The organism is Cupriavidus sp. F041 (assembly GCF_057814235.1).
Window position 1 is genome coordinate 3,674,022 of record NZ_JBVASY010000002.1, and the last position, 56,249, is coordinate 3,730,270.

Genomic DNA, 56,249 nt, shown 5'->3' on the forward strand with positions numbered 1-56,249 from the left:
CCGGGAGGGGAGGTGAAACTGACGTTGACGTCAGGCAGTCAAGCCCTATCCTCCCTACGCCATATCATTCAAATGGCAAGCCGAAAAGCGCATCGGCGCAATCTCCTTAAGCAACGGCTGCTCCTCCCGGCAACGCGGCATCGCATGCGGACAACGCGGATGGAAATGACACCCAGGCGGCGGATGCAACGGTGACGGAATCTCCCCCTTGATCGCCACAAACGTCTTCTTGCCAACCTCCAGCTTGGGAGCCTCCGCCAGCAGCGCCTGCGTATAAGGATGATTCGGACTGGCAAACACATCTTCCGCCGGCGCCGACTCCACCACCCGCCCCAGGTACATGATCACCACGCGATCGCTAATGTGCTTCACCACGCCAAGATCGTGGCTGATGAAGAGATAGGTCAGGTTCAGCTCCTGCCGCAAGCGCATGAACAGATTCAGCACCTGGGCCTGGATCGACACATCGAGTGCAGCCACCGACTCATCGCACACCAGGAATTCCGGCTTGACCGCCAGCGCCCGCGCAATGCCGATCCGCGCACGCTGCCCGCCCGAGAACTGGTGCGGAAAGCGGCGCAGCACGGTGGGGTCCATGCCCACCCGCACCAGCATGTCCTCCACATAACGTTTTTGCTCGCCGCGCGGCACCATGCCGTGCACCACCGGCGCCTCGCCGACGATGTCCATCACGCGCAGGCGCGGATTCAGCGAAGCATAGGGATCCTGGAAGATCATCTGGATCGCCAGTTGCTTCTCTCGTTTCTTCTCCGGCGGCAGGCGGTCCAGATCGACCCCCTTCCAGTACCGCGAACCTTCCGTCAGCGAATGCAGGCCCACGGCCATGCGGCCCAGCGTGGACTTGCCGCAACCCGACTCGCCGACTAGGCCGACCACCTCGCCGGCGCGAATGGCCAGGTCGACGCGGTCCACGGCATGCACCACTTCCTCCTGCGCGCCGGCGCCGAACACATTGGCGATCTTGGCTGCGGTGTCGAGCGATTTGACGAATCGCTTGGATACGCCTTTCAGCTCGAGAATCGGTGCGCTGGGCGTGGGTTCTGCAACGGGTTCGGACGTCATGGCAGCGAGTGCGGGATCAACAACGGTGGCGCTCATGCGGCCTCCTGCTCTGCAAGGACCGGATGAAAGCAGCGCAGGCGACGTCCGTCCGCGGCAGTATCCAGCGGTGGTGTCGTCTTGCACACATCGGTAGCATAGGCACAACGTTCGCGAAAAGCACAGCCGGCCGGCAGGTTCAGCAGCGACGGCGTCATGCCAGGAATCTGGCGCAGCGGCGCGCCGCGCGGATTGCGCGACGGCGCGGAGCTGATCAGGCCGTGGGTATAGGGATGCTGGGGCCGCTCGAGCACCTGGCGCACGTCGCCGGCTTCGACAATCTTGCCGGCGTACATCACGCAAACGGAGTCGGCCAGGCCGGCCACCACGGACAGGTCGTGGGTGATCCAGATCAGCGCGGTGCCGGATTCGCGGCACAGCTTCTGCATCTCGTAGAGGATCTGGCCCTGGATGGTTACGTCCAGCGCCGTGGTGGGCTCGTCGGCGATGATCAGGTCGGGCTTGTTCAACAGGGCGATGGCAATCGCCACGCGCTGGCGCATGCCGCCGGAGAACTGGTGGGGATAGGCGCGCAAGCGCTCGTCCGGCGAGGGAATGCCGACGCGGGCCAACGCGTTGCGGGCACGCTCTCGCGCCACCGCCTTGTCGACCTTCTCATGCGCCAGCACTGCTTCGATCATCTGCGTATCGATGCGCAGGACCGGGTTCAGCGTCATCATCGGATCCTGGAAGATCATCGCGATGCGGTTGCCGCGCACGTCGCGCATCTGCGCCGGCGTGAGGTTGCGCAGGTCGCGCGTGACGCCATCCCGGCTGGTCAGCTCGATACGGCCGTCGACGACTTTGCCGGGCGGATCGATCAGGCCCATGATCGAGTAACCGGTCATCGACTTGCCCGAGCCGGACTCGCCCACCAGGCCCATGATCTCGCCGCGGCCGACCGAGAACGAAACGTCGTCGACGGCGCGCGCGACGCCGCCACGCGTAAAGAACTGGGTCTTGAGACCTTCTACCACTAGGGTCGGTTTGCTCATGTTCGCTCCTGTCGTGCTGCGTTACTGCGTTTGCAGGCGCGGATTGAGTACGTCACGCAGCTGGTCGGCGACCAGGTTCATGGCCACGATGGTGACCACCAGCGCGATACCCGGGAAGAAGCTGATCCAGTACTTGCCGGACAACATGTATTGCTGGCCGTTGGCGATCAGCGAGCCCAGCGACGGCTCGGTAATGGGCACGCCCAAGCCGAGGAAGGACAACGTGGCTTCCAGCGTGATCGCCGATGCCACCTGCAGCGCAGCGATCACGATCAGCGGCGGCAGGCAATTGGGCAGCAGGTGGCGAAACATGATCCGCGCTGGCGACAGCCCGAGGCAGGTGGCGGCTTCGATATATTCCTTGCGCCGCTCGACCAGCGCCGCGCTGCGCGTGGTGCGCGCGTAATAGGCCCACTGCACCGCCACCAGCGCGATCACGATATTGCCGATGCCCGGACGCAGGAAAGCCAGCAGGATCAGCGCCAGCAGGATGGGCGGGAACGACAGCTGCAGGTCGGCCACGCGCATGATGATGGCCTCGACCCGGCCGCCGAGGAAGCCGGCGATCAGGCCCAGCGTGGCGCCCAGCAGCAGCGCGATCACCGTACTGACAACGCCTACGCCGATGCTGATGCGCAGGCCGTACATCACGGCGGAGAGAATATCCCGGCCCTGCTCGTCCGAGCCAAGCAGGAAGGTCATGCCGTCGTCGGACTTCTCGCCAGGGGCCATGCGCGAGTCGAGCACGTTCAGGGTGGCGAGGTCATAAGGGTTCTGCGGCGACAGCCATGGCGCGAGCAGCGCGATCAGCACGATGGCGATCAGCAGGGCCAGGCCGGTCACCGCGATCTTGCTGGAGAAGAACTGGCTGGCGAAGCGCCGCAGCGGGGTCTGTTCGGCTAGCGGCAGCGGTGCCGCCGCGGATTCGGTTTCGATTGCGGTTGTCATGAGCTCAGCCCTTGTTGTCGGCGATACGCACGCGCGGATCGAGCACGCTGTAGATGATGTCCACCAGCAGGTTGATCAGGATGAACAGCGTCACGATCACCATCAGGTAGGCCACGATGACCGGCCGGTCGAGCAACTGGATGGAATCGATGATCAGCTTGCCCATGCCGGGCCACGCGAAGATCGATTCGGTCACGATGGCAAAGGCGATGATCGAGCCGAACTGCAGGGCAATCACCGTGACGATGGGGATCATGATGTTCTTGAGCACATGCACGCCCACGATGCGCGAGTTGGACAGGCCCTTGGCCCGCGCGAACTTGACGTAGTCCTGCATCATCGCCTCCTGCGTGCCGGCGCGCGTGAGCCGGATCACCATGGCGATATTGAGCAGCGACAGCGTCACCGCCGGCAGCAGCAGGTGGCGCAAACCGTCCATCGTGAGGAAGCTGACGGGGATGCCAAGCAGCGATGCGGTCTCGCCGCGCCCATTGGACGGCAGCCAGCCCAGTTGCACCGCGAACACCATGATAAGCATCAGCCCGACCCAGAAGGTCGGCAGCGAAAAGCCGAGGATGGAGACACCCATGATGGTCTTGCCGGCTACGCCGCCAGGGCGCAGGCCCGCCCACAAGCCGAGCGGAATGCCGAGCAGCACGGCCAGCAGGATGGCGCACACGGCCAGCTCCATGGTGGCCGGCATGCGCTCGAAGATCAGCTTGAGCGCCGGTGTGCCGTGCGCGAATGAAGTGCCCAGATCGCCGTGCAACGCATTGCGCAGGAAGATCCAGTACTGTTCCCAGAGTGGCTTGTCCAGGCCAAGCGCGGCAATGGTGCGCTTGATGTCCTCCTGGTCGGCCTGAGGATTGATCAGGATATCGACCGGGTTGCCGATGGCAAAGACGCCCAGGAAGACCAGCAAGGACATGACGAAGAGCACAACTACGCTCTGCATCAAGCGTCGAATGATAAAAACCAGCATGTTCGGAAGCTTTCCTTCGCCGATGACAGGCCACGGCGCCTGTGGGCGCCGCCTGGCTGCACCGGCAGTCGGCTCGTGGCTAGGCCCGGCTACCGTCCGGGGATGAATCGTAGGGAAGCGGCCACCGAGACCGCGGACGCTTCCCGCTTATACCTGCGGATGCATTCTTGTCCGGGAGCACGATGTCGTGGCCGCGCCCCCGGCGTGTCACATTTCACTTGTCACTTCACTGCGGCTTGAAATTGTGCGCGTACGTCCGTTCGTCGGTACGCGGCACATAGGTGATGCCCTTCTGGGTGGCCCAGGTGGTCACCTGCTGATGGATCGGGATGATACCGCCATCGTTGATGGCAATCGCGGTAGCTTCCTGCAACAGCTTGGAACGCTCGCCGTCATCCACGGTGGCCAGCGCCTTTTCCAGTACCACGTCCATCTTCGGATTGCAGTACTCGCCCCAGTTGGTCGTGCCAAAGCCCTTCTTCGGATCCTCGCAAGCCAGCAGCGCGCGCAGCGGCGAACTGACTTCGCCGGTTTGCGCGCCCCAGCCCAGCAAGCCGAACGAGAACTCGTGCTTGATGCCCTTGGACGAGTAGGTTGCCATCGGCATGCCCTCCACCTTCGTCGTAATGCCGATGCGGGTCAGGTTCTGCGCAATGGTCTGGGCAATCTTCTCGTCGTTGACGTAGCGATTGTTAGGCGTGTGCAGGGTAATACCGAAGCCGTTCGGATAGCCCGCCTCGGCCAGCAGCTTCTTGGCGCCTTCCGGGTCGTACTTGACCGTCTTCAGGTTGGGGTTGTAGCCGAACAGCGTGGGCGGCACCAGGTTGTTGGTCGGTTCGGACAGGCCTTCCATCAAGCGGTCCTTGATGCCCTGCCGGTTGATGGCCATGCTGATGGCATTGCGCACGCGCGCATCCTTCAGCGGGTTCTTGTCCATCGGCGCGCCTTCCTTGGTGGTAACAAAGGGCGACTTGTCTTTCTTGTCATCGGTGTACAGGTAGATCACGCGGTGCGAGATCTTGGAGAAGAACGTCAGCTTGGGATCCTTGCGCACCTGCGGCAGGTCCGGCGTCGGCACGTTCTCGATAGCCTGCACGTCGCCGGACAGCAGCGCCGCCATGCGCGTGGCCGGATTCGGGATGAAGCGCAGCGTCACCTTGTCCCAGGCGGGCTTGGGGCCCCAGTAGTCGGGGTTCTTCACCAGGTCCACCCGGTCGTCGCGCGCATAGTTGACGAACTTGAAGGGGCCGGTGCCGATCATGCCCTTGCCCTGCGCGAAGTCGTCCGAGGTCAGGCCCTGCGTCGCCTTCTTCTGCACGATGAAGATCGACGTCAGGTCGTTCAGCATCAGCGGGTACGGCGTGTTGGTGGTGAGCTGGATGGTGTACTTGTCGATCACCTTCTTGTTGATGATCGCCTTGGTGTAGACGTCAAACTTGCCGGGGCTGTTCAGGATGGTGGCCGGGCGCTCGATCGACCAGATGATGTCCTCGGTGGTGAGCTCGGAGCCATCATGGAACTTCACGCCCTTGCGGATCTTGAATTCCCAGGTCAGGTTGTTGACCAGCTTCCAGGACTCGGCCAGGCCGGGAATGATCTTGCTGTCCGCGTCCATCTTCACGAGACACTCGAACATGTGCTCGGAGACGTTGATGTTCGAGAACAGGTTATAGAAATGCGGATCCATCGAGGTCGGGGGCGAACTCATGGCCAGCTTGAAATCGACCGCGTGGGCCTGGCTGGCAAAACCGAAGCTCATGGCCGCGGTTACCACCATGGCACCGAATGCCTTCTTGCATGTGCGAAGGGACATCGCGCAACTCTCCCAGGGGAAAAATGGTAGCAAACAACTACTAAGGGCAGCGTTGGCACATCGCGCCGGGCGCCGCATTTTGGTGCGGCTGGATGGGCGATCAGCGGCAACGTTGCCGGGCAGGCACATCAAGCATGAACTGTTCCAGCAGTGGACCCTGCGGGGCAATGCGGGGAAACCCCCGCGCTGTCTTGCCCGCAGTGCATCACGCGCACGCGCGTAATCGCGCACTTGTGGCCTGCCGAGCGCCTGTTTTGGCGCTTTCACGCAAGGCGTCGTATGATCCGGATATCCCTCGCCCAAACTGGCATCATGACACTCATCCCCGAAATTCTTCAGGCGCAAGCCGAGATCCGCACCATCCGACGCGACATCCACGCCCACCCGGAGCTTTGCTTCAAGGAGGAACGGACTTCCGACGTGGTGGCGCAGAGCCTCGCCGCATGGGGCATCGAAGTTCATCGCGGCCTTGGCACCACCGGCCTGGTTGGTGTGATCCGCAATGGCAATAGCGGCCGCAGCATCGGCCTGCGCGCTGATATGGATGCGCTGCCGCTACAGGAAGCCAACACCTTCGGCCACCGCTCGCAGCACGATGGTCGCATGCACGCCTGCGGCCATGACGGCCATACGGCGATGCTGCTGGGGGCGGCGCGCTATCTGGCCGAGCACCGGAACTTCGACGGCACCATCAACCTGATTTTCCAGCCGGCCGAGGAAGGCGGCGGCGGCGCCCGCGAAATGATCAAGGACGGCCTGTTCGAGCGCTTTCCCTGCGATGCCGTGTTCGGCATGCACAACTGGCCCGGCATGCCTGCCGGCAGCTTCGGCACCACGGCCGGGCCACTGATGGCGTCGAGCAACGAATTCCGCATCGTCGTGCGCGGCAAGGGCGCGCATGCTGCGCTGCCGCACAATGGCAACGATCCCGTTTTCACCGGAACGCAAATTGTCTCGGCGCTGCAAGGCATCATCACGCGCAACAAGCGTCCGATCGATGCCGCGGTGATTTCGGTCACGCAGTTCCATGCCGGCGACGCAACCAATATCGTGCCGGATGAAGCCTGGATCGGCGGCACGGTGCGCACCTTCACCCTGCCTGTGCTGGACCTGATCGAGCGCCGCATGGAAGAAGTCGCGCGGGCTGTGGCAAGCGCGTTCGATTGCACCGTGGATTTCGAGTTTCATCGCAACTACCCACCCACCGTCAACAGCGAGGCGGAAACGGTGTTTGCCGCGGAAGTGGCAAGGGAGCTGGTGGGCGCGGACAACGTCGACGACAAGATCGAGCCGACCATGGGCGCCGAGGATTTCTCCTTCATGCTTCTGGAAAAACCGGGGTGCTACCTGTTCATCGGCAATGGTGAAGGCGTGCACCGCGAAGCCGGCCATGGCCTTGGCCCATGCATGCTGCACAACCCGAGCTATGACTTCAACGACGAGATCCTGCCGGTTGGCTCGACCTTCTTCGTAAAGCTGGTGGAAAAGTGGCTGGCTCCTGCCTGAGTACGCAGATCAGCGCCGCGCCGGCCTGCAGCGCCGGCGCGTGGTCATGACGGAGAAGCGGTATCAGTCCAGCGCGATGTCGCCGTACCAGCTTTCAGCGCGGCTCTTGGTATTGTCGGTATCGGTCATGAGGCCGATCGCAACAACCTTCCCCGGATCGGTCCCGAAGGCCTTGCGGTAGTCGGCGCGCAAGTCGCGCCGATGGCAACGCCATTCGTTGGTATGGCGGGTACCGGAATCCACCACGATCATGCGCACGCGCTCGGTGTGCGGGTTCGACAGCACGGAGCCTTCCGGCTTGCGCCCTCCCCAAATGTACATGAGCGTGGCGTAGGGCATCTCACGCCCTGTCGTCAGCCGCGCCATCTCGTACATCAGTTGATCCTTGAGCGAGAGACTGCCCTTGTCTCCATCGAATGCGACGAAGATGCGCAGCGGCGAGTCCTCGCGCGGAGCCTGGCTATTGTCGGCACTGCGGATCACGTCACGCGTCTTCCACGTCCAGTTCAGCATGCCCGGCTCGCGCCCCACCAACGGCACATACAGACCCGAGGCCGAACTGTCGGCTTCTGCATGCAACACCATGCGTCGGTCGACTTCGGTCAAGGTATAGCGGGTGGGAAGCTTGTTTCGGTTGACGGTCCAGGGCTGCCAGCCTGCTGGCTTGCTAAGCCCATAGGGAGCCGCCGAAAACAACGGCAGCCCCTTTAGCGTAGGGTGTTCTTCCGCCTCGCTGCCATGGTCGGCTTCGGCATGTTCCTCGCTCGTCGAAGCGAGGTCCCGAGCCGGTGGCCCGGGTGGAACCAGCGTGTCCGTCGGCGCTGCATGCCTGAGCTGTTCGATATGCCCGGCAAAGCTGCCGCAATCAATCGCCGAGGCAGCAGCCATGGCCCCAGGGCCTGATTGCGCGACCGGCGCACGCTCGGTGGACGCCGTTTCCAGTGTGCCGCAACCCGCCAAAGTAAGCGCACCTACCACGCCGGTCAGTGCCAACAGGCAAAATCTGGCCGCCATTGATCCCCCGCCTGGATGCCACTGCCGGCCACGCCCTCTCGCGCTCGCCGGCATTGGATCTTTGAAATCTTTCGAACTGCGTCAATGCATCGAACTGCATCACGGGGGACTGTGCCCTCGCTTGGGGCTACGGTAACAGAACGAAATGGGGGAAGGAAGACTCCAGTACCCTGACTGGGGGACTTCTGCGACAGCGCAAACGAAGCCCTAAAAGCAAAACCCCCCAGTACTTTCGTACTGGGGGGTTTCAAGGGAGAGCCTGGCGATTACCTACTTTCACACGGGTATCCGCACTATCATCGGCGTGGAGTCGTTTCACGGTCCTGTTCGGGATGGGAAGGGGTGGTTCCAACTCGCTATGGTCACCAGGCATAAACGGTGGCCGCGTTGAGGTTGAGTCAACGCAGCGAATAGGGATGTAGTAGAGGTTGTGCGTATCGGCCAAGCTGCTTGTTACTGCTGCAGCGGCACGCGATACTCAACCAGCAGAAACACACTGGTTATAGGATCAAGCCTTACGGGCAATTAGTACTGGTTAGCTTAACGCATTACTGCGCTTCCACACCCAGCCTATCAACGTCCTGGTCTCGAACGACCCTTCAAGGAGCTCAAGGCTCCAGGGAATCCTCATCTTCAGGCGAGTTTCCCGCTTAGATGCTTTCAGCGGTTATCTCTTCCGTACATAGCTACCCTGCGATGCCTCTGGCGAGACAACAGGTACACCAGCGGTACGTCCACTCCGGTCCTCTCGTACTAGGAGCAGCCCCCGTCAAGATTCCAACGCCCACGGCAGATAGGGACCAAACTGTCTCACGACGTTTTAAACCCAGCTCACGTACCTCTTTAAATGGCGAACAGCCATACCCTTGGGACCGGCTACAGCCCCAGGATGAGATGAGCCGACATCGAGGTGCCAAACACCGCCGTCGATATGAACTCTTGGGCGGTATCAGCCTGTTATCCCCAGAGTACCTTTTATCCGTTGAGCGATGGCCCTTCCATTCAGAACCACCGGATCACTATGTCCTGCTTTCGCACCTGCTCGACTTGTCGGTCTCGCAGTTAAGCACGCTTTTGCCATTGCACTTTAGGTACGATGTCCGACCGTACCAAGCGTACCTTCGAACTCCTCCGTTACACTTTGGGAGGAGACCGCCCCAGTCAAACTGCCTACCATGCACTGTCCCCGACCCGGATTCACGGGCCAAGGTTAGAACCTCAAACAAACCAGGGTGGTATTTCAAGGTCGGCTCCACGCAGACTAGCGTCCACGCTTCAAAGCCTCCCACCTATCCTACACAGATCGGTTCAAAGTCCAATGCAAAGCTACAGTAAAGGTTCATGGGGTCTTTCCGTCTAGCCGCGGGGAGATTGCATCATCACAAACACTTCAACTTCGCTGAGTCTCGGGAGGAGACAGTGTGGCCATCGTTACGCCATTCGTGCAGGTCGGAACTTACCCGACAAGGAATTTCGCTACCTTAGGACCGTTATAGTTACGGCCGCCGTTTACCGGGACTTCAATCAAGAGCTTGCACCCCATCATTTAATCTTCCGGCACCGGGCAGGCGTCACACCCTATACGTCCACTTTCGTGTTTGCAGAGTGCTGTGTTTTTATTAAACAGTCGCAGCCACCATTTTATTGCAACCCCTTCACCCTCCTGGCGCAGGCCAGTCAAGCTACAAGGGCGTACCTTATCCCGAAGTTACGGTACCAATTTGCCGAGTTCCTTCTCCCGAGTTCTCTCAAGCGCCTTAGAATACTCATCTCGCCCACCTGTGTCGGTTTGCGGTACGGTCTCGTATGACTGAAGCTTAGAGGCTTTTCTTGGAACCACTTCCAATTGCTTCGCAGCACTAGGCCGCTCGCCCCATATCCTTGAATTCCGCGCCCGGATTTGCCTAAGCGCCTTCTCCAATACAGGGACCGGGACTTCCAACACCCGGACAACCTTCCGCGATCCGTCCCCCCATCGCATCATACGACGGTGCAGGAATATTAACCTGCTTCCCATCAGCTACGCATCTCTGCCTCGCCTTAGGGGCCGACTCACCCTACGCCGATGAACGTTGCGTAGGAAACCTTGGGCTTACGGCGAGGGGGCTTTTCACCCCCTTTATCGCTACTCATGTCAGCATTCGCACTTCTGATACCTCCAGCATCCTTTACAAGACACCTTCACAGGCTTACAGAACGCTCTCCTACCATGCACTTACGTGCATCCGCAGCTTCGGTGACTGGCTTAGCCCCGTTACATCTTCCGCGCAGGACGACTCGATCAGTGAGCTATTACGCTTTCTTTAAAGGGTGGCTGCTTCTAAGCCAACCTCCTGACTGTTTTAGCCTTCCCACTTCGTTTCCCACTTAGCCAATCTTAGGGACCTTAGCTGGCGGTCTGGGTTGTTTCCCTCTTGACACCGGACGTTAGCACCCGATGTCTGTCTCCCGTGATTGCACTCTTCGGTATTCGGAGTTTGCTATGGCGGGGTAATCAGCAATAGACCCCCCAACCATGACAGTGCTCTACCCCCGAAGGTGAGACACGAGGCACTACCTAAATAGTTTTCGGAGAGAACCAGCTATTTCCAGACTTGTTTAGCCTTTCACCCCTATCCACAGCTCATCCCCTAACTTTTCAACGTTAGTGGGTTCGGTCCTCCAGTACGTGTTACCGCACCTTCAACCTGGCCATGGATAGATCGTCTGGTTTCGGGTCTACACCCAGCGACTGAACGCCCTATTCGGACTCGCTTTCGCTACGCCTTCCCTAATCGGTTAAGCTTGCCACTGAATGTAAGTCGCTGACCCATTATACAAAAGGTACGCCGTCACCCGTTTCCAGGCTCCGACTGTTTGTATGCATGCGGTTTCAGGATCTATTTCACTCCCCTCCCGGGGTTCTTTTCGCCTTTCCCTCACGGTACTGGTTCACTATCGGTCGATCACGAGTATTTAGCCTTGGAGGATGGTCCCCCCATCTTCAGACAGGATTTCACGTGTCCCGCCCTACTTGTCGTACACCTAGTTCCACAACGCTGTTTTCGCATACAGGGCTATCACCTGCTATGGCCGGGCTTTCCATCCCGTTCTGCTAACAACACTGCTAAAGAGTACAAGGCTCTTCCCATTTCGTTCGCCACTACTTTGGGAATCTCGGTTGATTTCTGTTCCTGCAGCTACTTAGATGTTTCAGTTCGCCGCGTTCGCTTCCCTGACCTATGTATTCAGTCAGGGATGACCCATCAGGGCCGGGTTTCCCCATTCGGACATCTCCGGATCAAAGCTTGTTTGCCAGCTCCCCGAAGCTTTTCGCAGGCTACCGCGTCCTTCATCGCCTGTGATCGCCAAGGCATCCACCACATGCACTTGTTCGCTTGACCCTATAACGAGTGTGTCTCAAACTTGCGTTCAAGCCGTGCTCGCTACAGGATGAGTTCTCGCATTTGTGCCGTATTCCAAGTCATCTTTCGATCACTTAAATACATTTTGGTTGATACAATCACAACCCGGTATCGTGTGTTACTTCAGCGTCTCATCAACGCTCACGACACCTTTACTACATCCCATATTGTTAAAGAACAGCCGTGCGAAACTTGGTCTCGCAACGTCTTGGCCAAGGCCAAAGGCAAACGCTCAATCCTAAGCGCTTGCCTTTGACGACCAATCCAAGGTGCACACCGAAGTGCGCGGTAAATGGTGGAGGATGACGGGATCGAACCGACGACCCCCTGCTTGCAAAGCAGGTGCTCTCCCAGCTGAGCTAATCCCCCATGTACTTCTGTCCGGAGGTTCAGCGTCGAACCACCATCCGTAACTTGGTGGGTCTGGTAGGACTTGAACCTACGACCCCCGCCTTATCAAGACGGTGCTCTAACCACCTGAGCTACAGACCCTTGGCTGTAACAGCAAACAAACCGATAAGTGTGAACGCTCGACTTTAGATGCACGCTCTGAAAGGAGGTGATCCAGCCGCACCTTCCGATACGGCTACCTTGTTACGACTTCACCCCAGTCATGAACCCTGCCGTGGTAATCGCCCTCCTTGCGGTTAGGCTAACTACTTCTGGCAAAACCCACTCCCATGGTGTGACGGGCGGTGTGTACAAGACCCGGGAACGTATTCACCGCGGCATGCTGATCCGCGATTACTAGCGATTCCAGCTTCACGTAGTCGAGTTGCAGACTACGATCCGGACTACGATGCGTTTTCTGGGATTGGCTCCCCCTCGCGGGTTGGCAACCCTCTGTACGCACCATTGTATGACGTGTGAAGCCCTACCCATAAGGGCCATGAGGACTTGACGTCATCCCCACCTTCCTCCGGTTTGTCACCGGCAGTCTCTCTAGAGTGCTCTTGCGTAGCAACTAAAGACAAGGGTTGCGCTCGTTGCGGGACTTAACCCAACATCTCACGACACGAGCTGACGACAGCCATGCAGCACCTGTGTCCACTTTCCCTTTCGGGCACCTGATGCATCTCTGCTTCGTTAGTGGCATGTCAAGGGTAGGTAAGGTTTTTCGCGTTGCATCGAATTAATCCACATCATCCACCGCTTGTGCGGGTCCCCGTCAATTCCTTTGAGTTTTAATCTTGCGACCGTACTCCCCAGGCGGTCAACTTCACGCGTTAGCTACGTTACTGAAGAAATGAATCCCCAACAACTAGTTGACATCGTTTAGGGCGTGGACTACCAGGGTATCTAATCCTGTTTGCTCCCCACGCTTTCGTGCATGAGCGTCAGTGACGTCCCAGGGGGCTGCCTTCGCCATCGGTATTCCTCCACATCTCTACGCATTTCACTGCTACACGTGGAATTCTACCCCCCTCTGACATACTCTAGCCTTGCAGTCACAAGCGCCATTCCCAAGTTGAGCTCGGGGATTTCACGCCTGTCTTACAAAACCGCCTGCGCACGCTTTACGCCCAGTAATTCCGATTAACGCTCGCACCCTACGTATTACCGCGGCTGCTGGCACGTAGTTAGCCGGTGCTTATTCTTCCGGTACCGTCATCCCCCCGCTGTATTAGAGCAAGGGATTTCTTTCCGGACAAAAGTGCTTTACAACCCGAAGGCCTTCTTCACACACGCGGCATTGCTGGATCAGGGTTGCCCCCATTGTCCAAAATTCCCCACTGCTGCCTCCCGTAGGAGTCTGGGCCGTGTCTCAGTCCCAGTGTGGCTGATCGTCCTCTCAGACCAGCTACTGATCGTCGCCTTGGTGGGCCTTTACCCCACCAACTAGCTAATCAGACATCGGCCGCTCCTATCGCGCGAGGCCTTACGGTCCCCCGCTTTCACCCTCAGGTCGTATGCGGTATTAGCTAATCTTTCGACTAGTTATCCCCCACGACAGGGCACGTTCCGATGTATTACTCACCCGTTCGCCACTCGCCACCAGGATTGCTCCCGTGCTGCCGTTCGACTTGCATGTGTAAGGCATGCCGCCAGCGTTCAATCTGAGCCAGGATCAAACTCTTCAGTTTAATACCTGTGTGGTTCCGCGCAGTTGCCTGCTGAAACCTCGCTCTTTCGAGCGGTCGCTCACTCTCAGAAAACTGACTGGTTACATCCGCGATTTGCACCCCGGACATAACCAACATGTTTTACTGTGCGAGCACTTTATAACTTGTAAGCTAAAAGACCGAAGTCTTCCGCATCCGCTATCAAGCGCCCACACTTATCGGTTGTTTGTTTGTTAAAGAACTAACCGCGGTTCGCTTTGCTTACCGCGTCGCTGCGTTTGCTGCAGCAGAGAAACGAGATTATGAAGAGCAATCAGCGTTTCGTCAACAGGTTTTTTTACTTCCGTTCGCTGCGCCTTTCGCGCCGCCAACCACCCCTGCCAACCCCGCAACCCTTGTCCCGCCTGCTTTGCAGCGCGGTAGTTGTGTTGCGAGGGGGCGAATCTTAAGCGGACCAACCCACCTTGGCAATAGCTTTGTCACACAAGTATGAGAGACCCTTTTGGCGATCGAAATCAACTCATTGATCTATAAAGAAAATATGTCCTTTCCAGCCGCATCGGGGAGGTGAGTACCCGATGAAGTTACTCGGGTATTCACCTATCAAGTTTTCAGCGATGCTGGAAATTGGCCGCGCGCTTCTCCACAAATGCGGCCATCCCCTCCTTCTGGTCCTCAGTCGCGAAGGTCGAGTGGAACAGGCGGCGCTCAAGGTGAACGCCTTCGGAAAGGCTCGTCTCGTAAGCGGCGTTGATCGACTCCTTGATCATCATGACCACGGGCAGCGAGAAGCCGGCGATGGTCTCGGCGGCGGCCAGGGCGTCGTCGAGCAGTTTGTCGGCCGCGACCACGCGCGACACCAGGCCTGCACGCTCGGCTTCCGCCGCATCCATCATGCGCGCGGTCAGGCACAGGTCCATGGCCTTTGCCTTGGACACGGCGCGCGGCAGGCGCTGGGTGCCGCCGGCCCCGGGCATCGTGCCCAGCTTGACTTCCGGCTGGCCGAAGCGGGCGCTATCGGCCGCGATGATGATGTCGCACATCATGGCCAGTTCGCAGCCACCGCCCAGCGCGTATCCGGCTACCGCCGCGATCACCGGCTTGCGGACGCGGCGGATAGCCTCCCAGTTCCGCGTGATGTAATCACCCTTGTACACATCCATATAGGAGTACTTGGCCATCATGCCGATATCCGCGCCCGCGGCAAAGGCACGCTCGCTGCCGGTAATCACGATGCTGCCGATGGCCTCATCGGCATCAAAGGCAAGCAGGGCCGCGCCCAGTTCATCCATCAGCGCGTCGTTAAGCGCGTTCAGGGCCTTCGGGCGATTCAACGTCACCAGGCCTACGCGGCCGCGCGTCTCCACCAGAATGTTCTCGTACGACATGTGTTCTCCTCTTGAAAGTGGATCGATTCGTTACCCAGCGAGACAATACTCGCGCGTGGAAATTAGTGCTACCATTCGCCGACCGACTGGTCGGTTTATTTAAGCGGCGCTCCGCTTCCGTCTATATATAAGGGGAGCGCCGGCGTACCACCAGACATAGCGGCCACAAACATGGCAGGAGACAAAGATGCCAGAAATGCCCCCACAGGTCAGCCTGACTTCCGGCCCGATACTGCTCGCATGGCACGGCCAGGTAGCGGTCATCACGCTCAATCGCCCCGACAAGCTCAATAGCTTCACCCGCGAGATGCACGCCGTGCTGCAGCAGGCGCTCGACCAAGTCGAGGCCGGCGGCGCCCGGGCCTTGCTGCTGACCGGCGCGGGGCGTGGCTTCTGCGCGGGACAGGACCTGGCCGACCTGGATTTCACACCCGGTGCGATGACGGATCTGGGCGAACTGATCGATGCGTGGTTCAACCGCCTGATCCGGCGCCTGCAAAAATTGCCGCTGCCTGTGATCGCCGCTGTCAACGGCACGGCGGCCGGCGCGGGCGCCAACCTCGCCCTGGCCTGCGACATGGTTCTGGCGGCGCGCTCCGCCAGCTTCATCCAGGCTTTCGTCAAAATCGGGCTGGTCCCGGATTCCGGCGGCACCTGGCTGCTCCCCAAACGCATCGGCATGGCGCGCGCGATGGGCTTGGCCATGACGGGCGACAAGCTCGGCGCGGAAGAGGCCGAGAAATGGGGGCTGATCTGGGAGGCGATGGACGACCCCCTGCTACCCGAACAAGCGCTGGCCCTGGCCACCCATCTGGCAGCCCAGCCGACGCGCGCGCTGGCAGCCATCAAGCAGGCGATGTACGCCGGCGCAAGCCAGGGACTCGACGTCCAGCTCGACCTGGAACGCGACCTGCAGCGGGAACTGGGCGCCTCGCATGACTATGCCGAGGGAGTGAACGCCTTCCTGGAAAAGCGCGCGCCGCGCTTCACCGGCCGCTAAGGCCGGCCCCACCGGTAATGCCCACCCTCCCCGCCCCCGACAGGAGACCAGCTTGACCCACAATCCCCAGGCCCTCGCCGAAGCGGCCGCCGCCAGCATGTACGAAGCCGATGCCTGCAGCCGCTGGCTGGGCATTACCCTTGAGGCCGTACGGCCCGGCTACGCGCGCCTGTCCATGCCGGTACGGCAGGAGTTCCTCAACGGTCACGGCATCTGCCACGGCGGCCTGATGTTCACGCTAGCCGATTCGACCTTTGCCTTCGCCTGCAACAGTCACAATATCAACACGGTGGCCGCGGGCTGCAGCATCGAATTCCTCAAACCCGTACACGGTGGCGACGTGCTGACCGCCGAAGCCACGGAACAGGTCCTGTCGGGCAGGCATGGCATCTACGATATCCGCGTGATCAACCGTGCGGGCGAAGTGGTGGCGATGTTCCGCGGCAAGTCCGCCCAGATCAAGGGGCATGTGGTTGCCCCGCCGGAACCGGCGTGAATCCATCGACATAGACGCACCAATACATAAGCCCCCACGCGCAGGAGACACTATGACGCGCCTGACAGATCTGCCGCTCGATCCGATCGAGACCGCCAGCCGCGACGAATTGCAGGCCTTGCAGCTGGAACGCCTGAAATGGTCGCTCAACCACGCCTACCAGAACTCGCCGGTCTACCGTGCCAAGTTCGACGCCGCCGGCGTGCATCCGGACCAGGTACGGACCCTGGCCGACCTCGCCCGCTTTCCCTTCACCACCAAGCAGGATCTGCGCGACAACTATCCGTTCGGCATGTTTGCCGTGCCGCAGGACCGCGTGGCGCGCATCCATGCCTCGTCGGGCACGACTGGCAAGCCCACGGTGGTGGGCTATACGCTGAAGGACATCGACACCTGGGCCACGGTGATGGCGCGTTCGATCCGCGCGGCGGGGGCGCGGCGCGGCGACAAGGTGCATATCAGTTATGGCTACGGGCTGTTCACCGGCGGCCTGGGCGCGCACTACGGAGTGGAAAAGGCGGGGCTCACCGCGATCCCCTTCGGCGGAGGCCAGACCGAGCGGCAGGTTCAGCTGATACAGGATTTCAAGCCCGAAGTGATCATGGTCACGCCCAGCTATATGCTGGCCATCGCGGACGAATTCGAGCGCCAGGGCATCGATCCCGCGTCCACCTCGCTTCGGGTCGGCATCTTCGGCGCCGAGCCCTGGACGCCCGAGATGCGTCTGGCCATCGAGAAGCGCATGGGCATCTCGGCGGTGGATATCTATGGGTTGTCGGAAGTGATGGGGCCGGGTGTGGCCAACGAGTGCGCCGAGACCAAGGACGGCCCGACCATCTGGGAAGATCATTTCTATCCGGAAGTGATCGATCCGGTCACTGGCGAAGTCCTGCCCGATGGCGAGTTTGGCGAACTGGTCTTCACCTCGCTATCCAAGGAGGCGCTGCCGATCATCCGCTACCGGACCCGTGACCTCACCCGCCTGCTGCCCGGCAGCGCCCGCCCGGCCTTCCGCCGCATGGAAAAGATCACCGGCCGCTCCGACGACATGATGATCGTTCGCGGCGTCAATGTGTTCCCCTCGCAAATCGAGGAACTGATCCTCAAGCATGCGGAACTGGCGCCGCACTACCAGTGCGTGCTGAGCAAGGACGGCCATCTCGATGTGCTGACCGTGCGCGTGGAATGCGCGCATGGCGTCGATCCGGCGGCCACGCAGCAGGCCAACAAGCAGCTGACGTACGACATCAAGGCCTATATCGGCGTCACCGTCAGCATCGAGATCCTGCCCTCCGGTGGCGTGGAGCGCTCGGTGGGCAAGGCGCGACGCATCATTGACCAGCGCCCGCGCTGAAGGCCCGTGGCCGGCCAGGGCCGGCCGGCCCGCGGCCTAGCTGCGCGGCATCAGCACCCACATGCGCCCGCCCTGCTTCATGCGGCCGGCGGTTTCGCCTGCGGCATCCCCGGCGCCCCAGAAGAAGTCAGCGCGCACGCCACCCTTGATGGCGGTCCCCGTATCCTGCGCGAACATCAGGCGTTGGATCGGCTCGGTGGAGAGCGGCCGCGTGGTGGAGAGGAAGACCGGCACGCCCAGCGGAATGGTGGCGGGATCTACCGCGATGGAGCGCTCCGCAGTCAGCGGCACGCCCAGTGCGCCGACCGGACCGTCATTGTTGGCCGGCAGCTCACGGAAAAACACGAAGCGCGGATTGACGTTGAGCATTTCCTCGACGCGGCCCGGATTGGCGCGCGCCCAGGCCTTGATGCCCTGCATGGTGGCCTGCGCCGGCGTGATCTCGCCACGATCGAGCAGCCACTTGCCGAACGAGCGGAACGGCTGGTCATTGGTACCGCCGAAGCCCACCCGCATGACGCTGCCGTCCTGCAGGCGGATCCGGCCTGAGCCCTGGATCTGCAGGAAGGCGGCTTCCACGGGATCGTCCACCCAGACCAGCTCCTGGCCGCGCAGCGCCGGGTTCTGCAGCAGTTCGGCGCGCGCCGGCAGCGGCCGGTTGCCCCATTGGGGGGGCTTGCGGTACAGCGGGATCTGGTACTGGCCCTGGCGCGTGCGCGCGCCGTGCAGGATCGGCTCGTAGTAGCCGGTGATCAGCCCGCTGTCGGTGCCGTCGCCGTTGACCACGCGGAAGGGCTGGAAGTTGGATTCGAAGTAGGCGCGCATGGCGCCCAGGTCGCCGGCATCGACCAGCATGCCAAGCGCACAGACGCGGTTCCATTCGGTGCGCTTCTTCAAGGCCTGGCAGCTGGCCTGCAGCGCCGGCCAGGCGGCGCGCATGTCGTCCTGGCCCCAGCCCCCGATCTCGCTCCAGCTGGCGGCCTGCAGGACGCCCTTCTGCGCGGAACCGGTCGGCGGCGTCACGGGCCGCGTGCCGGGCCCCTCGACGCGGGGCGGCGGGCCGCTCATGCAGCCAGCCAGCAGCGTGGCTGCAGCGGCCAGCCCCAGCCAGCCGAGCCGGCGCCCGCCGGCCTCCTTGCGTGCCTGTGCGGCCGAGGCCCGGGGGGTAGAAAACGGAAAGCGGAAAAAGGAATGCAGGTATGCCATCTTGATTGGATGAAAACTCAGCTTGTCGCGGATGCGGCGGATGCGGCGGATGTCGCCGATGCCACGGCCAGCCGTGACGGGCTATGGCCTACAATGCCCACCGTCGCCTCCACGTAGCCCTGTCGCCCTGTCATGAGCAAGTTTTTCGAAGCCCATCCCATGCTGCTGTTCGCCCTTGAGGCCGGACTGGCGCTCTTCCTGCTGATCTTTATCGTGGTCTGGACCATGGGCACGGCCAAGAAAAACCCGCGCCCAAGCCGCGCTCCGGACAATCATCCTTCGCGTGCCGGCCAGGACGCGGCCCATACCCGACAGGATCAGGACCGCACGCCGGGCCAATAGGTTCCGCGCCACGCCGGCGGGCAACCTTGCCCGCATTGCAGCCCGGCCCCGCCCGGCGCGCGCGCCTCAATGCAGCATGCGCGGCAGGACCAGCGCAAACTCCGGAATCGGCACCTCGAAGCGATGGCCATCCTCGGCCACGCAGAAATACTCTCCCTTCATCGAGCCCACCGGCGTCGAGATGGTAGCCCAGCTGGTGTACTCGAAATGCTCACCCGGCTTGAGCAGCGGCTGGTGCCCCACCACGCCAAGGCCGGCCACTTCCTGGGTACCATTGTCGCTATCGGTAATGACCCAATGGCGCGAGATCAGCTGCGCCGCCACCTCGCCGGTATTGTGGATCGTGATGGTGTAGGCGAAGGCATGGCGCCCGCGCTCGGGGTCTGACTGGTCGGTCAGGTACTGGGTCCGTACAGCCACGGAAAACGCGTATTCGCTCATTGTCGGCACATCGCAGGCGGGATCAGGGTAGCCGCATTGTGCGGCAAGGCTCCGGGGGCGGCAAGCAAAGCCGCCGCGAGTTGCCCCAACCTGCGGGCAGCGCCGCGCTGCGCGGGGAGGGTAAAATACCGGCTTCCCCTTGAAGCACCCTCCTCCGAGCCCCGCCATGAGCACGCCCACCTACCGCATCGCCCCGTCCATCCTGTCCGCCGACTTTGCCCGCCTGGGCGAGGAAGTGCGGCGCGTGACCGCGGACGGCGCCGACTGGATCCATTTCGACGTGATGGACAACCATTACGTGCCGAACCTGACCGTGGGCCCGCTGGTGTGCGAGGCGATCCGTCCGCATGTGACCGCCCCGATCGACGTGCACCTGATGGTGCGCCCGGTGGACCGCATCGTCCCGGACTTCGCCAAGGCCGGCGCCAATATCATCTCCTTCCACCCGGAAGCCAGCGACCATATCGACCGCACGCTGTCGCTGATCCGCGATCATGGCTGCCAGGCGGGCCTGGTGTTCAACCCGGCCACGCCGCTGCACCATCTGGACCACGTGATGGACCGCATCGACCTGATCCTGCTGATGTCGGTCAACCCCGGCTTCGGCGGCCAGTCCTTCATTCCCGAAACGCTCAACAAGCTGCGCGAGGCCCGCAAGCGTATCGACGCCTACGCCGAGCGCACCGGCCGGCGCATCCTGCTGCAAGTGGACGGCGGCGTGAAAGTGGATAACATCGCCGAGATTGCCGCGGCCGGCGCCGACACCTTTGTCGCCGGCTCCGCCGTGTTCAGCAAGCCGGACGCCGATGGCGGCTACAAGGGCGTGCTGTCCGCCATGCGCGCCGAGCTGGCCAAGGTTGGCCAATGAGCGTGGTCCAGCCTAAACGCACCGACTGGCGCGGTATCCGGGGCGTCATTGTCGACCTGGACGGCACCATGGTGGACACCGCGGGCGACTTCCATGCCGCGGTCAATGCCATGCTCAGGGCGCTGGTCCACCTGCATCCGCAACTCGGCAGCGCCGAGCCGATGGGTAAGGCGGAAATCGTCAGCTTCGTCGGCAAGGGCTCGGAGAACCTGATCCGGTGCGTGCTCGACGCGCGCTTCTCGCCAGCCCACGCCAATGGGATGTTCGCGGATGCGCTGGCCCTGTACGACCGCGAATACCTGCGCATCAACGGCCAGTTCTCGCGGGTCTACGCCGGCGTCGCCGAGGGGCTGGCGGCGCTGAAGGCAGCGGGCCTGCGGCTGGCCTGCGTCACCAATAAGCCACATAACTTCACCGAGCCGCTACTCGCGAAGACAGGCCTGGGGCGCTTCTTCGAGCTGGTCTACGGTGGCGACGCCTTCGCCCTGCGCAAGCCGGATCCCCTGCCGCTGCTCAAGGTGGCCGATGCGTTCCGGCTGGAGCCGGCCCAGATGGCGGCGATCGGCGACTCGGAAAACGATGCGCAGGCAGCGCGCGCGGCGGGCATGGGAGTGCTCCTGGTGCCCTATGGCTACAACCATGGCAATCCTGTACAAGGCGTCGACGCCGATGGTATAGTCGATTCCATTGTCCTGGCTGCGGAGCTTTTTGCGGCACATCGGGCATGACCCTGGCGGCCACGGCCGCCAGACACAAGCATCGCCAAACACCCAAACCATAAATCGCTGAACACGATTTCATGTTTCTGAACCGCAAACGCATCTCTTCTGGCAGTGATCGGCAGGCCTGGCCCTGGCGTCGCTGGCGCGCCTCCCAACAGGCGTAAAGTGCGTTCGCGAGTCTCCTGACCGCCCCCTTCCCGCATCCCCGCGATGCATCCGTACCAGGATGGGGCCGGCCAGACCGGCAGGTTGCCGGACCCTCACTGATTTTCCAGCCGCCCGACATCCCAGCCCTTGCGCCGGTGTCACCCGAACGCGCTGCACGCCCACCCCGGCCGTGCGTGGACACTCGTCCGCGCCATGGTCTCTCCGGGGCGGGTCTGACGACCTTCCAGCCCCAAGTTGCCGACATCGCGGCGTGCGCCATACTGATACGCAGGCGCCGCAGCACAAGAGGATCGACATGACCGAACTGGAATTCAAATCGCTGGCCGAGCAGGGCTACAACCGCATCCCGCTGATCGCCGAAGCCTTCGCCGACCTGGAAACGCCGCTGTCGCTGTACCTGAAGCTGGCGCAGTCGCAAACGCGCGGGGTCAACACCTTCCTGCTGGAATCCGTGGTGGGCGGCGAGCGCTTCGGCCGCTACTCCTTTATCGGCCTGCACGCCCGCACCCTGCTGCGCGCCCACGGCATGCGCACCGAGGTGGTCACAGACGGCCGCGTGGTGGAAACCCATGAAGGCAACCCGCTCGACTTCATCGCCGATTTCGAGAAGCGATTCAAGGTGGCGCTGCGCCCCGGCCTGCCGCGCTTCTGCGGCGGCCTGGCTGGCTACTTCGGCTACGATGCCGTGCGTTATATCGAAAAGAAGCTGGCCAACACGCAAAAGCCAGACGATCTGAATTTGCCCGACATCCAGCTGCTGCTGTGTGAAGAGCTGGCGGTGATCGACAACCTGTCAGGCAAGCTCTACCTGATCGTCTACGCCGACCCGACCACGCCCGAGGCTTACGCCCGTGCCCGCCAGCGCCTGCGCGAGCTGCGCATGAAGCTGCGCCAGCCGGTGGATGTGCCGATCACCAGCCCCTCGGTGCAGACCGACGTCTACCGCGAGTTCGACAAGGCCGATTACCTCACCGCCGTGCACAAGGCCAAGGAGTACATCATGGCCGGCGACATGATGCAGGTGCAGATCGGCCAGCGCCTGGTCAAGCCGTACCGCGACTCGCCGCTGACGCTGTACCGCGCGCTGCGCTCGCTGAATCCGTCGCCCTATATGTACTTCTACAACTTCGGCGACTTCCAGATCGTGGGCGCCTCGCCCGAGATCCTGGTGCGGCAGGAAACCCGCCGGGTTGGCAGCAATGGCGACCAGCGCGAGGATCACATCGTCACCATCCGTCCGCTGGCCGGCACCCGCCCGCGCGGCAACACCCCGGAAAAGGACGCGCAGCTCGCCACCGAACTGCTCAACGACCCGAAGGAAATCGCCGAGCATGTGATGCTGATCGACCTGGCGCGCAACGATATCGGCCGCATCGCCGAGACCGGTTCGGTCAAGGTCACCGACCAGATGGTGATCGAGAAGTACTCCCACGTGCAGCACATCGTCAGTTCCGTGGAAGGCACGCTCAAGCCCGGCATGAGCAACCTGGACGTGTTGCGCGCCACCTTCCCGGCCGGCACGCTGTCGGGCGCGCCCAAGGTGCACGCGATGGAGATCATTGACGAACTGGAGCCGCGCAAGCGTGGCATCTACGGCGGCGCGGTGGGCTACCTGTCCTTCGGCGGCGAGATGGACCTGGCAATCGCCATCCGCACCGGCATCGTCAAGGACGGCAATCTCTATGTGCAGGCCGCCGCCGGCATCGTTGCCGACTCGGACCCCGAAGCCGAATGGAGGGAAACCGAAGCCAAGGCGCGCGCCGTGATCCGCGCCGCCGAGCAGGTCCAGGACGGCCTGGATTCGGATATCTAAGGTAAAGGGAACAGGGGAACCGCCATGCTGCTGATGATCGACAACTACGATTCGTTTACCTACAACCTCGTCCAGTACTTCGGCGAACTCGGCGCCGACGTGCGCACCTATCGCAACGACGAAATCACGCTGGAAGAGATCGAGGCACTCAAGCCCGACCATATCTGCGTCTCGCCCGGCCCGTGCAGCCCGAAGGAAGCCGGTATCTCCGTGGCGACGCTGCAGCACTTTGCCGGCCGCATCCCGATGCTGGGCGTGTGCCTGGGCCACCAGGCCATCGGCGAGGCCTTCGGCGGCAAGGTGATCCGCGCCAAGCAGGTCATGCACGGCAAGGTCAGCCGCATCGAGACCACACAGGAAGGCGTCTTCGCCGGCCTGCCCAAGCATTTCGACGTGACGCGCTATCATTCCCTGGCGATCGAGCGCGAGACGTTGCCGGATTGCCTGGAAGTGACCGCCTGGACACCCGATGGCGAAATCATGGGTGTGCGCCACAAGACGCTCGCCATCGAGGGGGTGCAGTTCCATCCCGAGTCCATCCTGTCCGAGCATGGCCATGCGCTGCTGGCCAACTTCATCAAGGCGCCGCGATGAGACTGCTCGATACGCCGAACGCGCCCGCCCCATCAAATATCAAGACGGAAACCGCCATGTCCATCACGCCCCAGGAAGCCCTAACCCGCTGCATCGAACACCGCGAGATCTTCCATGACGAGATGCTGCACCTGATGCGGCAGATCATGCAGGGCCAGATGTCGCCGGTGATGGCGGCGGCCATCCTGACCGGGCTGCGCGTCAAAAAGGAAACCATCGGCGAGATCTCGGCGGCGGCGCAGGTGATGCGCGAGTTCGCCAACAGGGTGCCCGTCAAGGACCGCGAGAACTTCGTCGACATCGTCGGCACCGGTGGCGATGGCTCGCACACCTTCAATATCTCCACGGCGTCGATGTTCGTCGCCTCCGCCGCCGGCGCTCGCATCGCCAAGCACGGCAACCGCGGCGTCAGTTCCAAGTCGGGCAGCGCCGACGTGCTGGAGGCGCTGGGCGTCAATATCATGCTGACGCCGGAACAGGTCGGCGAGTGCATCGAGCAGACCGGTATCGGCTTCATGTTCGCGCCCACCCATCACCCGGCCATGAAGAACGTGGCGCCGATCCGCAAGGAAATGGGCGTGCGCACCATCTTCAATATCCTGGGCCCGCTGACCAATCCGGCAGACGCGCCCAATATCCTGATGGGCGTGTTCCACCCCGACCTGGTCGGCATCCAGGTGCGCGTGATGCAGCGCCTGGGCGCCAGGCACGCACTGGTGGTCTACGGCAAGGACGGCATGGACGAAGTCTCGCTGGGCGCCGCCACGCTGGTGGGCGAACTGAAGGACGGCGAGGTGCGCGAGTACGAGATCCACCCCGAGGACTTCGGCCTGCAGATGATCTCCAATCGCGGCCTGAAGGTGGCAGATGCCACCGAATCCAAGGAGATGCTGCTCGAAGCGCTGACCGACGTGCCCGGCACCCCGCGCGAGATCGTCACGCTCAATGCCGGCACCGCGCTGTACGCGGCCAATGTGGCCACCTCGATCGAGGACGGCATCCAGCGCGCGCGCGAAGCCATCGCCAGCGGCGCGGCGCGCGAGAAGCTCAACCAGTTCGTGCGCGCCACGCAGCAGTTCAAATAAGCCGGCCCCGTAGCCCATCCGTCGAGCGAGAGAATTACCGCATGTCCGATATCCTGCAGAAGATCCTGGCCGTGAAGGCCGACGAAGTCAACGCGGCGCGCAAGAAGCGCGACCTGCCCAGCCTGCGTGCCGAGGCCGAGAGCCTGCGCGGCGAGCCGGGCCTGGCCCCGCGCGGCTTTGAGCGCGCGCTGCGCGAAAAGATCGCCGCCGGTAACGCCGGGGTGATCGCCGAAGTGAAGAAAGCCTCCCCCTCCAAAGGCGTGCTGCGCGAGAATTTCGTGCCGGAGGCGATTGCCGAGAGCTATGCCAGCCATGGCGCGGCCTGCCTGTCTGTGCTGACCGACGTGAATTTCTTCCAGGGCCACGCCGACTTCCTCAAGCGCGCCCGCGGCGCCTGCCCGCTGCCGGCTCTGCGCAAGGACTTCATGATCGACCTCTACCAGGTCTATGAAGCCCGCACCTGGGGCGCCGACGCCATCCTGCTGATCGTGTCCGCGCTCGACCACGGCCTGATGGCGGAACTCGAAGCCTGCGCCCATGAACTTGGCATGGACGTGCTGGTGGAAGTGCATGGCGGCGAAGAGCTGGATGCCGCGCTGCGCCTGAAGACGCCGCTGCTGGGCGTGAACAACCGCAACCTGCGCACGTTCGAAGTCACGCTCGACAACACGCTGGACCTGCTGCCGCGCATCCCGGAAGACCGCCTGGTGGTGACCGAATCCGGCATCCTCGGACCGGACGACGTGCAGCGCATGCGCGACGCCAATGTGCATGCATTCCTGGTGGGCGAGGCCTTCATGCGAGCGCCCGACCCCGGTGTCGAACTGGCACGACTGTTTGCCTGAGCGGGGAGCACGCAACGAAATGGCCCAGGAAATCGAACTCAAACTGGCGGTGCCGGACGGCGCCATGCCGGCGCTCGCAGCCTGGCTGGATGCGCAAGGCCAGGCGCGCGGCGAGCACACGCTGCTCAATGTCTACCTCGACACCCCCGCGCGCGACCTGGCCGGCGCCCGTGCCGCCCTGCGGCTGCGCCGCCACGGCGAGCAATGGCTGCAGACCTTGAAGACCGCCGGCAAGAGCGAGGCCGGCATGGCCACCCGCCACGAGTGGGAAACCAAGGTGGCCGCCGAAGCCATTGAACTCGACGCCTTCCCGGCTGAAGCCCGCGCCTTGCTGGCGCCGCTCGCCGCAACACTGGCGCCGGTATTCCGCACCGATTTCGCGCGGCGCACCTGGCTGGTCGAACAGGATGGCGTTCGTATCGAGGCCGCACTCGACGTCGGAACGATTTCGGCGCCGGCGAGCGCTGAGCAAGAGACGATCCGGGAACTGGAGCTCGAGTGGCTTTCCGGCGATGCCGGACAGGCGCCCACGCAGCAACAAGCCGAGGCCGCGCTGCGTGCACTGGCGTTGCGCCTCCAGCATGTCGCGCCCCTTAAGCCGTCCGACCAGAGCAAAGCCGCACGCGGCTACCGGCTCGCGGCCGGAGCCGGCCGCACCTGACGTCGCGCCCGCGCCCTCCTCGCCCCTCCCAACAAAGAACCAGGTATTCCTCCAGCATGAGCAAGCACAACCGCGCACAGGCCGACCTGTTCGCAGCCCCGGCCGTTGCCGATGCCGCCCCCGCTCCGGCCGCCGCCAGCCTGTCCGCGCAAGCCGCGGCGCTGCCGGGCGCCTGGCGCGAATTGCTGGCCCCCTGCATGAACACGGCCGGCTGGCAGGAACTGGCCAGCTTCGTCGACGGCGAACGTGCCAACGGCAAGCCCGTCTTTCCGCATGAGGTGTTCCACGCCTTGCACCTGACGCCGCCCGAGACCGTCAAGGTGGTCATCCTCGGCCAGGATCCCTACCACGGCACCGGCGTGGTCAACGGCAACGAGATTCCGCAGGCGCACGGGCTGGCCTTCTCGGTACCTGACGGCGTGCGCGTGCCGCCCAGCCTGCGCAATATTTTCAAGGAGATCGCCGCGGAATACGGCGACGGCGCCACGGCGGCGCCCACCTCCGGCAACCTCGAGGGCTGGGCGCGCCAGGGCGTGCTGCTGCTCAACACCGTGCTCACGGTGGAGCAAGGCCAGGCCGCCAGCCACGCCAAGCGCGGCTGGGAAGCGATAACGGACTGCCTGATCCAGGGCTTGTCCGCCGCCCGCCCCAACCTGGTCTTCCTGCTGTGGGGCAGCCACGCCCAGGCCAAGAAACCCTTGCTGGCCGGCTCGCACTGCGTGCTGGAAGCGCCGCACCCGTCGCCGCTTTCGGCGCATCGGGGTTTCCTGGGCTGCGGACATTTCCGGCTGGCCAACGACTGGCTGCAGCGGCACGGCGCCGCGCCGGTGGATTGGCGCGCCACCTGACCCCGGACGCTAGGGCCTGTTGACAATCAGCAACGAGTGGGCTGTTAACTTGTGAAGAAATCTGTTTACATCCTGTCTTTTGCGGAAAGACAGGATGCCAAGGTTGATGCTCAGCGATGAACAATACGAACGGATCGCCCCCTTGCTGCCCGGCAAGGCAACGGACCCGGGTCGAACGGCGGCAGACAATCGACTGTTTGTCGAGGCCGTGCTGTGGATGGCGCGTACCGGCAGCCCATGGCGCGATCTACCTCCCGATTTCGGACCTTGGAACAGTGTGTACCAGCGCTTTGCCAGATGGTCTCGGGCGCAGGTGTGGCACATGGTGTTTGCTGAGCTTGGGGGCGACGCCGACTTCGAGGAAGTCTTCATCGACAGCACCATTGTGCGTGCCCACCAGCATGCCGCCGGCGCGCCCCAAAAAAAGGCGATCAGGCGATCGGCCGCTCGCGTGGCGGATTGACCACCAAGATTCATGCGCTGGTCGATGGATTGGGTATGCTCGCGCGCTTTCGCCTGACCGGCGGCCAGGCCGGAGACAGCCCCGAAGCGCTGCCTTTGCTTGACGAACTGAAGCCCGCCAGTCTGGCCGCCGACAAAGCCTACGATTCGAACGCGATCCTGCAACACCTGCAGTCCGCGGGTATTCAAGCCGTCATCCCCAGTCGCGCCAATCGTCTTGAACAACGCCCCCTGGACGAGCATCTGTATGCCTCACGAAATTTGGTCGAACGCTTCTTCTGCCGCATCAAGCAATTCCGCCGCGTTGCCACGCGCTACGACAAGCTCTCCGAACGTTTCTCATCGTTCGTTGCGCTCGCCGCCGCATTCATCTGGGTCTGCTGATTGTCAACAGGCCCTAGGCTGTCGGCAGGCAGTCGAAATCGTCGAACTCGCCCGTGCCGGGCAGCGCCACCAGCGCGCTGACCTGCGCGGCTGGCGGCCCGCGCCGCATCCAGACGCAAAGTGCCTCCAGCCGGTCAGGCGGCCCATAGGCCATCACCTCCACCGAGCCATCCTGCCGGTTGCGCACCCAGCCGCCCAGCCCGAGCGCCCCGGCCTGCCCTGCGCAGGCCGCGCGGTAGCCCACGCCCTGCACCCGCCCCTTGACCACGATGTGCCATGTTTCCATCTGGGTACCCCTTGCCCGACGCGGCGGCTGAAACAGCCGCGGCATGCATCACAAGTAAACTAGACTGCGATCCCAAGCGTTACCAGTAAGGACACCCCGACGCGGGTAACGCCGAAAGCACAGCGATGCGCGCGGCGATCCGGCCAGCGTTGCGGCATCACTGGAAATCCCGCTCTCCGCCAACGCCGGCGCGGCGCCACGCGCGCGCCGCCGATCCATCCAGGACCCGGGGCCAGCCGGCCCCGCCCCGGCAACCGCTCAACGATCCACTGTCAAGATAATGCAGCAAGCCGAACACGACCAGGCCAGCTCGGTCACACTCCGAGGCTATGCCAGCCAGTTGCTGACCGCGCCGCCGAACCGATTCGACCTGGCGCTGCTGCCCATCATCCTGGCGGTGATCGTGCTGGTGGCCTTTGCCGCCCGGCAAATGAACGTGCCCTACCAGCCCGGCGAGCCGCTGGCGGTGCATCTGGACATCACCTACCTGCCGTATTACCTGATGCGCACCAGCATTCGCATGCTGGTGGCGCTGATGGCGTCGCTCCTGTTCACCTTTGCCTTTGCCGCGCTGGCCTCCAAGAACCGCACCGCCGAGAAAGTGATGGTCCCGGCGCTGGACATTCTGCAATCCATCCCGGTACTGGGCTTCCTGTCGATCACCGTGACCGGTTTCATCGCGCTGTTCCCCGGCAGCCTGGTCGGGGTCGAGTGCGCCGCCATCTTCGCCATCTTCACCTCGCAGGCCTGGAATATGGCGTTCAGCCTGTACCAGTCGATCCGCACCATTCCGACCGACCTGGTGGAAGCGGCGGCCATGTTCCGGCTCTCGGCGTGGCAGAAATTCTGGCGCCTCGAAGTGCCCTTCGCCATGCCGGGCCTGCTGTGGAACATGATGATGTCGATGTCCGGCGGCTGGTTTTTCGTGGTGGCGTCCGAGGCCATCTCGGTGTCGGGCAACGACATCCGGTTGCCGGGCATCGGCTCCTACATCGCGCTGGCGATCCAGCAGCAAAACCTGGCGGCGATCGGCTGGGCCATCCTGGCCATGCTGATCGGCATCGTGCTCTACGACCAGTTGCTGTTCCGTCCGCTGATCGCCTGGGCCGACCGCTTCCGCTTCGAGACCATGGCTCAGGAAAGCGAGCCCCAATCGTGGCTGCTCGACCTGCTGCGCCGCTCGGAATGGGTACGCATGCTGCTGGGCCGCACGGCAGCGCTGGCGGAACGCACGCTGGCCTGGCGCTCGGGCCGCAAGGCGGTGGTCCCCAAGGCCAGCGATGACCGGCGCGCGCTGTGGTTCGAGCGCCTGAGCAATCTCGTCATCATCCTGATCGCGGTGGCGGCCTTGTATCGCGTGATGCATTTCGTGCGTACGGAGGTGGGCTGGGCGGAGGTTGGCCATGTACTGTGGCTGGGCTCGCTGACGATGGTGCGGGTGATCGTGCTGATCGCGCTGGCGGCGGTGATCTGGGTGCCGATCGGCATCCGCATCGGCCTGAACCCGAAGGTGGCGCGCATCGCGCAGCCGGTGGCGCAGTTCCTGGCCGCCTTCCCGGCCAACCTGATGTTCCCGCTGGTGGTGATGCTGATCGTGCGCCTCGGCCTGAACCCGGAAATCTGGCTGAGTCCGCTGATGATTTTCGGCACGCAGTGGTACATCCTGTTCAACGTGATTGCCGGCGCCTCCGGCATCCCCACCGAACTCAAGCTGGCGGCGCGCAACTTTGGCCTGCGCGGCTGGCTGTTGTGGAAGCGCTTCCTGATCCCGGCCGTGTTCCCCAGCCTGCTGACCGGCTTGGTGACCGCGGCCGGCGGCTCATGGAATGCGAGTATCGTCTCCGAATACGTCACCTGGGGCGACCGCACGCTGGTCGCCACCGGCCTGGGCAGCTATATCGCGGAGATGACCGCCAAGGGCGACTTTCCCCGCATCGCGCTGGGCATCGGCGTGATGGCGGTGTTCGTGGTGGGCTTCAACCGCCTGCTGTGGAACCGCCTGTACCTGCTCGCGCAGGAACGCACGCGCCTCTGACCCGCACAAGCCGCGCAAGTCGTACAAGCCGTACAAGCGGCAAAGCCCCGAACTCGAACGGAACATCATCATGGCAAGCCCCATCGCAAACGCAGTCGAATCCGTCATCGAACTGCGTGGCGTCTCGAAAATCTTCCGCACCGCGGACCGTACCGACCGCGCGGTGCTCGAAGGCGTGGACCTGACCCTCAAGCGCGGCGAGATCGTCGCCATGCTGGGCAAGTCCGGCTCGGGCAAATCCACGCTGCTGCGCATCATGGCCGGGCTGGTGGGCGCGGATCGCGGCCAGGTGCATTTTCGCGGGCAGCCGTTGCGCGGCACGGCCGAAGGCATCGCCATGGTGTTCCAGTCGTTCGCGCTGTTCCCCTGGCTGACCGTGCAGCAGAACGTGGAACTGGGGCTGGAAGCCCAGGGCGTGCACAAGGAGGAGCGCGGACGCCGGGCCGAGGCGGCGATCGACATGATTGGCTTGTCGGGCTTCAACAGCGCGCTGCCCCGCGAACTCTCCGGCGGCATGCGCCAGCGCGTCGGCATTGCCCGCGCGCTGGTGACCGAACCCGACCTGCTGCTGATGGACGAAGCCTTTTCCGCGCTCGACGTGCTGACCGGCGAGACCCTGCGCGACGAAATGCTCGACCTGTGGGAGGACGGCCGCACCAATATCAAGTGCATCCTGATCGTCTCCCACAATATTGAAGAGGCTGTGATGATGGCCGACCGCATCGTAGTCCTGTCGAGCGATCCGGGCCGCATCCGCGCCGAGGTGAAGATCCCGTTCCCGCGCCCGCGCAACCGCGATTCGGCGCAGGTACGCGCGCTGATCGACGAGGTCTACACGCTGATGACGTCGCCCGCGGCGCTTGAGCCCCGCGTGCCTGCGCTGGCGGCGGCCCAGGACATCGGCTACCGCCTGCCGGACGCCGACATCAGCCAGATGGAGGCCATTCTCGACCTGCTCTGCGAAGCGCCTTTCTTCGGCCGGGCCGACCTGCCGCACCTGGCCGAGGAAGCCAGCCTCACCGACGATGACCTGCTGCCCGCCTGCGAGGCCCTGCACCTGCTGAAACTGGCGACCATCGAACGCGGCGACATCAACGCCACCGACCTCGGCCGTGCCTACTACGAGACGGAGCCGCCGGAGCGCAAGGTGCTGTTCGGCAGGCAACTGCTGCAACACGTGGCACTGGCCGCGCACATCCGCCGCGAGCTCGAACAGTCCGAGGACGGCGAGATCCGCGAAGAACACGTGCTGCGGGAACTCGAGGCTTTCCTCAAACCGGAAGAAGCCAAGCGCGTGCTGACCATCGGCATCGAATGGGGGCGCTACGGGGAAGTCTATGAATACAGCTACAACAGCGGCATGCTGACACTGCCGCGGGAAGAGCAGCCGGCGCCGGGCGCGGGCACGGACACCCAGCCTTGATTGCGTTTGGCCTGGTGGCCCGGTAGCCTAGCGCTCACGCATGGCGCGGCCAATCGCGCCGGTGCGCAGGGCGATCTTTGCGGTGTCCTCGCGCAACGCGCGCAGGCGGCGCTCCAGGATGGCATTGGCGGTGCGGCCGGTTGAGCTGGCCGTGCTGGCGGTGCCGCCGGCTTCGCTGGCGGCGCGTGTCAGCTCGCCCGACGCCGCGGCATGCACCAGCACATCGGCGCGGCGCCGGTCGGCCGAATCGGCCAGGCGGGCACGGCGCTCGCTGGCGTCTTCGGACGGCGGCGGCGGCGCATCGGCGGTGGCCGCGGCAAGCGCCAAGTCGGCGGTCCGGGCAGCCTGGGCATCGGAGATGCCGGCGGCTACGCCCGCAACGGCGACCCCTGCCATCGCGGTGCCGGTGTTCTCGTTGGCCACGTCCGCCGCCTTCGGTTCTTTCACCGCCGCCTTGCCCTTCGCCGGACGAATGAATCCCGCGCCACGCCCGCCGAAGCGATCGCCCTCGGCCAGCCTTTCGCTGGCCAGTTGCAGACTGTGAACAGCGGCATCGGTGGCCTGGCGGATAGCGCTTTCGGCGGCCGGCAAATCCAGCTCGCCATAATGCTCGCGCACCTGGATGCGCGCCGCGGCCACGTGCGCCGCCACCAGGTAGTTCTGCACGATAAAGCGGTTCAGGTTATCCACCGCGCGATGCCGGCTCTTGGGTTCGTCGAGCATGCGCTGGAACGACCCGATCAGCGCGGACAGGCTGTCCATGAACTGCTTGCGCTGCACCCGGTAGGCAAAATCGTCCTTGGCCACGCGCAGCAGCAGGTCGCGCGTGGCGGCGATGTAGCGGCGGTTGACCTCAAGCACGGTCTCCACCAGCGCGGGCAGCGCGCGGTATTCCCAGCTGGGCAGTACGAAGCTGAACACCGTGGCGATCAGCCCGCCGATCACGGTATCGATCAGCCGCTCGCCAGCCACGGTGGGGCTGCCCGGCATCAGCAGGTTGATCTGGATCAGCACCTGCACGCAGGCCGCCACCGCGGTGTAGCGGTACTTGATGGTGGAAAACGCCGTGCTCGCCACCAGCGCCAGGAACAGCACGCCGAGCAGGATCAGCGGCTGGTGCACGACCCTGAGCACGGCTACCGCGATCACGCAGCCGATCAGCGTGCCGATCAGGCGATCGTTGTAGCGCTGCTTGGTCATGCTGAAGTTGGGCTTCAGGATCACGATGATGGTCAGCAGGATCCAGTAGCTGTGCGACACATACGGCAGGTGATCGGCGATCCACAGCCCCGCCCCCACCGCCATGGTGATGCGCACCGCAAAGCGGAAGGCGGGCGATTTCCAGTGCAGGTTGTCGCGCAGCACCTTGAGCTCGTAGCGCTGGCGCGTGAGGAAGGGCGTCATGTCCGGCCCGGGCAGCACCTTGCTGGGCTCCACCGGCGTGCGCGACGCCTCGTGCAGTTGTTCCACCAGCACGATGGCGCCCTTGATCATGTCGAGCGTCTCCGCCACCGCCGTCATCGCCGCGGCGTTGATGTGGTGATGGCGCAGCTGCGCGATCTCGTGCTCGACCGCGCGCAGCTCCTGGCGGTAGTCCACGGTGGCGTAGGAAGGCCGGCCGCGCGTGATGTCGTAGGCGATCCCTTCCACATCCTTGCACATCAGCTGCACCAGCCGGCTCAGGTGATCGAGCACCGGCGTGCCGGCAAAGGTCTGGCGCAGCAGCGGGTAATCCGTATTGGTGGAAAGGATGTACTCGTACAGGTCCAGCATGCGCATATGGACCTGCACCAGCAGCCCGTCGTGGGTGGTGGTGTTGCCGCGCAGCACCAGGTCGCGCGCCGCCTGCTGCCGCTCCGCCACCACGATCTGCTGGCGCACCAGCTGGTTGAACTGCGCCTCGTAGTCATTGCCGGCATCGTAGAAGCCCGCCTTGATCTCGAGGTAGCCCGCCATCTCGTACAGCGCCTCGGCCAGCACCTGCTGCTTGGTGCGCCGCTGCGTCGCCCAGCTCACCACCATCGCGTAGGCCATGTAGGCCACCGCGCCAATGCCGAACAACAAGGCATGCTCGAACGCGCGCCTGACCACGAAGTCCTCGTTGATGGTCAGCGTCATGACGAACAAGGCCGAGAACTGCAATGGCAAGGTCTTGTTGCCGTACACCGTCATCATGCCGGCCATGAAGGTCACCAGCACCAGCACCAGCGGCATCACGCGCGGGAACGGCGTGGCCATGGCCACCAGCAAGGTCACCGCCGTGCACAGCAGCACGCTGGCCAGCATCTCGTTGAACTTGTGGCTGAACGGGCTGGGCAGGTCCATCAGGCTGGTGCACAGCGCGCCCATCGACACCACCATGGCCGTGGGCAGGTCCGTGAACTGCATGGCGATCAGCGTGGCGCCGATCACCCCGGTCGCGGAGCGCAGCCCGCGATAGACGTAATGCGAATAGACGAAGGTGCGGGCGTCGTGCGCGTATTGCATGTGGCGGCGTGTGGTCCTTACCGGCCTAGAGGCCCAGCCAGCGCGCGCGCATGGCCTGGCGGCCACCTTCGGCCGTCACGGTGTACTGCGCCGCCGGCTCGCGCGCGAAGGTCAGCGGCAGCACGTGCAGCTCGTCGCGGCGGAACACGTGGCATTCGGCGCTGTCGCCGGTGCGGTAGCGCGCCAGCAGCTTGTCGAGCTGCCCGGGCGCCACGCGCAGGCCATCCACCGCAGCCAGCAGGTCACCCGCCGAAAGCCCGGCCGCCTGCGCCGCGCCGCCATCGAGTACCTGTGTCACGCGCACCCAGCCGTCTTCGTTCTTGGTCTTGATGCCGAGCGCGGCGTTGCGCTCCGGCTTGGCCGGCACCGCCTTGATGCCGAAAGGCTTGAACAGCGCCGCCAGCTGCAGCTCGCCGGTGCCCTCGGTCAGCGAGCGCAGCAGCGCGCCCAGGCGCAGGCCGCTGGCCTCGTCGAACAAGGCATGCAGCTCCGCCTCGGTGACGCCGCGCTGCTGCGCGCCCGGCGCATAGAAGCCGCTGCCATAGCGCTGCCACAGCGCGCGCATGATGTCGTCGAGCGAGCGGCGGTTGCGGGTCCTGGCGCGGATGGTGAGATCCAGCGCCAGCGCCACCAGCGAACCCTTGGTGTAATAGCTGACGATAGCGTTGGGCGCGTTTTCGTCCTGGCGGTAGTACTTGGTCCAGGCATCGAAAGAGCTTTCGGCCACGCTTTGCTTGGTGCGGCCATTGCCGCGCAGCACGCCGTTCCAGGTCTTGGCCAGCAGTTCCACGTACTGCGTCTCGGTGATGCGGCCGCTGCGCACCAGCATCAGGTCGTCGTAGTAGCTGGTGAAACCCTCGAACAGCCACAGCAACGGCGTATAGGTTTCCTCGCGCAGCCGGTACGGCACGAAGGCCGCGGGCTTGACGCGCTTGACGTTCCAGGTGTGGAAATACTCGTGGCTGCACAGCCCGAGGAAGGTGCGGTAGCCCTCGGTGGCCTCCTCCTTGCCAAGCGCCGGCAGGTCCGCGCGCCCGCAGATCAGCGCCGTGCTGGCGCGATGCTCCAGCCCGCCGTAGCCGTCGGTCGTGACCATGGTCATGAACACGTAGCGGCGATTGCTGTCGAGGAACGGTGCCTTTTCCGTCTTGGGCTCGAACAGCCGGATCTGCGCTTCGCAGACCTGCTTCAGGTCGCGGCACACGCGGTCGAGGTCGAGTTGCGGCACGCGGCCCGTGAACACCACGTCGTGCTGGGCGCCGCAGGCCCGGAAGCTGCCCATGGTGAAGTTGCCCATCTCGACCGGGTGGTCGACCAGCTCGTCGTAGTCGGCAACCTGGTAGCGGCCGAAGCCGTAGCGCTTGGCGCCGCCGCGGCCAGGCGCTTCGCGCATGGCGGTGGCGACGCGCCAGCCGGCATAGGCCTCGCCGGCAGGCGCATGGATGTCCACCGTGCAGGGACGATCTTCCTGCCCTTCGGCGCACAGGAACACGGAACTGCCGTTGAAGAATCCGTGGGTGGCGTCGAGGTGCGCGGCGCGCACCGACAGATCCCAGGCGTAGACCTCGTAGCTGAGCGTGAGCGGCCCGTCCACCGGCGCCGCCTGCCAGCTCTGCTTGTCGAGCTTGGCGAGTGCCACCGGCTTGCCGCCGGCATCCGCGCGGATGCGCACGATATTGCGTGCGAAGTCGCGGATCATGTAGCTGCCGGGAATCCACGCCGGCAGGTAGAACTGCTGGCCGGCGGGATCGGGGGCGTCGACCGTGACAGTGACGGCGAACAAGTGCGCTTCGGGTTGAAGCGGGGCGATGGCGTAATGGATCGGCTTCATGAGCGTGATTGTAGCGCCATGCCCGGCCCCGGCTGCCCCGGACCCCGCGCCGGCTCAGGCGTTGACGTTCACCACCACGCGGCCGCGCATGCCGCCATCGACGATCTTGCGGCCAGCCTCGATCGCCTCGGACAAGCCGATCTCGCGGGTAATGGCGCGCAGGCGATCCGGCTCCAGGTCTTGCGCCAGGCGTTGCCAGGCTTCCTCGCGCCGCGCCATCGGCGCCATCACGCTATCGATGCCGTAAAGCGTGATGCCGCGCAGGATAAAGGGCGCCACCGAGCCCGGGAAGTCCAGTCCTTGCGCCAGCCCGCAAGCCGTCACCGCGCCGCCGTAGCGCACCTGCGCGCAGGCGTTGACCAGCGTGTGCGAACCCACCGAGTCCACCACCGCGGCCCAGCGCTCCTTTTGCATCGGCTTGTTCGGCTTGCCGAGTTCGGTGCGGTCGACGACATCCGCCGCGCCCAGCGCTTTGAGGAAATCAGCCTCGGCAGTCTTTCCGGTGGACGCCACCACGCGATAGCCCAGCCGGGACAGGATCGCGATGGCGACCGAGCCCACGCCGCCCGAGGCGCCGGTCACCAGCACCTCGCCATCACCCGGCTTGACACCGGCGCGCTCCAGCGCCAGTACCGACAGCATGGCGGTATAGCCCGCCGTGCCGATGGCCATGGCCTGCCGCGTGGTGAATGCATCCGGCAAGGCCACCAGCCAGTCGCCCTTGAGGCGCGCGCGCTGCGCCAGGCAGCCCCAGTGCGTCTCGCCCACGCCGTAGCCGTTGAGCACGATCTTGTCGCCGGCCTTCCAGCGCGGATGCGTGGATTCCAGCACCGTGCCGGCCCCGTCGATGCCCGCGACCATCGGCCACTTGCGCACCACCGGCGAGCGGCCCGTGATGGCCAGCCCGTCCTTGAAATTGATGGTGGAGTAATCGACGGCGACCAGCACGTCGCCGTCGGCGGGGAGGCTGGATTCGTCGAGCGCGGTAACGGCGGCCTGGGTGGCGCCGTCGGCCTGGGTCAGCAGCAAAGCCTGGAACGTCATGGTGTCTCCTTCGGATTCTTGATGAAAGACAACCGGACGCCCCCGGCACGGCAGCGCCGGGAGGCCGCCGGCGCCAAGTGCTTACTTCTTGAGGCTGGCGAGCTTGCGCTCGAGCGTGGCAGCGTCCGCGGCGCCGGGGATGCGGGTGCCGTCCATGAAGAACACCGCCGGGGTACCGGTGATATTCAGGCTCTGGCCGAGCGCCAGGTTGTCATCCACCGGTGTCTTGCAGCTGCCGTTGCCGGTCAGCGCCACATGGCTCAGCATCCAGTCGCGCCAGGCCTTGGTGCGGTCGGTTGCGCACCAGACCTGCTTGGCCTTCACGGAGGAATCCGGCGACAGTACCGGATAGAGGAAGGTGTAGACAGTGATGTTGTCCATCTGCTGGAAGGTCTGCTCGATGCGCTTGCAGTAACCGCAGTTGGGGTCGGAGAACACCGCCACCTGGCGGCTGCCGTCGCCCTTGCTCCACTTGATGGCGCGCGCCAGCGGCAGGTCCGACCACTTGATGCGGTTGATTTCGGCCAGCCGCTCCTCGGTCAGGTTGGTGCCGGTCTTGCTGTCGACCATCTCGCCGTTGATGATGTAGCGGCCGGTCGCATCCGTATAGACCACCTGGCCGCCGACATTGACTTCGAACAAGCCTGGCACCGGGGTCTTGGCCACACTCTTCACTTCGGCGCGCCCGCCGAGCATCTTCTGCATCGATTCCTTGATGCGGTCGGTGCCGGGATCGCCGGCAGCCATGGCGTGGAGCGCGAAGCCGGCAGCCGCCAATCCGCCAACGATGGTGGCTGACAGGGCGGGACGGCGGCGCAGGAATTGCAACATGTTGACTCCAGTGAATCGATGGTTCGGTACGCGAGAGACGGGCTCGGGGCTCAGCCCAGCGCGCGCCCGATAAGAAAACGTTTAATCAGCGGCTGCGCTCCCACCGCCCGCATGCCGGTATTGCGCACTGCGCGCGCGATGCCGCCGGGCAACGAAAACAGCCGGTGCAGGCCATCGGTGGCAGCCGTCAGGGAGAGCAGGTCAGTGGCGCGCGCCCGCTCGTAGCGGCGCAGCAGGCGCAGATCGCCTTCGCCACGGAAAGACTCTTTGTCGGCCATTACGCGGCCAAGTTCCACCACATCGCGCAAACCCAGGTTCATGCCCTGGCCGGCCAGCGGGTGCACCACGTGCGCCGCGTCGCCAACCAGTGCCACGTGCGGCTGGACGAACTGCTCGGCGCGCTGCAGCACCAGGGGGAAGCCCTGTGCCGGCGTCACGCAGCGCAGCGCGCCGAACTGGCGCCCCACTGCGCCGCTGGCGGCCTGCATCACGGTATCGGCCAGTGCCTCCGGAGACAGCGCCAGCAGCTCGCTCGCGTGGCCCTCCTCGGCCGACCACACCATGGAGACGCGGCGTCCGGGCAAGGGCAACAGCGCCAGGATCTCGCCGTTGGCGGGCTCCTCGTCGGCCATCAGCTTGGGGGGCGTGCCCAGGAACCACTGCCAGGCCGTGTCCTGATGCGCAAGCGTGCACTCGAAATTGGCCACCACGCCGAGCTGGCGGTAGCGGCGCTTGGCAACCGCGATATGGCACTGGTCACGCAGCCAGGAGCGCGCGCCATCCGCGCCCACCACGCAGGCGGCGCGCACCTTGTCGCCACCGGCGAGCGTCAGCGTGGCGCCCTCATGGTCGCGCGCGAAGGCCGCCGCGGTATCGTCGTGCCAGTGCACCTGGTGCTGGAAACGCAAGGCGGTATCGAGCACGCGCTCGACATGGCCGGATTCGATGATCCAGGCCAGTTGCGGCACTGTCGCGGCATATGCCGAAAAATGCAGGTCTCCGGCGGCCGGGGTATCGGCCTGCGCTGAGCTCGCATCGCCGAACACACGCATATCGGACACCATTTGCATCCGTGCAGGGTCCAGCGCCTCCCACACACGCAACTGCTCCAGCAAAGCCTGCGAACTCGCCGAGAAGGCGTAGATGCGGCTGTCCCACTGGTCCGGCTCCGGCACGGCCCCGCGGGGGCGCGGCGCGATCAGCGCCACCTGCATGCCCTGCTGGGCCAGCAGCAAAGCACAAGCCTTGCCGACGATGCCGCCGCCGACCACGGCAACCTGGAAACGGGAGGGAGATGGACGAGTCATGCGTGAATTATAGCCACCCCGGCACATTGCCCTTGCCGTACCCACGCGCGTCGGAACTGGCCGCGTAACGCGCAGGGCAAACGGGGGCACCCGAGGGGAGTGAGGAAATACGAGGACCAGAGGGAGCGGCCAGCGGGTTCAGCGCAACGTCTGGCGAGGTTACAATAGCCATCTTTCCGATGGCAATTCCGGCACAAAAGCGGTGAGTGAAGTCCCGCTTTGGCTGTCTTGCCTCGTGCTGCACTTTTCCCCTCTGCGTCCCAATCGCCGCGCCAACCGCGCCAGACGCACCCAGGGCGAACCGCAACCCATTGATTTTTAAAGGTTTACCATGAGCCTCAAATGCGGCATCGTCGGCCTGCCCAACGTCGGCAAGTCCACGCTGTTCAATGCCCTGACCAAGGCCGGCATCGCCGCCGAGAACTACCCGTTCTGCACCATCGAGCCCAATGTGGGCGTGGTGGAAGTGCCGGATCCGAGGCTTGTCAACCTGGCCGGGATCGTCAAGCCCGAGCGCGTCCTGCCGGCCGTGGTCGAATTCGTCGACATCGCCGGCCTGGTGGCGGGCGCCTCCAAGGGTGAAGGCCTGGGCAACCAGTTCCTGGCCAATATCCGCGAAACCGACGCCATCACCCACGTGGTGCGCTGCTTCGAGGATGAGAACGTCATCCACGTCGCCGGCAAGGTCGATCCGCTGTCCGACATCGAGGTGATCAACACCGAACTGGCGCTGGCCGACCTCGCCACCGTGGAAAAGGCCCACGCCCGCTACATCAAGCCCGCGCGCGCCGGCGACAAGGAAGCGCTGCGCCTGGTGGCCGTGCTGGAAAAAGCCCAGGCCGTGCTCAATGAAGCCAAGGCCGTGCGCACGCTCGACCTGTCGGACGAAGAGTGGGCCGCCATCAAGCCGCTGTGCCTGATCACCGCCAAGCCCACCATGTACGTGGCCAACGTGCGTGAAGACGGCTTCGAGAACAACCCGCACCTGGACGCCGTGCGCGCCCACGCCGCCAAGACCAAGTCGCCGGTCGTGGCCGTCTGCGCCGCCATCGAAGCCGAAATCGCCGACCTTGACGACGAAGACAAGGCCGTGTTCCTGGCCGACCTCGGCATGGAAGAACCCGGCCTGGACCGCGTGATCCGTGCGGGCTTTACGCTGCTGGGCCTGCAAACCTATTTCACCGCCGGCGTGAAGGAAGTGCGCGCGTGGACGATCCATGTGGGCGACACCGCTCCGCAGGCTGCGGGTGTGATTCACACCGACTTTGAACGCGGCTTTATTCGTGCCCAGACTATCGCTTACGAGGACTTCATCACCTACAAGGGTGAGCAAGGTGCCAAGGAAGCCGGCAAGATGCGGGCGGAAGGGAAGGAGTATGTGGTGAAGGATGGGGATGTGATGAACTTCTTGTTCAACGTCTAAGTGTCCTGAACTGCTGCCCGCGGGTTGGATTTAGCGGGCGATGAAAAGCCCCGCAAGGCATGTGCCTGCGGGGCTCTTGTTTGGCAGCTGGTTTGCTTACGGGCGATGTTATTTGCTTGTTAACCCAGGCTATACTTGAGGGGTCATCTTCTCCCGAAATCATTTTTCGCAAAAACAAATCCCCAGCAAACCGTCGAGTCTGCTAGCGAGTCTAGTCATCAATCCAGCCCCGTTTACCAACAACTATGCGGAATGGGTAGTTGAGGGGGCGGGATTTTTTTTAGCCTGGCGTCGGTTAGTTATGCGTGAGCATCCGGCACTGTCGTGAGCTTCACGCCAAGCGCGTGCAGGAGCTTCATGATGGTGTCGAAGCGAGGCTTTGCGCCCGGAGCGAGCGCTTTGTAAAGGCTCTCTCGGCCAAGTCCAGAGTCGGCAGCCACTCTGGTCATACCACGCGCCTTGGCAATGTCCGCGATAGCGGCAAGCAGCACTGCAGTGTCGTCCTCTTCCAAGGCGGCATTGAGGTACTCAGAGATCATTTCTTCGCTGTCGAGATAGTCCGAGGCATCGAAGCGTGCAACTTCGATCTTGTTCATGATGACTCCTTCTTGATCGTTTTCCACATTTCCTTAGCTCGCTTGATGTCGGCTTTCTGAGTCGACTTATCGCCGCCTGAAATAAGCAAGTAGGCCACAGCACCTTCGCGGCCGTAATAGATGCGGTAGCCAGGGCCGAAATCGATCCTCATCTCCGACAGGCCATCCCCAATCGGCTCCGAATCGCCAAAGTTGCCTTGTTCGGCTCGCTTGAGGCGCACCAGGATCTTGGCCCTTGCCTTCAGATCCCTGAGGGTCGAGATCCAGGCGCTGAATTCAGCGGTACGGTTGAGTGTGGTCATGACCATTATCGTATCCGACTGGATACATCTGTCAAGGGCAACGTAAAGGGAGTCGGGAAGTCCGCGTCCCCGATGGGCAATATGGCAGCTTTCTGGGCACGGACATCGAGGACACAACGCGCTTCGTCGATGGCACAACAGAGGGCCAGATCTACACAGTTGCCTGCCTGTACCATTACTGATCGAGTCGCTGCGTGTAATCAGCGAAGCAGGCGCCTGTATCCATCCAACCAGCATGAGCGAATACCAATACTACGAATTCGCGGCCATCGACCGGCCGCTCACCCGCGCCGAGATGGCGCAGCTGCGCGCCGTCTCCACACGCGCCCAGATCAGCTCCTCGGGCTTCGTCAACCACTACGAGTGGGGTGACCTGAAGGCAGATCCGGCCGACTGGATGCGGCGATATTTCGACGTCTTCGTCTACACCGCCAACTGGTGCTGTAGCAGGCTGGCGCTGCGCGTGCCGCTATCCACGTTTGGCAAAGCGGAACTGAAGCCTTTCGCTATCCGGCATGCTTCGACCATCGAGGCACACGGAGAGCACTGGATCATTGACTGGTCGCTCAACGAAGGCGAAGACTATGACCGCTTCGACATGCAAGACGGCAGCGGCTGGATGCGGCGCCTGGTCCCCCTGCGCGCCGAGCTGATGCGTGGCGACCTGCGCCCGCTTTACCTGGGCTGGCTGGCAGGATCCGCTGACCTTGCGGACGACGCACTGGAACCGGAGGTGCCCCCCGGCCTGGCGACACTGTCGCCGCCGCAGGAGGCGCTGGTCGAATTCCTGGAGATAGATCCCGACCTGCTGGCCGCCGCTGCGGCGGCGAGCCCCGACGTTTCGCCGGGCGATGCCGCGCAGGACGATCGCATCGATGCGTGGCTGAACGAATGGCCGCGCGAGGAAATGGCAGCGGTGCTGAAGCTGCTCGCCCAAGGGCTCGTACACCAGGCGGAACGCCAGGTCCGGCTGCGACATGCCGCCTGGCTGAAAGCGCAGCACGTTTCGACGCCGTCTTCCACGGCGCGGCGCATCCTCGGCCATCTGCGGGAACTCGCCGAAGCGGCCTCCGTTGCGCGCCTGCAACGCGAAGCAAAGGCACACGCCAAGCAGGAGGCCGCACGCCGCCGAAAGCGCGAAGCGCAACTGAGGCTGATGATGAACGATGCTGACAAGCGCTGGGCAGCCATCGATACGCAGGTACAGAGGGGCACGGCGTCGGCTTATGACGAGGCAACGAAGGCGCTGGCGGAGCTGGCGGACGGTTATGCGCTCACATCGAGCTGCGAAGCATTCGAGCGTGCGCTGCGGCAATTCCTGGCTTCCCACGCCAAGCGCGGCGCCCTGTTGCGCCGCTTGCGCGATGCGGACTTGTGCCCGGCATGAGCACCCGCCAAGAACAAGCTGAATGGCGATTTGGCAGAGTGCCGGGCTAATCGGTTCGATCGAGGCTTGGTTTCGCCCGGTGCCGCATAGGCCAAATGGCTCTGCGGCAGGGTGAGAATCCGCTCGCATGCAAACCAACAGAAGCCCCGCGAGACCAAACGCCTGCGGGACTTCTTATTTCACGAGACTGCTGACGCAGCCCGCTCGTACAGACCCATCACAAGATCATCCATCACGCATCCCCTCCAAGTCCCGCAGGACCGCGAGCTCACTCAACACCAACGTCTCGTTCGCAAGTACCGCCGCCAGCGAGAGCAGATGGCCCTGAGTCTCCTCAGTCAGATTGGCTAACGTGCCGCCGGCAGCGTTCTCGATGGCGACCGACAGCAGCGCGTTGAGTTGGGCAGCCTTTTCAGCGGCGAGGCTAAGCGGGCTTTCGGGTGCAGCGTGCGTGGTCACGAAGATATCGCGGCCTGCCTGCTCGGCGCTGATGTTGTAGTGGGGGTGCTTACACATTGGGCGCCCTCCGCTGGGATGCGCGCTGGCGCGGGCAGATGAGAGGATTTTCGGGGAATACAGATTGCCCGGTACAGGCGAGCGAAGACTGGAGCATGCAGATGCCTCCTACGTTTGCGGTTTCAAACCCGCTTCCCGACGCCAATCGGGGTGGGCGGGCACAAGGCAGGGTTGGCGTACCAGCACGTAGGAACCGGTGAGCCCGAAGGCTCCCCCACCCAGGCCCGCCCATAGGGACGTGCGAAGGCGCGACGGAAAAAAACCGCCTGGCGGCGGTTGTCCGCCTACGTGATCGGGACGCCAATCCCGGTCGCTGTGGTTGCAGCGACCCAACCAGTATAGCGTCGCCAGTGAACGATATAAACGCCGCGGCAACAACAGTTAACACTCTCGCCAGTGAGCAGCCCCCTCGTACTCAGCGGAATTCGTCGTCTCGATGCCGTGATTGTGCAACGACACATCAGACCACCCCTGGCACGTCACCCATGAAGGTCCGGATCGAAAACCAAGCGCCTTGGGGTAAATGACTCTTGTACTCTGCCACTCACAACGGCTTCAAGTCCTGCCCCCGCAATCCCACCAGCAGCGCCTGCCCATCCGGCCCCACACGAAACTCCCCATAGCGCGCTTTCTCGAACCGCGCCCCCTGCCCTTCCTGGAAGAAGTACGCATCGGTGGACACCTGGGCCTGCACGCCGCCCCAGCGCGACGGCACGGTCTGGAAGCGCAGCAGTTGCTCACCGCTGGCCAGGGCCTCGCCCGTGTGCAGGCGCACGAGGGTGGCTTCGCCGCGTGCGTCGCGGCGGATCACGGCCACTTGCTCGCGTGCGGGATCGATGCCTTGCTGGAGACGCGCCTCGCGGATGGCGTCGGCGATGGCGAAATTCAGGGCCATGTAGTCGCCTTGCATGAGCGAGCGCGGATCGACTGGCGCCAGGCGCAGGTAGACGATGTCGCCGTGCGCCAGCAGCCGTTCCTTGCCGGTGATGGCGAAGGCGGCCAGTCCCAGCGTGAGAACCCATGCCAACAATATCCAGCGCTTCATGCTTGTCTCCTTGCGCTATCGCGATGCAGCGCCATGCGCAGCAGGAGCACGGCAATGCCGGCGCCAGCGAGCGTGGCGGACTTGATCAGCAGCGTCCAGTGCAGCGCGCTGTAGTACCAGACAAAGCCGATGCCGAGCGCGGCGACGGCCAGCCCCAGCCAGGGCAGCGAGCCGCGGCGCAGCGCCAGTCCCAGCGCCAGCGCCGCGGCAACCACCGCGGGCGCCCCGGCCAGCAACGCGCTGAACGACACCACGCCGAGCAGCGCCGCGACGCGCACCGGCGGGCGCAGCCGCAGGCGCCCCGCCTCGGCAAGCACAAACGCAGCGAACACCGCGCCGCACAAGGCCCCCGCCAGCCAGTGGTTGCCGGTGTGGCGTCCGGTGTCGGCATCGAACAGCAACGCGTGTGGCAGGCCCAGGCCGGTCACCATCAGGGCCGCGCCCAGCGCAAACAGCAGCGTGGCGTCCGCGGCCGGCTCGAGCCAGCCGTGCAGGCCCGCGGCACAGAGCCGCCCTTCCGCGAGCACGAAGCCGGTCAGCAGCGTCAGCGCGAATGGCGCCAGCCAGCCCAGGGAGAAGCTCATCGTCTGCCAAACATGGCGCAGGCCCGGCGTCATGGCCAGGTGCAGCGCCAGGGCCACGCCAGTCCACACGCCCAGCGCAGCCAGGAAACGATGCAGCCGGTTGCCGACCAGCACATAAAGCACGGCTTCGAACAATGCCAGCGCGCCCCAGAAGCCTGCGGACTCAAGCAGGCGGCTGACGCCATAGGCCTCGCTCGCGCCGTACACCAGCAGGCCCTGGCCGCTCAGGCTGACGGCCAGCGCGAATTGCTCGAGCGCCGTAGCGCCCGCGCGCCGCCGGTACAGCACCGCGGCAAGCGCTATCATCGCCGCACCGCATAGCACCATCGCCATCTGGTTATTGCGCGCGGCCACAAAGACCGAGCCGAGCAGGAAGGCGAGGAAGAACACCGCGCCCAGCCAGCCGGCCAGGCCCATCAGCAGCCGCACCGCCCATGGCGTGCGGGCTTGCGCTTGCGCGGGCTGCCCTTGCACCAGTCCGCGCGTGGCAAGGTCCTGCCACATTGCCTGCACTGCGTGTCGATCGCTGATCATGCCGGTTCTCCCTTGGCCGCGCCGCTTGCATCAGCCAGTCCATGCTGCCGGTAGGCGCGCAGCAACCACGCCGCCGCCGCGGCGGACAAGCCGATGGTCAGCAGCCCCAGGATCAGGAAGGCGCCGAATCCCGCGCGATTGACATCCAGCAGCAGGCGCGCAACCGCGGTCACCAGCAGCACGATGGTGGCAAAACTGGCCAGGCTGAGCGCCACCAGGTCGAAAGCCCTCAGCCGGAACCAGGCGAGCAGCACGCCCAGCGTCAGCAAAGCCACGCCGAACATAGCGGCGTCGAAGCGGCTGTGGAGGATGCTGGCGAAGCCCAGCCAGCCGGCATAGCCGCACGCCAGCGCGACAAGGATGCGCGCGCCGGCCAGGCCGCGAAAGCCAAGGGCAGGCGCCATCGCGCACAGCGCGAACCACAACGCAAGCTGCAGCAGCGTAGCCGCCAGCAGCGATAGCGTGGTCGCCCGCTCGCCAGCCGCCCCAAACAGCAGGTCAAGCATGGCACCCACACCGAGGCGGACACTGAAGTACCGCAGCAGCGCCACATTGGCCAGCACGATCACCACCCACCAGTGCGGCGCCGCGCGCGCGGCCAGTGCCCAGGGGATCGCCAGCAATGCCCACAAGGCAAACAATTGCCAGGCATCGGCACCTGTCTGGTACACCTGCCCGATCACGGCCAGCAGCACGCCGGCACCCACATGCGCGCCGCACAGCGCGGCGCGGCCTGCCAGGTCGGCAGGCGGCCGCAACCAGGCGAATCCCGCCAGCAGGGTCAGCGCGGCGGCCAGCGAGCCGAATTTGGCGAATTTGTGCAGGTCTTGCCAGTTGAAGGCAAAAAACACGATCACGCCGGCGCACAGCAAGGCTGCGCCCAGCACCAGCAAGGCACGGTCAAGCCAGGTGCGCCAGCCAGCTGCGTCCGGCTCGGTGCCTGGCCAGGCGGCGGCCACGCCGTCAGCACCAAGCACGCCTTGCTCGCGCCAGTCGGCCAGCGCTTGCCGCACGGCCCGCCGGTCCTGGAAGGATTGCATTGAAGATGGCTGCATGGATGCCCTATGTGATGGATGCGCCAATGCACTGTAGCAAAGGAGCGTGCTGCCGCGGCACTTTCCTTGCGCGCGTGACCACAGGTGGCAGCCGTCCCCGCGCCGGCGCTTTGCGGCCGCGGGCCGGCCCGGTATGCTGTGCGTTTTTCCAATCCAGCCACGCCTCGCGCGCCCCGCCATGACCCTCGGTATCCTCGCCGCCATTCACGATGAAGTCGACGGCCTGATCGCCGCCATGCGCCACGACGATGCCCGCGCCACCGTGCAGCGCATCGGCATGCGCGACTATCACGTCGGGCACCTGCACGGCCAGCGCTGCGTGCTGGTGCTTGCGCGCATGGGCAAGGTGGCCGCCGCGGCCACGACAGTGACCCTGGTGCGCGAGTTTGGCGTGGACGAAATCGTCTTCACCGGGCTGGCCGGCGGCATCGGGGCTGATACGCGCGTCGGGGATGTCGTGGTGGCGGACCGCACGCTGCAGCACGACCTGGACGCGCGTCCGTTCTTCGGACGGCATGAAGTGCCCCTGCTCGAACGCGCCGAATTTCCCACCGACCCCGTGCTGACCGCCGCGCTGCGCGAAGCCGTGTCCGGCTATCTGCGCGAAGACCTGCCCGGCGCGGTGCCGGCGGACGTGCTGGGCCGCTTCGGCGTGAGCGCGCCTGCGCTGCACGTGGGCATGATTACCAGCGGGGATCAGTTCATCGGCTCGCCCGCCGCGGCGGCCGAGTTGCGCGAGCGTTTGCCCGGCGTGCTGGCGGTGGAAATGGAAGGTGCCGCGGTGGGGCAGGTCTGCCATGAATATGGCGTGAAATATGCCGTAATGCGGACCCTATCGGATCGGGCCGATGATAGTGCGCATGTGGATTTTGCGGCATTCCTGACCGAGGTGGCCAGCCATTATTCGAGCGGGGTCTTGAGGCGGTTTTTGGAGCTGCGCGGGTAAGGGGAGGTTTTCAATCGGAGATTCATACTTTGAACAGGCCTCCGGCCACCGATTACCGCCCTCTGGCGACACCCCAAACCCCCACCAGCAGGCCTGCTCCCAGGATCGCCGCAAACCAGCCCGCCATCTGCCCGGCCACAAACCAGTGCAAGCCCTGCCCGCCGTAAAACGCGGCCAGCGCCCCCAGCCCCCCGAACAGCATCGCCGCCAGCAGGCTGACCCGGCCCGCCGGGTGCAGCAACCGCGCCGCCAACCCGACCAGCACCCCTACCATCAGCGTACCCAACATCACTTTTTCCTGAATTCCTGAAAGAGCGCCCTGCTTCACCGGTATCCCCGGACGCCGCGCGTGGCCATAACAATACGGTAATGCCGGGCTTCACCCATCCGTACCACGGCAAGATCCGCGCCGGGCGCTATAATGTAGCCCGGTTCGGCGGCGCTTTGCGCCGGAATCCGCGCTTGAATTCATGCCCGGATTGCACCTGACTCCCGCGCTGAGGCCTGCAAAGCCGCTGCCCGGAGCCCGGCCAGAGAGACATGCACCCCACCATGCAACTGCTCGCGATCGGTATCAATCACACCACGGCGCCCGTCTCGCTGCGCGAGCGGGTGGCGTTTCCGCTCGAGCAGATCAAACCCGCGCTGGGCGCCTTGCGCACCCACCTGGCGGGCAGGAACGGCACCGAAGCCGCCATCCTCTCCACTTGCAACCGCACCGAGATCTACTGCGCGACCGATGTGCTGGTGTCGGGTTCGGAAGGCTTCGAGCACACGCTGCGCTGGCTGGCGCAGCATCATAACGTGCCGGCCGGAGAACTCGCGCCCCACCTCTATTCCCTGCCGCAGTCCGAAGCCGTGCGCCATGCGTTCCGGGTGGCCAGCGGGCTGGATTCGATGGTGCTGGGCGAAACCCAGATCCTGGGCCAGCTGAAGGATGCGGTGCGCACCGCCGGCGAAGCCGGCGCGCTCGGCACCTACCTGAACCAGTTGTTCCAGCGCACCTTCGCGGTGGCCAAGGAAGTCCGCGGCCAGACCGAGATCGGAGCGCATTCGGTGTCCATGGCGGCCGCCGCGGTACGCCTGGCCCAGCGGATTTTTGAGAGCGTCTCGACCCAGCGCGTGCTGTTTATCGGCGCGGGAGAGATGATCGAGCTGTGCGCAACGCACTTTGCAGCGCAAACGCCGCGCCAGATCGTGGTAGCCAACCGCACCATCGAGCGCGGCGAGAAGCTGGCCGAGCAGCTTGCCGGCCAGGGCCTGACCACCGAGGCGATCCGCCTGTCGGACCTGGGCGCGCGCCTGCACGAGTTCGACATCGTGGTGTCGTGCACCGCCAGTTCCCTGCCCATCATCGGGCTGGGCGCGGTGGAACGCGCGGTCAAGCTGCGCCGCCACCGCCCCATCATGATGGTGGACCTGGCCGTGCCGCGCGACGTCGAGCCCGAAGTCGCACGCCTGGATGACGTTTTCCTGTACACCGTGGACGACCTCGGTGCCATCGTGCGCGAGGGCAACGCCATGCGCCAGGCGGCCGTGGCCCAGGCGGAAGCCATCATCGAGAGCCGCGTGCAGAACTTCATGCACTGGCTGGAAACCCGCAGCGTGGTGCCGGTCATCCGTGACCTGCAGGCGCAGGGCGAGGCCATGCGCCAGGCCGAACTGGAGCGCGCGCGCCGGATGCTGGCGCGCGGCGACGACCCCGAGGCTGTGCTCGAAGCACTGTCCGGCGCGCTGACCCGCAAATTCCTGCATGGCCCCACCCACGCGCTGAACCACACCCAGGGCGACGACCGCGAAACCCTGCTGCGCCTGGTGCCCGGCCTGTTCCGCCACAGCAGCCACTCCGAGCGCTAGCCGCGCTCACCTCGGCCGTGCGTGTCCTGCGCGTGGCCAGCCTTGCGTTGCCCCGGCCCGTTCCGCCGCCCCGCACGCAGCCTCAGCCCAGCAACATTTCGCACCCACCGTTTCATCGCGTCCCCGGATATCCATGAAAGCCAGCATGCTCACCAAGCTCGACCAACTGGCCGAGCGGCTCGACGAAGTCAACGCCCTGCTAGCGCGCGAGGACGCCACCGCCAAGATCGACCAGTACCGCAAGCTCACCCGCGAGCATGCCGAACTGTCTCCGGTGGCCGAGCAATATGCGCAGTATCGCCAGGCGCAGGACGACCTCGCCACCGCGCAGGCGCTGCTGGACGATCCCGAGATGAAGGAGTTCGCCGCCGACGAAATCACCGCGGCCCGCGAACGGCTGGAAACGCTGGCAGGCAGCCTGCAGAAACTACTGCTGCCCAAGGACCCCAACGACGACCGCAACCTGCTGCTGGAAATCCGCGCCGGCGCGGGCGGCGAGGAAAGCGCGCTGTTCGCGGCCAACCTGCTGCGCATGTACACGCGCTACGCCGAGCGCCAGCGCTGGCAGGTGGAGGTCATGAGCGAATCCCCGTCGGACCTTGGCGGCTACAAGGAAGTGATTATCCGGATCGCCGGCGATGCGGCATTCTCCAGGCTCAAGTTCGAATCCGGCGGTCATCGCGTGCAGCGCGTCCCGGCCACTGAGGCGCAGGGGCGCATCCATACGTCCGCCTGCACGGTGGCGGTAATGCCCGAGGCCGATGAGGTGGGCGAGATCGAGATCAATCCCTCCGACCTGCGGGTCGATACCTTCCGCGCCTCGGGCGCCGGCGGCCAGCACGTCAACAAGACCGATTCGGCGGTGCGCCTCACCCACCTGCCCACCGGCATCGTGGTGGAATGCCAGGACGACCGCAGCCAGCACCGCAACAAGGACAAGGCCATGAAAGTCCTGGGCGCCCGGTTGATGGACCAGAAGCTGCGCGCGGCCCAGGCGCAAGAAGCCAGCACCCGGCGCAACCTGATCGGCACCGGCGACAGAAGCGACCGTATCCGCACCTACAACTTCCCGCAGGGGCGGGTGACCGATCACCGGATCAACCTGACGCTCTACAAGATCGACATGATCATGGATGGCGACCTGGACGAACTGTTGTCCGCGTTGGCTGCGGAACACCAGGCCGATCAATTGGCGGCGCTTGGCGAAGGACATTAACAGCGAATCAATGCGCGGCATTACCACGTTATTGCGAAGAAATAGCTATCGCCGGGGTAATCATTCGAATCGCGAGGCATAAATCGAGATATCTGAACGAAAACCTTTGTATCTGTTGTAAATGCTTGCAACAGCACTAGCGTGCCATTTTTCGCTGTCTATAATCGCTTTCGACCGAGCCGCCATCCAGAGGTCGGCGTGTCGCCACTCTCTCTAAAACGGACAAAAGGACGAAATCATGAAGAAACTGCTCGCGCTGCTGATGATCACCGCCGCCATGGCCGCCTGCGGCAAGAAGGACGAAGCCCCGGCCACGTCGAGCGCCGAAAGCGCCATGCAGAACGCCGCCGAATCCGCCAAGGCCGCCGCCAGCGATGCCGCAGCCGCCGCCGGCCAGGCCGCCGATGCCGCCAAGGCTGCCGCCAATAGTGCCGCTTCCGATGTCTCGGCCGCTGCCGACAAGGCCAAGGAAGACGCCGACAACGCCATGGCAAAGGCCAAGGAAGCCACCAAGGACGCCGTCAACGCCAGCGCCGACAAGGCCAAGGACACCGTCAACAAGTAATTCCCGCACCTTACGCGCTGCCCGCTGCGATCGCGCGGGCGGCCCGAAAGCGCCCGCCGCTCCGGCAGGCGCGTTACACTGCAAACCCCGTCCGGGCGCCTCCCGACGGGGTTTTGCTTTTCCCTTGTTCGTTTTCGCGTCCGGTTTCCCGTCTTGCGCACCCGTAGCGCGCCTCGCCCTGCCCCGCCGCCCCATGTCCAGCACCCAGTCCAACGCCTCCTCCGCAGCCGCCGGCCCGCATGCCGCCACGCCAGTCGCCTTGCCTGATGTGGCCTCTGTGCGTGAAGTCCTGGCATTAGCTGCCGCGGCGGGATTGCCGGCGCTCGAAGCACGGCTGCTGGTGAGTCACGTCACCGGGCTGTCCCGCACGCAGTTGATCACCCGCGATGACGAAATGCTGAGCCCCGTCCAGCGCGAGAGCATCGCGGCCCTGCTGGGGCGCCGCCTGGCCGGCGAGCCGGTGGCCTACCTGCTGGGTGAACGTGAATTCTTCGGGCGCGGCTTCCGCGTCACGCCCGATGTGCTGATTCCGCGGCCGGACACGGAAATCGCCGTGGAAGCCGCCTTGAAGCTGCTGGCCCCGCTACCAGCCCCGCGCGTGCTCGACATGGGCACCGGCTCGGGCGCGCTGGCTGTCACCCTTGCATGCGAGCGCCCCGACGCCGAGGTCTGGGCCACCGACATATCGCCCGGCGCCCTGCACGTTGCCGAAGGCAACGCACGCGCGCTCGGCGCCGCCAATGTGCGCTTTCTCGCCTCCGACTGGTATGCCGGGCTGCCCGGCGGCCTGCGCTTCGACCTGATTGTCAGCAATCCGCCCTATATCGCCGCCGGCGACCCGCACCTGGCCCAGGGCGACCTGCGCTTCGAGCCGATCGACGCGCTGACCGATCACGGCGATGGTTTGTCCGACCTGGCCGCCATCGTGGCCGGGGCGCGCGCGCACCTGCATGCGGGTGGCTGGCTGCTGATGGAACATGGCTATGACCAGGGCCAGGCTGCGCGCGACCTGCTGGCCGCCGCCGGCATGACGGAAATCTTCACCGCGCGCGACCTGGCGGACCACGAGCGCTGCACCGGCGCGCGGCTGCAACCCGTGTCCGGGGCGGGCGCCTGAAGCAAGCGGCCGATTCCGGTAAAATCAGTCGCTTGCAGGCGCGTACATCACGCGCTCTCCGATTTCCCGATAGCGGCGCCCGAACCGGCACCGCATTCAACTGTAAAGAGACATCATGAGTGACGTGCAGCAAAAGATCGACCAGATCGTCAAGGGCAGCCCCGTGGTCCTGTTCATGAAGGGCACCGCCCAGTTCCCGATGTGCGGCTTCTCCGGCCGCGCCATCCAGATCCTGAAGGCCTGCGGCGTTGACGCGCCGACCACGGTCAATGTGCTGGAAGACGAAGGCATCCGCCAGGGCATCAAGGAATACGCCAGCTGGCCGACCATTCCGCAACTCTACGTGAACGGCGAATTCGTCGGCGGCTCGGACATCATGATGGAGATGTACCAGAACGGCGAACTGCAATCGCTGCTCAAGGCCTGAGCGCGCGATGACCGCAGCAGGTGACGCCAAGCCGCGGCGCATCGTCGTCGCGATCACCGGCGCCACCGGCGCGGTCTACGGGGTCCGCCTGGTACAGATACTCAGTGCTGCGCCCGGCATCGAAACCCACCTGCTGATTTCGCCGGCGGGCGTGATGAACCTGCAGCACGAACTCGACATGGGCAAGGCCGAGGTGGAAGCGTTTGCCCACGTCGTCCACAACGTGCGCGATATCGGCGCAACCATCGCCAGCGGCTCCTTTGCAGCCCACGCGATGGTGGTGGCGCCCTGCTCCATGCGCACGCTGGCGGCGGTAGCCCACGGCATGTCCGACAACCTCATCACCCGCGCAGCCGACGTCACGCTCAAGGAGCGCCGCAAGCTGGTGCTGATGGTGCGCGAAACGCCGTTGAATCTCGCGCACCTGCGCAATATGACCGCCGTCACCGAGATGGGCGGCATCATCTTCCCCCCGGTCCCCGGCTTCTACCAGAAGCCGCAGAGCGTGGCCGAACTGGTCGACCACACCGTTGGCCGCGTGCTGGACCTGATCGACGTACCGCAGACACTGGCGCCGAGCTGGGCCGGACTCAACGGCCAGGCCTGAAACCTGCCGCCGCAAACGCAGCGCGGCAGGCGCCTGCGGTGCCCGCCGTCAACGCCAGTAGCGATAACGGCGGCCGTATCCGCCGTAGTAGCCGTATCCACCGTAATAGCCCGGGCTCACCACCACCGCCGGAGCGGCATATACCGGTGCGGGCGCAACGGCAACCTCGCCGCCATAGCCCGGATAAGCCGGGTACACCGCGCAACCGCCCAGCATGGCGGCACCCGCTACCGCGATTCCCATCATCCACGTCTTCATTTCATCGTCCTTGCGGCTTTGTGTAGCCTCAAGAACGTTATACGGGCCAGCTTGGTAATACAGGGTCAACGCCCTGTAACCCTTGTTACGAATCGCAACGTTTAGGCGAAGGTAAAAACCCGCGCGCCCACCCTATATCTCAAACCTGACCCCCTGCGCCAACGGTAACGCGTCGCCATAGTTAACCGTATTGGTAGCCCTGCGCATATACCCCTTCCAGGCATCCGACCCGGATTCCCGCCCCCCACCGGTGGCCTTCTCCCCACCAAACGCTCCACCAATCTCCGCCCCGCTGGTCCCGATATTCACATTGGCAATCCCGCAATCGCTCCCCGCGGCCGACATGAAGCGTTCGGCCTCGCGCAGCGACTCGGTGAAGATGCAGGACGACAAGCCATGTTCCGACGCATTGTTCAGCGCGATGGCCTCCTCCAGCGTGGTGTAGGGCATCACATAGAGAATCGGCGCGAAGGTTTCCGTCAGCATCGTCTCGTGCTGGCGATCGGTCAGCACCAGCGCCGGCCGCACATACTCGGCATTGGGGAAACGCTCTGCCAGCACGCGCTCGCCGCCGTGCACAGTGTTGCCGTGCTCGCGGCACCGGAGCAGCGCGCGAGCCATGGCGGCACCGGCAGCGCCATCGATCAGCGGGCCGACCAGGGTCGACTCGGCGAGCGGATCGCCCACCTGCAGGCGGCCGAACACCTGGACCAGCCGCGACGTCACGGCTTCCAGCACATCGACATGCACAAAGGCGCGGCGCAACGAAGTGCAGCGCTGCCCCGCGGTGCCGGCGGCGGAGAACGTCATGGCGCGGATGGCCAGTTCAAGATCGGCCGACGGCGCGATGATCGCGGCGTTGTTGCCGCCAAGCTCCAGGATGGAGCGCTTGAAGCGTTCGGCGCAGGCAATGCCCACTTCGCGGCCCATGCGGGTGGAGCCGGTCGCGCTGATCAGCCGCACATCGGCATGCTCGACCAGATGCTGGCCCAGCGCCTGACCGCCCGGGAGCACCGTGGCAATGCCAACGTGCTGCGGCGCCGCGATCTCCAGCACGCCGTCCAGCAAGCCTTGCATGGCCAGCGCGCTCAGCGGGGTTTTCTCCGACGGTTTCCAGATCACCCCGTTGCCGCACACCAGCGCCAGCGCCGCGTTCCAGGCCCACACCGCCACCGGGAAGTTGAAGGCCGAGATGACGCCGCACAGGCCATAGGGATGCCAGGTCTCGCGCATCGCATGCTGAGGCCGCTCGGAAGCGATGGTCAGGCCGTGCAACTGGCGCGACAGGCCGACCGCGAAGTCGCAGATGTCGATCATCTCCTGCACCTCGCCCAGCCCTTCCTGCAGGATCTTGCCGGCTTCGAGCGAGACCAGTTGCCCGAGATGCTTCTTGTGTTCGCGCAGCATTTCGCCAAAGCGCCGCACGACTTCGCCCCGCACCGGCGCGGGCACCAGGGCCCAGCTTGCCTGCACCGCGCGGGCGCGCCCGATGCGCGCATCGGCTTCAGCCAAAGGGCATGCGGGCAGGTGCCCGAAGGCCTCGCCGTCGATGGGCGAGCGCACCGGCAATGCGCCGGCCGGACCTTCGCCGTCGCGCCAGGGCGCGGTCAGCCCCATGGCCTGCCAGCAGGCCGCGAATTCCTTTGCTTTCATACCGTTGCCTCTTGAAGCGGATGACGGGTGTAGTGTCGGCCGAAACGGTTGGCCAGGAAAGTGTCCAGCGGCATCGCCTCCTGCGGCACGAAGCCGGCCTGCGGCAGTTCGCCGCCGGCAACCAGGTCCAGCGCGGTGCAAATGCCGGCCGCCGTGGTGAGCTGGATCGCATTGACGTGGCCCGCGGCCGTATCGGCACCGCCGATGCGCACAGAGAACGACGCCTGCGTCAGCGGGCCACGCCCGCCCTTGGCGCCTGCTGCATAGCCGGTTGCGTTGGCGAACACGATCACCACATCCTGCCGCGTGGCGGGTATCGCGCTCTCGAAGATCTCCCGCATCCAGTCGCGGCGCTCGCGCAGGCGCAGGTCGTTGAGCAGCAGCTTCATCACCGCG

General features: G+C 64.4%; 50 protein-coding genes, 2 tRNA genes and 3 rRNA genes (1 of these 55 only partly in view). 25 read left to right on the plus strand and 30 right to left on the minus strand.

Annotation, left to right across the window (positions count from 1 at the left end; translation table 11 throughout):
• Positions 1-54: 54 nt before the first annotated feature.
• From ACZY0R_RS34295 to ACZY0R_RS34315, 5 genes are all read right to left on the minus strand, one after another.
• Positions 55-1,119 carry an ABC transporter ATP-binding protein gene (locus ACZY0R_RS34295; protein ID WP_035875649.1) on the minus strand — a complete coding sequence of 355 codons (1,065 nt, stop codon included), beginning with the start codon at positions 1,117-1,119 and terminating at the stop codon, positions 55-57.
• A complete protein-coding gene (locus ACZY0R_RS34300) occupies positions 1,116-2,114 on the minus strand; it encodes an ABC transporter ATP-binding protein (RefSeq protein WP_035875651.1) in 999 nt (332 codons plus the stop codon). The genes ACZY0R_RS34295 and ACZY0R_RS34300 overlap by 4 nt, the downstream gene beginning before the upstream one ends.
• Before the next feature lie 21 nt (positions 2,115-2,135).
• Positions 2,136-3,062, minus strand: a complete 927-nt coding sequence (locus tag ACZY0R_RS34305) for an ABC transporter permease (RefSeq protein ID WP_488864776.1) — start codon at positions 3,060-3,062, stop codon at positions 2,136-2,138.
• Positions 3,063-3,066: 4 nt separating this feature from the next.
• Positions 3,067-4,044: an ABC transporter permease gene (locus ACZY0R_RS34310; RefSeq protein WP_045237205.1), complete on the minus strand. Its 978-nt coding sequence runs from the start codon at positions 4,042-4,044 to the stop codon at positions 3,067-3,069.
• A gap of 226 nt (positions 4,045-4,270) precedes the next feature.
• Positions 4,271-5,857 (minus strand): ABC transporter substrate-binding protein, encoded by a 1,587-nt coding sequence (locus ACZY0R_RS34315; protein ID WP_488864778.1) that lies wholly within the window; start codon positions 5,855-5,857, stop codon positions 4,271-4,273.
• A gap of 312 nt (positions 5,858-6,169) precedes the next feature.
• Between ACZY0R_RS34315 and ACZY0R_RS34320 the strand changes: the two genes are divergently transcribed.
• Entirely contained in the window at positions 6,170-7,363 is a 1,194-nt protein-coding gene (locus ACZY0R_RS34320; RefSeq protein WP_488864780.1) for a M20 aminoacylase family protein, read from the plus strand.
• Positions 7,364-7,426: 63 nt separating this feature from the next.
• Here ACZY0R_RS34320 and ACZY0R_RS34325 read toward each other — a convergent pair whose 3' ends face one another.
• From ACZY0R_RS34325 to ACZY0R_RS34355, 7 genes are all read right to left on the minus strand, one after another.
• Entirely contained in the window at positions 7,427-8,377 is a 951-nt protein-coding gene (locus tag ACZY0R_RS34325) for a DUF3047 domain-containing protein (RefSeq protein ID WP_488864782.1), read from the minus strand.
• Positions 8,378-8,634: 257 nt separating this feature from the next.
• Positions 8,635-8,747, minus strand: a 5S ribosomal RNA gene (rrf, locus tag ACZY0R_RS34330).
• Positions 8,748-8,881: 134 nt separating this feature from the next.
• A 23S ribosomal RNA gene (locus ACZY0R_RS34335) occupies positions 8,882-11,760 on the minus strand.
• A gap of 314 nt (positions 11,761-12,074) precedes the next feature.
• Positions 12,075-12,150, minus strand: a tRNA-Ala gene (locus tag ACZY0R_RS34340).
• Positions 12,151-12,196: 46 nt separating this feature from the next.
• Positions 12,197-12,273: transfer RNA gene (locus ACZY0R_RS34345), tRNA-Ile, on the minus strand.
• A gap of 60 nt (positions 12,274-12,333) precedes the next feature.
• A 16S ribosomal RNA gene (locus tag ACZY0R_RS34350) occupies positions 12,334-13,865 on the minus strand.
• The 16S, 23S and 5S rRNA genes sit together here with 2 tRNA genes alongside, the layout of an rRNA operon.
• Before the next feature lie 590 nt (positions 13,866-14,455).
• Positions 14,456-15,232: an enoyl-CoA hydratase gene (locus ACZY0R_RS34355; RefSeq protein ID WP_428180383.1), complete on the minus strand. Its 777-nt coding sequence runs from the start codon at positions 15,230-15,232 to the stop codon at positions 14,456-14,458.
• 196 nt (positions 15,233-15,428) lie between these two features.
• On the opposite strand from ACZY0R_RS34355, the gene paaG reads away from it, so the two are divergent.
• Genes paaG through paaK form a run of 3 tightly spaced genes read left to right on the plus strand, consistent with a single transcriptional unit; the run spans position 15,429 to position 18,082 of the window.
• Positions 15,429-16,232 (plus strand): 2-(1,2-epoxy-1,2-dihydrophenyl)acetyl-CoA isomerase PaaG, encoded by an 804-nt coding sequence (gene paaG, locus ACZY0R_RS34360; protein WP_488866342.1) that lies wholly within the window; start codon positions 15,429-15,431, stop codon positions 16,230-16,232.
• A 52-nt stretch (positions 16,233-16,284) separates the two neighbouring features.
• Positions 16,285-16,728 carry a hydroxyphenylacetyl-CoA thioesterase PaaI gene (paaI, locus tag ACZY0R_RS34365; RefSeq protein ID WP_488864784.1) on the plus strand — a complete coding sequence of 148 codons (444 nt, stop codon included), beginning with the start codon at positions 16,285-16,287 and terminating at the stop codon, positions 16,726-16,728.
• 52 nt (positions 16,729-16,780) lie between these two features.
• Positions 16,781-18,082, plus strand: coding sequence for a phenylacetate--CoA ligase PaaK (paaK, locus tag ACZY0R_RS34370; protein WP_488864786.1), 1,302 nt, complete (start codon positions 16,781-16,783; stop codon positions 18,080-18,082).
• A gap of 36 nt (positions 18,083-18,118) precedes the next feature.
• Here the strand turns inward: paaK and mltA are convergent, their stop codons facing one another.
• Positions 18,119-19,288 carry a murein transglycosylase A gene (gene mltA, locus ACZY0R_RS34375; protein ID WP_488864788.1) on the minus strand — a complete coding sequence of 390 codons (1,170 nt, stop codon included), beginning with the start codon at positions 19,286-19,288 and terminating at the stop codon, positions 18,119-18,121.
• A 132-nt stretch (positions 19,289-19,420) separates the two neighbouring features.
• Here mltA and ACZY0R_RS34380 point away from each other — a divergent pair, with 132 nt between their 5' ends.
• Positions 19,421-19,630, plus strand: a complete 210-nt coding sequence (locus ACZY0R_RS34380) for a hypothetical protein (RefSeq protein WP_045238868.1) — start codon at positions 19,421-19,423, stop codon at positions 19,628-19,630.
• A 66-nt stretch (positions 19,631-19,696) separates the two neighbouring features.
• Here the strand turns inward: ACZY0R_RS34380 and apaG are convergent, their stop codons facing one another.
• Positions 19,697-20,071 (minus strand): Co2+/Mg2+ efflux protein ApaG, encoded by a 375-nt coding sequence (apaG, locus tag ACZY0R_RS34385; RefSeq protein WP_035872641.1) that lies wholly within the window; start codon positions 20,069-20,071, stop codon positions 19,697-19,699.
• 166 nt (positions 20,072-20,237) lie between these two features.
• On the opposite strand from apaG, the gene rpe reads away from it, so the two are divergent.
• The 9 genes from rpe to ACZY0R_RS34430 all read left to right on the plus strand — a co-directional run bounded on the left by rpe (position 20,238) and on the right by ACZY0R_RS34430 (position 28,521).
• Positions 20,238-20,939, plus strand: a complete 702-nt coding sequence (rpe, locus tag ACZY0R_RS34390; RefSeq protein WP_045238867.1) for a ribulose-phosphate 3-epimerase — start codon at positions 20,238-20,240, stop codon at positions 20,937-20,939.
• Positions 20,936-21,667 carry a phosphoglycolate phosphatase gene (gph, locus tag ACZY0R_RS34395; protein WP_045238866.1) on the plus strand — a complete coding sequence of 244 codons (732 nt, stop codon included), beginning with the start codon at positions 20,936-20,938 and terminating at the stop codon, positions 21,665-21,667. Before rpe ends, gph begins: the two co-directional genes overlap by 4 nt.
• A 457-nt stretch (positions 21,668-22,124) precedes the next feature.
• Positions 22,125-23,642: an anthranilate synthase component I gene (trpE, locus tag ACZY0R_RS34400; protein ID WP_045238889.1), complete on the plus strand. Its 1,518-nt coding sequence runs from the start codon at positions 22,125-22,127 to the stop codon at positions 23,640-23,642.
• Positions 23,643-23,666: 24 nt separating this feature from the next.
• Complete coding sequence (locus ACZY0R_RS34405) at positions 23,667-24,236, plus strand: anthranilate synthase component II (protein WP_035872633.1); 570 nt, start codon at positions 23,667-23,669, stop codon at positions 24,234-24,236.
• Between the two features lie 56 nt (positions 24,237-24,292).
• Entirely contained in the window at positions 24,293-25,321 is a 1,029-nt protein-coding gene (gene trpD / locus ACZY0R_RS34410; protein WP_488864792.1) for an anthranilate phosphoribosyltransferase, read from the plus strand.
• 41 nt (positions 25,322-25,362) lie between these two features.
• Entirely contained in the window at positions 25,363-26,166 is an 804-nt protein-coding gene (gene trpC / locus ACZY0R_RS34415) for an indole-3-glycerol phosphate synthase TrpC (RefSeq protein ID WP_488864794.1), read from the plus strand.
• 19 nt (positions 26,167-26,185) lie between these two features.
• Positions 26,186-26,827 carry a CYTH domain-containing protein gene (locus ACZY0R_RS34420; RefSeq protein WP_488864796.1) on the plus strand — a complete coding sequence of 214 codons (642 nt, stop codon included), beginning with the start codon at positions 26,186-26,188 and terminating at the stop codon, positions 26,825-26,827.
• Between the two features lie 56 nt (positions 26,828-26,883).
• Positions 26,884-27,675, plus strand: a complete 792-nt coding sequence (locus tag ACZY0R_RS34425) for a uracil-DNA glycosylase (protein ID WP_488864798.1) — start codon at positions 26,884-26,886, stop codon at positions 27,673-27,675.
• Positions 27,676-27,769: 94 nt separating this feature from the next.
• Positions 27,770-28,521, plus strand: a protein-coding gene (locus ACZY0R_RS34430; protein WP_488859801.1) for an IS5 family transposase whose coding sequence is annotated in 2 segments (ribosomal slippage) — positions 27,770-28,087 and positions 28,090-28,521 — 750 coding nt in all. Because the reading frame shifts where the segments join, the coding sequence is not laid out codon by codon here.
• Positions 28,522-28,534: 13 nt separating this feature from the next.
• Here the strand turns inward: ACZY0R_RS34430 and ACZY0R_RS34435 are convergent.
• Positions 28,535-28,807, minus strand: coding sequence for an acylphosphatase (locus ACZY0R_RS34435; RefSeq protein WP_488864800.1), 273 nt, complete (start codon positions 28,805-28,807; stop codon positions 28,535-28,537).
• A gap of 280 nt (positions 28,808-29,087) precedes the next feature.
• Here ACZY0R_RS34435 and ACZY0R_RS34440 point away from each other — a divergent pair, with 280 nt between their 5' ends.
• Positions 29,088-30,842 (plus strand): ABC transporter permease, encoded by a 1,755-nt coding sequence (locus ACZY0R_RS34440; RefSeq protein WP_488864802.1) that lies wholly within the window; start codon positions 29,088-29,090, stop codon positions 30,840-30,842.
• Positions 30,843-30,912: 70 nt separating this feature from the next.
• Positions 30,913-32,265, plus strand: a complete 1,353-nt coding sequence (locus ACZY0R_RS34445; protein WP_488864804.1) for an ABC transporter ATP-binding protein — start codon at positions 30,913-30,915, stop codon at positions 32,263-32,265.
• Positions 32,266-32,292: 27 nt separating this feature from the next.
• Here the strand turns inward: ACZY0R_RS34445 and ACZY0R_RS34450 are convergent, their stop codons facing one another.
• From ACZY0R_RS34450 to ACZY0R_RS34470, 5 genes are all read right to left on the minus strand, one after another.
• Positions 32,293-34,752: an FUSC family protein gene (locus tag ACZY0R_RS34450; RefSeq protein WP_488864806.1), complete on the minus strand. Its 2,460-nt coding sequence runs from the start codon at positions 34,750-34,752 to the stop codon at positions 32,293-32,295.
• Between the two features lie 25 nt (positions 34,753-34,777).
• Positions 34,778-36,583 (minus strand): M61 family metallopeptidase, encoded by a 1,806-nt coding sequence (locus ACZY0R_RS34455; RefSeq protein ID WP_488864808.1) that lies wholly within the window; start codon positions 36,581-36,583, stop codon positions 34,778-34,780.
• 54 nt (positions 36,584-36,637) lie between these two features.
• Positions 36,638-37,627, minus strand: coding sequence for an acrylyl-CoA reductase (NADPH) (gene acuI, locus ACZY0R_RS34460; protein WP_488864810.1), 990 nt, complete (start codon positions 37,625-37,627; stop codon positions 36,638-36,640).
• An 81-nt stretch (positions 37,628-37,708) separates the two neighbouring features.
• Positions 37,709-38,458, minus strand: coding sequence for a DsbC family protein (locus ACZY0R_RS34465; RefSeq protein WP_035872602.1), 750 nt, complete (start codon positions 38,456-38,458; stop codon positions 37,709-37,711).
• A 50-nt stretch (positions 38,459-38,508) separates the two neighbouring features.
• Entirely contained in the window at positions 38,509-39,765 is a 1,257-nt protein-coding gene (locus tag ACZY0R_RS34470) for a UbiH/UbiF family hydroxylase (RefSeq protein WP_488864812.1), read from the minus strand.
• 331 nt (positions 39,766-40,096) lie between these two features.
• Between ACZY0R_RS34470 and ychF the strand changes: the two genes are divergently transcribed.
• Entirely contained in the window at positions 40,097-41,188 is a 1,092-nt protein-coding gene (gene ychF / locus ACZY0R_RS34475; protein ID WP_488864814.1) for a redox-regulated ATPase YchF, read from the plus strand.
• A gap of 299 nt (positions 41,189-41,487) precedes the next feature.
• Here ychF and ACZY0R_RS34480 read toward each other — a convergent pair whose 3' ends face one another.
• Both ACZY0R_RS34480 and ACZY0R_RS34485 read right to left on the minus strand, forming a co-directional pair.
• Positions 41,488-41,784 (minus strand): addiction module antidote protein, encoded by a 297-nt coding sequence (locus ACZY0R_RS34480; protein WP_045238852.1) that lies wholly within the window; start codon positions 41,782-41,784, stop codon positions 41,488-41,490.
• The gene (locus ACZY0R_RS34485) at positions 41,781-42,086 is read right to left on the minus strand and encodes a type II toxin-antitoxin system RelE/ParE family toxin (RefSeq protein WP_488864816.1); all 306 of its coding nucleotides are present in this window, start codon (positions 42,084-42,086) and stop codon (positions 41,781-41,783) included. Before ACZY0R_RS34485 ends, ACZY0R_RS34480 begins: the two co-directional genes overlap by 4 nt.
• A gap of 235 nt (positions 42,087-42,321) precedes the next feature.
• On the opposite strand from ACZY0R_RS34485, the gene ACZY0R_RS34490 reads away from it, so the two are divergent.
• Entirely contained in the window at positions 42,322-43,473 is a 1,152-nt protein-coding gene (locus ACZY0R_RS34490; RefSeq protein WP_488864818.1) for a hypothetical protein, read from the plus strand.
• A 225-nt stretch (positions 43,474-43,698) separates the two neighbouring features.
• Here ACZY0R_RS34490 and ACZY0R_RS34495 read toward each other — a convergent pair whose 3' ends face one another.
• The 4 genes from ACZY0R_RS34495 to ACZY0R_RS34510 all read right to left on the minus strand — a co-directional run bounded on the left by ACZY0R_RS34495 (position 43,699) and on the right by ACZY0R_RS34510 (position 47,192).
• Complete coding sequence (locus ACZY0R_RS34495) at positions 43,699-43,989, minus strand: hypothetical protein (protein WP_488864820.1); 291 nt, start codon at positions 43,987-43,989, stop codon at positions 43,699-43,701.
• 544 nt (positions 43,990-44,533) lie between these two features.
• On the minus strand, positions 44,534-45,034 hold the full coding sequence (locus tag ACZY0R_RS34500; protein ID WP_488864822.1) for a GDYXXLXY domain-containing protein: 501 nt from the start codon (positions 45,032-45,034) through the stop codon (positions 44,534-44,536).
• Positions 45,031-46,152, minus strand: coding sequence for a DUF4401 domain-containing protein (locus ACZY0R_RS34505; protein WP_488864824.1), 1,122 nt, complete (start codon positions 46,150-46,152; stop codon positions 45,031-45,033). Before ACZY0R_RS34505 ends, ACZY0R_RS34500 begins: the two co-directional genes overlap by 4 nt.
• Positions 46,149-47,192, minus strand: coding sequence for a DUF2157 domain-containing protein (locus tag ACZY0R_RS34510; RefSeq protein WP_488864826.1), 1,044 nt, complete (start codon positions 47,190-47,192; stop codon positions 46,149-46,151). Before ACZY0R_RS34510 ends, ACZY0R_RS34505 begins: the two co-directional genes overlap by 4 nt.
• A gap of 193 nt (positions 47,193-47,385) precedes the next feature.
• On the opposite strand from ACZY0R_RS34510, the gene ACZY0R_RS34515 reads away from it, so the two are divergent.
• The gene (locus ACZY0R_RS34515) at positions 47,386-48,153 is read left to right on the plus strand and encodes a 5'-methylthioadenosine/adenosylhomocysteine nucleosidase (RefSeq protein ID WP_488864828.1); all 768 of its coding nucleotides are present in this window, start codon (positions 47,386-47,388) and stop codon (positions 48,151-48,153) included.
• Positions 48,154-48,205: 52 nt separating this feature from the next.
• Here the strand turns inward: ACZY0R_RS34515 and ACZY0R_RS34520 are convergent, their stop codons facing one another.
• Positions 48,206-48,442 carry a hypothetical protein gene (locus tag ACZY0R_RS34520; RefSeq protein ID WP_488864830.1) on the minus strand — a complete coding sequence of 79 codons (237 nt, stop codon included), beginning with the start codon at positions 48,440-48,442 and terminating at the stop codon, positions 48,206-48,208.
• Between the two features lie 263 nt (positions 48,443-48,705).
• Here ACZY0R_RS34520 and hemA point away from each other — a divergent pair, with 263 nt between their 5' ends.
• The 6 genes from hemA to ACZY0R_RS34550 all read left to right on the plus strand — a co-directional run bounded on the left by hemA (position 48,706) and on the right by ACZY0R_RS34550 (position 53,942).
• Positions 48,706-50,010 (plus strand): glutamyl-tRNA reductase, encoded by a 1,305-nt coding sequence (gene hemA / locus ACZY0R_RS34525; RefSeq protein ID WP_488866344.1) that lies wholly within the window; start codon positions 48,706-48,708, stop codon positions 50,008-50,010.
• 133 nt (positions 50,011-50,143) lie between these two features.
• Complete coding sequence (gene prfA / locus ACZY0R_RS34530; protein WP_488864832.1) at positions 50,144-51,226, plus strand: peptide chain release factor 1; 1,083 nt, start codon at positions 50,144-50,146, stop codon at positions 51,224-51,226.
• A 238-nt stretch (positions 51,227-51,464) separates the two neighbouring features.
• On the plus strand, positions 51,465-51,791 hold the full coding sequence (locus tag ACZY0R_RS34535) for a hypothetical protein (protein WP_488864834.1): 327 nt from the start codon (positions 51,465-51,467) through the stop codon (positions 51,789-51,791).
• A gap of 193 nt (positions 51,792-51,984) precedes the next feature.
• Positions 51,985-52,908: a peptide chain release factor N(5)-glutamine methyltransferase gene (prmC, locus tag ACZY0R_RS34540; protein WP_488864836.1), complete on the plus strand. Its 924-nt coding sequence runs from the start codon at positions 51,985-51,987 to the stop codon at positions 52,906-52,908.
• Between the two features lie 115 nt (positions 52,909-53,023).
• Entirely contained in the window at positions 53,024-53,335 is a 312-nt protein-coding gene (gene grxD / locus ACZY0R_RS34545; protein ID WP_035875397.1) for a Grx4 family monothiol glutaredoxin, read from the plus strand.
• Positions 53,336-53,342: 7 nt separating this feature from the next.
• Complete coding sequence (locus ACZY0R_RS34550; RefSeq protein WP_045238842.1) at positions 53,343-53,942, plus strand: UbiX family flavin prenyltransferase; 600 nt, start codon at positions 53,343-53,345, stop codon at positions 53,940-53,942.
• 48 nt (positions 53,943-53,990) lie between these two features.
• Here ACZY0R_RS34550 and ACZY0R_RS34555 read toward each other — a convergent pair whose 3' ends face one another.
• From ACZY0R_RS34555 to ACZY0R_RS34565, 3 genes are all read right to left on the minus strand, one after another.
• Positions 53,991-54,200, minus strand: a complete 210-nt coding sequence (locus tag ACZY0R_RS34555; protein WP_441628961.1) for a hypothetical protein — start codon at positions 54,198-54,200, stop codon at positions 53,991-53,993.
• A gap of 132 nt (positions 54,201-54,332) precedes the next feature.
• A complete protein-coding gene (gene amaB / locus ACZY0R_RS34560; protein WP_488864839.1) occupies positions 54,333-55,853 on the minus strand; it encodes an L-piperidine-6-carboxylate dehydrogenase in 1,521 nt (506 codons plus the stop codon).
• A protein-coding gene (locus tag ACZY0R_RS34565) for a saccharopine dehydrogenase family protein (protein ID WP_488866346.1) crosses the window boundary here: on the minus strand, positions 55,850-56,249 show its end. It continues 722 nt past the right edge of the window; 400 of the gene's 1,122 nt are visible here — the last part of the coding sequence; its start codon lies beyond the right edge, outside the window; the stop codon is at positions 55,850-55,852. Before ACZY0R_RS34565 ends, amaB begins: the two co-directional genes overlap by 4 nt.

Bases quoted from the DNA above. Each gene is read 5' to 3' on its own strand.
- ACZY0R_RS34420 (WP_488864796.1), top strand. From the start codon at position 26,186: ATGGCCCAGGAAATCGAACTCAAACTGGCGGTGCCGGACGGCGCCATG.
- ACZY0R_RS34355 (WP_428180383.1), bottom strand. From the start codon at position 15,232: ATGTCGTACGAGAACATTCTGGTGGAGACGCGCGGCCGCGTAGGCCTG.
- ACZY0R_RS34485 (WP_488864816.1), bottom strand. From the start codon at position 42,086: ATGACCACACTCAACCGTACCGCTGAATTCAGCGCCTGGATCTCGACC.
- ACZY0R_RS34550 (WP_045238842.1), top strand. From the start codon at position 53,343: ATGACCGCAGCAGGTGACGCCAAGCCGCGGCGCATCGTCGTCGCGATC.
- ACZY0R_RS34305 (WP_488864776.1), bottom strand. From the start codon at position 3,062: ATGACAACCGCAATCGAAACCGAATCCGCGGCGGCACCGCTGCCGCTA.
- ACZY0R_RS34500 (WP_488864822.1), bottom strand. From the start codon at position 45,034: ATGAAGCGCTGGATATTGTTGGCATGGGTTCTCACGCTGGGACTGGCC.
- trpD (WP_488864792.1), top strand. From the start codon at position 24,293: ATGTCCATCACGCCCCAGGAAGCCCTAACCCGCTGCATCGAACACCGC.
- paaG (WP_488866342.1), top strand. From the start codon at position 15,429: ATGCCCCCACAGGTCAGCCTGACTTCCGGCCCGATACTGCTCGCATGG.
- ACZY0R_RS34325 (WP_488864782.1), bottom strand. From the start codon at position 8,377: ATGGCGGCCAGATTTTGCCTGTTGGCACTGACCGGCGTGGTAGGTGCG.
- ACZY0R_RS34520 (WP_488864830.1), bottom strand. From the start codon at position 48,442: ATGTTGGGTACGCTGATGGTAGGGGTGCTGGTCGGGTTGGCGGCGCGG.
- ACZY0R_RS34320 (WP_488864780.1), top strand. From the start codon at position 6,170: ATGACACTCATCCCCGAAATTCTTCAGGCGCAAGCCGAGATCCGCACC.
- ACZY0R_RS34495 (WP_488864820.1), bottom strand. From the start codon at position 43,989: ATGTGTAAGCACCCCCACTACAACATCAGCGCCGAGCAGGCAGGCCGC.
- grxD (WP_035875397.1), top strand. From the start codon at position 53,024: ATGAGTGACGTGCAGCAAAAGATCGACCAGATCGTCAAGGGCAGCCCC.
- ACZY0R_RS34480 (WP_045238852.1), bottom strand. From the start codon at position 41,784: ATGAACAAGATCGAAGTTGCACGCTTCGATGCCTCGGACTATCTCGAC.
- ACZY0R_RS34505 (WP_488864824.1), bottom strand. From the start codon at position 46,152: ATGATCAGCGATCGACACGCAGTGCAGGCAATGTGGCAGGACCTTGCC.
- hemA (WP_488866344.1), top strand. From the start codon at position 48,706: ATGCAACTGCTCGCGATCGGTATCAATCACACCACGGCGCCCGTCTCG.
- ACZY0R_RS34470 (WP_488864812.1), bottom strand. From the start codon at position 39,765: ATGACTCGTCCATCTCCCTCCCGTTTCCAGGTTGCCGTGGTCGGCGGC.
- ACZY0R_RS34435 (WP_488864800.1), bottom strand. From the start codon at position 28,807: ATGGAAACATGGCACATCGTGGTCAAGGGGCGGGTGCAGGGCGTGGGC.
- ACZY0R_RS34295 (WP_035875649.1), bottom strand. From the start codon at position 1,119: ATGAGCGCCACCGTTGTTGATCCCGCACTCGCTGCCATGACGTCCGAA.
- ACZY0R_RS34510 (WP_488864826.1), bottom strand. From the start codon at position 47,192: ATGCAATCCTTCCAGGACCGGCGGGCCGTGCGGCAAGCGCTGGCCGAC.
- ACZY0R_RS34535 (WP_488864834.1), top strand. From the start codon at position 51,465: ATGAAGAAACTGCTCGCGCTGCTGATGATCACCGCCGCCATGGCCGCC.
- acuI (WP_488864810.1), bottom strand. From the start codon at position 37,627: ATGACGTTCCAGGCTTTGCTGCTGACCCAGGCCGACGGCGCCACCCAG.
- ACZY0R_RS34300 (WP_035875651.1), bottom strand. From the start codon at position 2,114: ATGAGCAAACCGACCCTAGTGGTAGAAGGTCTCAAGACCCAGTTCTTT.
- prmC (WP_488864836.1), top strand. From the start codon at position 51,985: ATGTCCAGCACCCAGTCCAACGCCTCCTCCGCAGCCGCCGGCCCGCAT.
- rpe (WP_045238867.1), top strand. From the start codon at position 20,238: ATGAGCACGCCCACCTACCGCATCGCCCCGTCCATCCTGTCCGCCGAC.
- ACZY0R_RS34515 (WP_488864828.1), top strand. From the start codon at position 47,386: ATGACCCTCGGTATCCTCGCCGCCATTCACGATGAAGTCGACGGCCTG.
- ACZY0R_RS34455 (WP_488864808.1), bottom strand. From the start codon at position 36,583: ATGAAGCCGATCCATTACGCCATCGCCCCGCTTCAACCCGAAGCGCAC.
- gph (WP_045238866.1), top strand. From the start codon at position 20,936: ATGAGCGTGGTCCAGCCTAAACGCACCGACTGGCGCGGTATCCGGGGC.
- ACZY0R_RS34450 (WP_488864806.1), bottom strand. From the start codon at position 34,752: ATGCAATACGCGCACGACGCCCGCACCTTCGTCTATTCGCATTACGTC.
- mltA (WP_488864788.1), bottom strand. From the start codon at position 19,288: ATGGCATACCTGCATTCCTTTTTCCGCTTTCCGTTTTCTACCCCCCGG.
- ACZY0R_RS34380 (WP_045238868.1), top strand. From the start codon at position 19,421: ATGAGCAAGTTTTTCGAAGCCCATCCCATGCTGCTGTTCGCCCTTGAG.
- amaB (WP_488864839.1), bottom strand. From the start codon at position 55,853: ATGAAAGCAAAGGAATTCGCGGCCTGCTGGCAGGCCATGGGGCTGACC.
- prfA (WP_488864832.1), top strand. From the start codon at position 50,144: ATGAAAGCCAGCATGCTCACCAAGCTCGACCAACTGGCCGAGCGGCTC.
- ACZY0R_RS34490 (WP_488864818.1), top strand. From the start codon at position 42,322: ATGAGCGAATACCAATACTACGAATTCGCGGCCATCGACCGGCCGCTC.
- ACZY0R_RS34310 (WP_045237205.1), bottom strand. From the start codon at position 4,044: ATGCTGGTTTTTATCATTCGACGCTTGATGCAGAGCGTAGTTGTGCTC.
- paaK (WP_488864786.1), top strand. From the start codon at position 16,781: ATGACGCGCCTGACAGATCTGCCGCTCGATCCGATCGAGACCGCCAGC.
- ACZY0R_RS34465 (WP_035872602.1), bottom strand. From the start codon at position 38,458: ATGTTGCAATTCCTGCGCCGCCGTCCCGCCCTGTCAGCCACCATCGTT.
- ACZY0R_RS34425 (WP_488864798.1), top strand. From the start codon at position 26,884: ATGAGCAAGCACAACCGCGCACAGGCCGACCTGTTCGCAGCCCCGGCC.
- trpC (WP_488864794.1), top strand. From the start codon at position 25,363: ATGTCCGATATCCTGCAGAAGATCCTGGCCGTGAAGGCCGACGAAGTC.
- ACZY0R_RS34405 (WP_035872633.1), top strand. From the start codon at position 23,667: ATGCTGCTGATGATCGACAACTACGATTCGTTTACCTACAACCTCGTC.
- ACZY0R_RS34440 (WP_488864802.1), top strand. From the start codon at position 29,088: ATGCAGCAAGCCGAACACGACCAGGCCAGCTCGGTCACACTCCGAGGC.
- apaG (WP_035872641.1), bottom strand. From the start codon at position 20,071: ATGAGCGAATACGCGTTTTCCGTGGCTGTACGGACCCAGTACCTGACC.
- ACZY0R_RS34555 (WP_441628961.1), bottom strand. From the start codon at position 54,200: ATGAAGACGTGGATGATGGGAATCGCGGTAGCGGGTGCCGCCATGCTG.
- ychF (WP_488864814.1), top strand. From the start codon at position 40,097: ATGAGCCTCAAATGCGGCATCGTCGGCCTGCCCAACGTCGGCAAGTCC.
- ACZY0R_RS34315 (WP_488864778.1), bottom strand. From the start codon at position 5,857: ATGTCCCTTCGCACATGCAAGAAGGCATTCGGTGCCATGGTGGTAACC.
- trpE (WP_045238889.1), top strand. From the start codon at position 22,125: ATGACCGAACTGGAATTCAAATCGCTGGCCGAGCAGGGCTACAACCGC.
- ACZY0R_RS34445 (WP_488864804.1), top strand. From the start codon at position 30,913: ATGGCAAGCCCCATCGCAAACGCAGTCGAATCCGTCATCGAACTGCGT.